Source organism: Vreelandella piezotolerans (assembly GCF_012427705.1).
In the GTDB taxonomy this organism is placed as follows: Bacteria; Pseudomonadota; Gammaproteobacteria; order Pseudomonadales; family Halomonadaceae; genus Vreelandella; species Vreelandella piezotolerans.
Map to the genome: position 1 here is coordinate 2,010,560 of NZ_CP048602.1, position 57,671 is coordinate 2,068,230.

General features: G+C 54.0%; 52 protein-coding genes, 1 tRNA gene and 1 pseudogene (2 of these 54 running past the window's edge). 32 read left to right on the forward strand and 22 right to left on the reverse strand.

The window, feature by feature from the left end; all coding sequences use genetic code 11:
- Window positions 1-1,660 carry the 3' portion of a sensor histidine kinase gene (locus GYM47_RS09255; protein WP_153843369.1) on the forward strand. 1,073 nt of this gene lie to the left of the window's left edge, so 1,660 of the gene's 2,733 nt are visible here — the last part of the coding sequence; its start codon lies beyond the left edge, outside the window; it ends in the stop codon at window positions 1,658-1,660.
- Between the two features lie 116 nt (window positions 1,661-1,776).
- Window positions 1,777-2,985: an EAL and HDOD domain-containing protein gene (locus GYM47_RS09260; RefSeq protein ID WP_153843370.1), complete on the forward strand. Its 1,209-nt coding sequence runs from the start codon at window positions 1,777-1,779 to the stop codon at window positions 2,983-2,985.
- Here GYM47_RS09260 and GYM47_RS09265 read toward each other — a convergent pair.
- Both GYM47_RS09265 and GYM47_RS09270 read right to left on the reverse strand, forming a co-directional pair.
- Complete coding sequence (locus tag GYM47_RS09265) at window positions 2,978-3,310, reverse strand: HlyU family transcriptional regulator (protein WP_153843371.1); 333 nt, start codon at window positions 3,308-3,310, stop codon at window positions 2,978-2,980. The two genes, GYM47_RS09260 and GYM47_RS09265, sit on opposite strands and share 8 nt — an antisense overlap.
- A 49-nt stretch (window positions 3,311-3,359) precedes the next feature.
- A complete protein-coding gene (locus tag GYM47_RS09270) occupies window positions 3,360-4,580 on the reverse strand; it encodes an argininosuccinate synthase (RefSeq protein WP_139527400.1) in 1,221 nt (406 codons plus the stop codon).
- 208 nt (window positions 4,581-4,788) lie between these two features.
- Here GYM47_RS09270 and rnt point away from each other — a divergent pair, with 208 nt between their 5' ends.
- Together rnt and GYM47_RS09280 are read left to right on the forward strand one after the other, a co-directional pair.
- The gene (gene rnt / locus GYM47_RS09275; protein ID WP_139527398.1) at window positions 4,789-5,460 is read left to right on the forward strand and encodes a ribonuclease T; all 672 of its coding nucleotides are present in this window, start codon (window positions 4,789-4,791) and stop codon (window positions 5,458-5,460) included.
- Between the two features lie 162 nt (window positions 5,461-5,622).
- The gene (locus GYM47_RS09280) at window positions 5,623-6,882 is read left to right on the forward strand and encodes a 6-phosphofructokinase (protein WP_153843372.1); all 1,260 of its coding nucleotides are present in this window, start codon (window positions 5,623-5,625) and stop codon (window positions 6,880-6,882) included.
- Between the two features lie 93 nt (window positions 6,883-6,975).
- On the opposite strand, the gene GYM47_RS09285 is transcribed toward GYM47_RS09280, so the two are convergent.
- Window positions 6,976-8,691, reverse strand: a complete 1,716-nt coding sequence (locus GYM47_RS09285) for a bifunctional protein-serine/threonine kinase/phosphatase (protein WP_153843373.1) — start codon at window positions 8,689-8,691, stop codon at window positions 6,976-6,978.
- 363 nt (window positions 8,692-9,054) lie between these two features.
- On the opposite strand from GYM47_RS09285, the gene ppa reads away from it, so the two are divergent.
- The 8 genes from ppa (at window position 9,055) to purH (ending at window position 17,942) form a co-directional block, all read left to right on the forward strand.
- Window positions 9,055-9,585, forward strand: a complete 531-nt coding sequence (gene ppa / locus GYM47_RS09290) for an inorganic diphosphatase (RefSeq protein WP_044627994.1) — start codon at window positions 9,055-9,057, stop codon at window positions 9,583-9,585.
- A gap of 171 nt (window positions 9,586-9,756) precedes the next feature.
- Entirely contained in the window at window positions 9,757-11,634 is a 1,878-nt protein-coding gene (gene dsbD / locus GYM47_RS09295; protein WP_153843374.1) for a protein-disulfide reductase DsbD, read from the forward strand.
- Between the two features lie 332 nt (window positions 11,635-11,966).
- Entirely contained in the window at window positions 11,967-12,428 is a 462-nt protein-coding gene (gene accB, locus GYM47_RS09300) for an acetyl-CoA carboxylase biotin carboxyl carrier protein (protein ID WP_062360695.1), read from the forward strand.
- 30 nt (window positions 12,429-12,458) lie between these two features.
- Window positions 12,459-13,799 (forward strand): acetyl-CoA carboxylase biotin carboxylase subunit, encoded by a 1,341-nt coding sequence (accC, locus tag GYM47_RS09305; protein ID WP_139527391.1) that lies wholly within the window; start codon window positions 12,459-12,461, stop codon window positions 13,797-13,799.
- Window positions 13,800-13,941: 142 nt separating this feature from the next.
- A complete protein-coding gene (gene prmA, locus GYM47_RS09310) occupies window positions 13,942-14,853 on the forward strand; it encodes a 50S ribosomal protein L11 methyltransferase (RefSeq protein WP_153843375.1) in 912 nt (303 codons plus the stop codon).
- 98 nt (window positions 14,854-14,951) lie between these two features.
- Window positions 14,952-15,992: a tRNA dihydrouridine synthase DusB gene (gene dusB, locus GYM47_RS09315; protein ID WP_153843376.1), complete on the forward strand. Its 1,041-nt coding sequence runs from the start codon at window positions 14,952-14,954 to the stop codon at window positions 15,990-15,992.
- Window positions 15,989-16,312 (forward strand): DNA-binding transcriptional regulator Fis, encoded by a 324-nt coding sequence (fis, locus tag GYM47_RS09320; RefSeq protein ID WP_153843377.1) that lies wholly within the window; start codon window positions 15,989-15,991, stop codon window positions 16,310-16,312. Before dusB ends, fis begins: the two co-directional genes overlap by 4 nt.
- Window positions 16,313-16,361: 49 nt before the next feature.
- On the forward strand, window positions 16,362-17,942 hold the full coding sequence (purH, locus tag GYM47_RS09325) for a bifunctional phosphoribosylaminoimidazolecarboxamide formyltransferase/IMP cyclohydrolase (RefSeq protein WP_153843378.1): 1,581 nt from the start codon (window positions 16,362-16,364) through the stop codon (window positions 17,940-17,942).
- 67 nt (window positions 17,943-18,009) lie between these two features.
- Here purH and GYM47_RS09330 read toward each other — a convergent pair whose 3' ends face one another.
- On the reverse strand, window positions 18,010-19,470 hold the full coding sequence (locus tag GYM47_RS09330) for an NAD-dependent succinate-semialdehyde dehydrogenase (protein WP_153843379.1): 1,461 nt from the start codon (window positions 19,468-19,470) through the stop codon (window positions 18,010-18,012).
- Between the two features lie 110 nt (window positions 19,471-19,580).
- Entirely contained in the window at window positions 19,581-20,132 is a 552-nt protein-coding gene (folE, locus tag GYM47_RS09335) for a GTP cyclohydrolase I FolE (protein ID WP_139527385.1), read from the reverse strand.
- Between the two features lie 350 nt (window positions 20,133-20,482).
- Here folE and GYM47_RS09340 point away from each other — a divergent pair, with 350 nt between their 5' ends.
- A complete protein-coding gene (locus tag GYM47_RS09340) occupies window positions 20,483-21,076 on the forward strand; it encodes a hypothetical protein (protein WP_153843380.1) in 594 nt (197 codons plus the stop codon).
- 78 nt (window positions 21,077-21,154) lie between these two features.
- Here the strand turns inward: GYM47_RS09340 and GYM47_RS09345 are convergent, their stop codons facing one another.
- Together GYM47_RS09345 and GYM47_RS18505 are read right to left on the reverse strand one after the other, a co-directional pair.
- A complete protein-coding gene (locus tag GYM47_RS09345) occupies window positions 21,155-22,129 on the reverse strand; it encodes a serine/threonine protein kinase (protein ID WP_153843381.1) in 975 nt (324 codons plus the stop codon).
- Window positions 22,130-22,160: 31 nt separating this feature from the next.
- Window positions 22,161-22,916 carry a double zinc ribbon domain-containing protein gene (locus tag GYM47_RS18505; RefSeq protein WP_331250799.1) on the reverse strand — a complete coding sequence of 252 codons (756 nt, stop codon included), beginning with the start codon at window positions 22,914-22,916 and terminating at the stop codon, window positions 22,161-22,163.
- 35 nt (window positions 22,917-22,951) lie between these two features.
- On the opposite strand from GYM47_RS18505, the gene GYM47_RS09350 reads away from it, so the two are divergent.
- The 3 genes from GYM47_RS09350 (at window position 22,952) to GYM47_RS09360 (ending at window position 24,857) form a co-directional block, all read left to right on the forward strand.
- Window positions 22,952-23,036 (forward strand) — tRNA-Leu (locus GYM47_RS09350).
- A 164-nt stretch (window positions 23,037-23,200) separates the two neighbouring features.
- On the forward strand, window positions 23,201-23,830 hold the full coding sequence (locus tag GYM47_RS09355) for a hypothetical protein (protein ID WP_139527381.1): 630 nt from the start codon (window positions 23,201-23,203) through the stop codon (window positions 23,828-23,830).
- 34 nt (window positions 23,831-23,864) lie between these two features.
- Window positions 23,865-24,857 carry a hypothetical protein gene (locus GYM47_RS09360; RefSeq protein ID WP_139527380.1) on the forward strand — a complete coding sequence of 331 codons (993 nt, stop codon included), beginning with the start codon at window positions 23,865-23,867 and terminating at the stop codon, window positions 24,855-24,857.
- 27 nt (window positions 24,858-24,884) lie between these two features.
- Here the strand turns inward: GYM47_RS09360 and GYM47_RS09365 are convergent, their stop codons facing one another.
- A complete protein-coding gene (locus GYM47_RS09365; protein WP_139527379.1) occupies window positions 24,885-25,646 on the reverse strand; it encodes an SDR family oxidoreductase in 762 nt (253 codons plus the stop codon).
- Between the two features lie 194 nt (window positions 25,647-25,840).
- Here GYM47_RS09365 and GYM47_RS09370 point away from each other — a divergent pair, with 194 nt between their 5' ends.
- The 4 genes from GYM47_RS09370 to GYM47_RS09385 all read left to right on the forward strand — a co-directional run bounded on the left by GYM47_RS09370 (window position 25,841) and on the right by GYM47_RS09385 (window position 29,429).
- Entirely contained in the window at window positions 25,841-26,326 is a 486-nt protein-coding gene (locus GYM47_RS09370) for an FxsA family protein (RefSeq protein WP_153843382.1), read from the forward strand.
- Between the two features lie 229 nt (window positions 26,327-26,555).
- Window positions 26,556-26,849, forward strand: a complete 294-nt coding sequence (locus tag GYM47_RS09375) for a co-chaperone GroES (RefSeq protein WP_139527377.1) — start codon at window positions 26,556-26,558, stop codon at window positions 26,847-26,849.
- Window positions 26,850-26,905: 56 nt separating this feature from the next.
- Complete coding sequence (gene groL, locus GYM47_RS09380; RefSeq protein ID WP_139527376.1) at window positions 26,906-28,549, forward strand: chaperonin GroEL; 1,644 nt, start codon at window positions 26,906-26,908, stop codon at window positions 28,547-28,549.
- 145 nt (window positions 28,550-28,694) lie between these two features.
- On the forward strand, window positions 28,695-29,429 hold the full coding sequence (locus tag GYM47_RS09385) for an RNA methyltransferase (protein WP_153843383.1): 735 nt from the start codon (window positions 28,695-28,697) through the stop codon (window positions 29,427-29,429).
- Between the two features lie 89 nt (window positions 29,430-29,518).
- On the opposite strand, the gene GYM47_RS09390 is transcribed toward GYM47_RS09385, so the two are convergent.
- Entirely contained in the window at window positions 29,519-30,862 is a 1,344-nt protein-coding gene (locus GYM47_RS09390; RefSeq protein ID WP_062374386.1) for a Na+/H+ antiporter family protein, read from the reverse strand.
- A 207-nt stretch (window positions 30,863-31,069) separates the two neighbouring features.
- On the opposite strand from GYM47_RS09390, the gene GYM47_RS09395 reads away from it, so the two are divergent.
- The 6 genes from GYM47_RS09395 (at window position 31,070) to GYM47_RS09420 (ending at window position 36,305) form a co-directional block, all read left to right on the forward strand.
- Window positions 31,070-32,464 (forward strand): GntP family permease, encoded by a 1,395-nt coding sequence (locus GYM47_RS09395; RefSeq protein ID WP_153843384.1) that lies wholly within the window; start codon window positions 31,070-31,072, stop codon window positions 32,462-32,464.
- 62 nt (window positions 32,465-32,526) lie between these two features.
- Window positions 32,527-33,735, forward strand: coding sequence for an MFS transporter (locus GYM47_RS09400; RefSeq protein WP_153843385.1), 1,209 nt, complete (start codon window positions 32,527-32,529; stop codon window positions 33,733-33,735).
- 224 nt (window positions 33,736-33,959) lie between these two features.
- Window positions 33,960-34,727 (forward strand): DUF1538 domain-containing protein, encoded by a 768-nt coding sequence (locus tag GYM47_RS09405; RefSeq protein WP_128082409.1) that lies wholly within the window; start codon window positions 33,960-33,962, stop codon window positions 34,725-34,727.
- Window positions 34,724-35,539: a Na,Li,K/H(+) antiporter subunit UmpB gene (gene umpB, locus GYM47_RS09410; protein WP_153843386.1), complete on the forward strand. Its 816-nt coding sequence runs from the start codon at window positions 34,724-34,726 to the stop codon at window positions 35,537-35,539. The genes GYM47_RS09405 and umpB overlap by 4 nt, the downstream gene beginning before the upstream one ends.
- Window positions 35,529-35,882 (forward strand): P-II family nitrogen regulator, encoded by a 354-nt coding sequence (locus tag GYM47_RS09415; protein WP_044628015.1) that lies wholly within the window; start codon window positions 35,529-35,531, stop codon window positions 35,880-35,882. The genes umpB and GYM47_RS09415 overlap by 11 nt, the downstream gene beginning before the upstream one ends.
- A gap of 57 nt (window positions 35,883-35,939) precedes the next feature.
- The gene (locus GYM47_RS09420) at window positions 35,940-36,305 is read left to right on the forward strand and encodes a CBS domain-containing protein (RefSeq protein ID WP_231125613.1); all 366 of its coding nucleotides are present in this window, start codon (window positions 35,940-35,942) and stop codon (window positions 36,303-36,305) included.
- On the opposite strand, the gene GYM47_RS09425 is transcribed toward GYM47_RS09420, so the two are convergent.
- Genes GYM47_RS09425 through GYM47_RS09435 form a run of 3 tightly spaced genes read right to left on the reverse strand, consistent with a single transcriptional unit; the run spans window position 36,298 to window position 38,994 of the window.
- Entirely contained in the window at window positions 36,298-37,233 is a 936-nt protein-coding gene (locus GYM47_RS09425; protein ID WP_153843387.1) for a metal ABC transporter permease, read from the reverse strand. The two genes, GYM47_RS09420 and GYM47_RS09425, sit on opposite strands and share 8 nt — an antisense overlap.
- Window positions 37,234-37,242: 9 nt before the next feature.
- On the reverse strand, window positions 37,243-38,067 hold the full coding sequence (locus GYM47_RS09430; protein ID WP_153843388.1) for a metal ABC transporter ATP-binding protein: 825 nt from the start codon (window positions 38,065-38,067) through the stop codon (window positions 37,243-37,245).
- A 6-nt stretch (window positions 38,068-38,073) separates the two neighbouring features.
- Complete coding sequence (locus GYM47_RS09435) at window positions 38,074-38,994, reverse strand: metal ABC transporter substrate-binding protein (protein ID WP_058577761.1); 921 nt, start codon at window positions 38,992-38,994, stop codon at window positions 38,074-38,076.
- 153 nt (window positions 38,995-39,147) lie between these two features.
- Between GYM47_RS09435 and mntR the strand changes: the two genes are divergently transcribed.
- Window positions 39,148-39,627, forward strand: a complete 480-nt coding sequence (gene mntR / locus GYM47_RS09440; protein ID WP_139527368.1) for a manganese-binding transcriptional regulator MntR — start codon at window positions 39,148-39,150, stop codon at window positions 39,625-39,627.
- 19 nt (window positions 39,628-39,646) lie between these two features.
- On the opposite strand, the gene GYM47_RS09445 is transcribed toward mntR, so the two are convergent.
- The 4 genes from GYM47_RS09445 to GYM47_RS09460 all read right to left on the reverse strand — a co-directional run bounded on the left by GYM47_RS09445 (window position 39,647) and on the right by GYM47_RS09460 (window position 42,628).
- The gene (locus GYM47_RS09445; protein ID WP_231125614.1) at window positions 39,647-40,324 is read right to left on the reverse strand and encodes an RES family NAD+ phosphorylase; all 678 of its coding nucleotides are present in this window, start codon (window positions 40,322-40,324) and stop codon (window positions 39,647-39,649) included.
- A gap of 11 nt (window positions 40,325-40,335) precedes the next feature.
- Window positions 40,336-40,734, reverse strand: a complete 399-nt coding sequence (locus tag GYM47_RS09450; RefSeq protein WP_153843390.1) for an antitoxin Xre-like helix-turn-helix domain-containing protein — start codon at window positions 40,732-40,734, stop codon at window positions 40,336-40,338.
- 93 nt (window positions 40,735-40,827) lie between these two features.
- Window positions 40,828-41,610, reverse strand: a complete 783-nt coding sequence (locus GYM47_RS09455; protein ID WP_153843391.1) for a DUF3750 domain-containing protein — start codon at window positions 41,608-41,610, stop codon at window positions 40,828-40,830.
- A 58-nt stretch (window positions 41,611-41,668) separates the two neighbouring features.
- Window positions 41,669-42,628 (reverse strand): AraC family transcriptional regulator, encoded by a 960-nt coding sequence (locus GYM47_RS09460; protein ID WP_153843392.1) that lies wholly within the window; start codon window positions 42,626-42,628, stop codon window positions 41,669-41,671.
- A 544-nt stretch (window positions 42,629-43,172) separates the two neighbouring features.
- Here GYM47_RS09460 and GYM47_RS09465 point away from each other — a divergent pair.
- From GYM47_RS09465 to GYM47_RS09475, 3 genes and pseudogenes are all read left to right on the forward strand, one after another.
- Window positions 43,173-44,228: an efflux RND transporter periplasmic adaptor subunit gene (locus tag GYM47_RS09465; protein ID WP_231125615.1), complete on the forward strand. Its 1,056-nt coding sequence runs from the start codon at window positions 43,173-43,175 to the stop codon at window positions 44,226-44,228.
- Window positions 44,229-44,234: 6 nt separating this feature from the next.
- The gene (locus GYM47_RS09470) at window positions 44,235-47,426 is read left to right on the forward strand and encodes an efflux RND transporter permease subunit (protein WP_153843394.1); all 3,192 of its coding nucleotides are present in this window, start codon (window positions 44,235-44,237) and stop codon (window positions 47,424-47,426) included.
- 372 nt (window positions 47,427-47,798) lie between these two features.
- Window positions 47,799-48,226, forward strand: a pseudogene (locus tag GYM47_RS09475) (IS30 family transposase); the annotation flags it as partial.
- Between the two features lie 601 nt (window positions 48,227-48,827).
- On the opposite strand, the gene GYM47_RS09480 reads toward GYM47_RS09475, so the two are convergent.
- The 6 genes from GYM47_RS09480 to GYM47_RS09505 all read right to left on the reverse strand — a co-directional run bounded on the left by GYM47_RS09480 (window position 48,828) and on the right by GYM47_RS09505 (window position 55,386).
- Entirely contained in the window at window positions 48,828-49,772 is a 945-nt protein-coding gene (locus GYM47_RS09480; RefSeq protein WP_153844212.1) for an IS5 family transposase, read from the reverse strand.
- Window positions 49,773-49,844: 72 nt separating this feature from the next.
- A complete protein-coding gene (gene cas6f / locus GYM47_RS09485; protein ID WP_153844171.1) occupies window positions 49,845-50,453 on the reverse strand; it encodes a type I-F CRISPR-associated endoribonuclease Cas6/Csy4 in 609 nt (202 codons plus the stop codon).
- Entirely contained in the window at window positions 50,450-51,496 is a 1,047-nt protein-coding gene (gene csy3, locus GYM47_RS09490) for a type I-F CRISPR-associated protein Csy3 (protein WP_231125678.1), read from the reverse strand. The genes cas6f and csy3 overlap by 4 nt, the downstream gene beginning before the upstream one ends.
- A gap of 13 nt (window positions 51,497-51,509) precedes the next feature.
- Window positions 51,510-53,570, reverse strand: a complete 2,061-nt coding sequence (locus GYM47_RS09495) for a type I-F CRISPR-associated protein Csy2 (RefSeq protein WP_153844169.1) — start codon at window positions 53,568-53,570, stop codon at window positions 51,510-51,512.
- Between the two features lie 4 nt (window positions 53,571-53,574).
- Entirely contained in the window at window positions 53,575-54,813 is a 1,239-nt protein-coding gene (locus GYM47_RS09500) for a TniQ family protein (protein ID WP_153844168.1), read from the reverse strand.
- Between the two features lie 228 nt (window positions 54,814-55,041).
- On the reverse strand, window positions 55,042-55,386 hold the full coding sequence (locus GYM47_RS09505) for a hypothetical protein (protein ID WP_153844167.1): 345 nt from the start codon (window positions 55,384-55,386) through the stop codon (window positions 55,042-55,044).
- 1,000 nt (window positions 55,387-56,386) lie between these two features.
- Between GYM47_RS09505 and GYM47_RS09510 the strand changes: the two genes are divergently transcribed.
- Both GYM47_RS09510 and GYM47_RS09515 read left to right on the forward strand, forming a co-directional pair.
- Window positions 56,387-57,067 (forward strand): TnsA endonuclease N-terminal domain-containing protein, encoded by a 681-nt coding sequence (locus tag GYM47_RS09510; RefSeq protein ID WP_153844166.1) that lies wholly within the window; start codon window positions 56,387-56,389, stop codon window positions 57,065-57,067.
- On the forward strand, window positions 57,060-57,671 hold the 5' end (the start) of the coding sequence (locus tag GYM47_RS09515; RefSeq protein WP_153844165.1) for a Mu transposase C-terminal domain-containing protein. It continues 1,317 nt past the right edge of the window; 612 of the gene's 1,929 nt are visible here — the first part of the coding sequence; its start codon is at window positions 57,060-57,062; its stop codon lies off the right edge, out of view. The genes GYM47_RS09510 and GYM47_RS09515 overlap by 8 nt, the downstream gene beginning before the upstream one ends.

The window sequence follows — 57,671 nt, forward strand, 5'->3', positions numbered from 1 at the left end:
TACCATGGTGAGTAACCAACTAGTGATGCCACTTTTATTAAAACTAAAAGGCTGGCAAACAGGACGCCATGGTCGCCTCGCCATTTGGCTTTTGAACATCCGGCGTATCGCCATTTTGGTCATTTTGATCATGGGCTATCTCTACCATGCACTGATTGGCGATAGCTACAGTTTGGTTACTATTGGACTGGTCTCGTTTGCGGGCGTGGCACAATTTGCCCCTGCGCTATTGATCGGCCTTTATTGGCGCGGGGCGACTCGTCAAGGCGCCACCTGGGGATTAGTGGCAGGCTTTTGGGTATGGTGCTACACGCTGCTACTGCCGGGATTTGCCCAGTCCGGTTGGTTGGAAGCAGAGTTCATGACACAAGGCCCTTGGGGCATCGGCTGGCTCGCCCCCTACGCCTTACTGGGACTCAGCGGGTGGGATATCTACACACACTCGCTGTTTTGGAGCATGACCGCAAACGTCGGCTTATTGGTCGCGGTGTCGCTCTTCACGCGAGCCACGCCCATGGAGCAGGCGCAGGCAGCGCTCTTCACCGAGGCTCTGCACCCCCATTTACCTACAGCGTCTAGCTGGCAAGGCCAAACTACCGAAGGTGACTTATATGCCCTACTCGTCCGCTATCTGGGCCATGGGGCAACGCACAAGGTATTTCGCAACGCCCCTCCTTCGCTCTTGAAGGAGACCGATGCTCAGCAACGTCCCGCGTCGAGAGAGTTGATCACTCGTGCCGAACAAGCTCTGGCCGGGTCGCTTGGCAACGCGTCTGCCAGTGTCTTGATACACTCCGTTCTACGCGGTGAGGCACTGGACATGGCCTCGATACTCACCATTCTCGACACGACCTCGCAGGCTTTGGAGTACAACCGCCAATTAGAGCAAAAATCCCAGGAGTTAGCTCGCATTGGCGAGGAGCTGCGCCGTGCCAATGAGCAGCTGCGGGAAGTGGATCGAATGAAGGATGAGTTCGTGGCGATGGTCAGTCACGAGCTTCGCACTCCGCTCACTTCCATCCGTTCGTTTGCCGAGATTTTGCGTGACACACCCACCATTGAGGCTGAAAAACGCCAGCAATTTCTGGACATCATGGTGCTCGAGAGTGAGCGTTTGTCTCGATTGATCGACGAAATTCTTGACTTGGCGCGGCTCGAGAGCGGCCACCTATCCCTCCAGCCCATTACGGTTGACTTGATTCACATTGCGCAGCAAAGCCGCCAAGCACTGGCACGACTGCACGCCGAGCAGGGCATCGATGTCGAGTGGGTTTGTGATGTCTCCAATGCGCCCGTCATGGCCGATCCAGATCGCCTTGAACAGGTCATCATCAATCTGTTGGAGAATGCGCGAAAGTTTGCCAACCCAGAACATCCGCGCATACGTTTACACGTTTACGAAGCGGACCAAGGATATTGCCTGAGCATTGAGGATAATGGGCCAGGCATCCCGATCGGTGAACGTGACAATGTATTCGAAAAGTTTTATCAATTGACGTTATCGAAAAACGAGCATGCGTCTCACCGGCCCAAAGGAAGCGGTTTAGGCTTACCCATCAGCCGTGCCATTATTCACCACTTAGATGGCGAGCTTTGGGTAGACGCTTCTTCTTTAGGCGGTGCTGCGATGACGCTTTCGCTTCCACGACACATCGTTTAAGTAAACAATTGTGCCATTCAACGCACTGTGACCTAGTGTAACTAGCACACGTTTGTATTTTTACGCTATTCTGCGCGTCCGCCCGTTTTCCCTCTGACAGTTGGAGCAGCGGCATTATGCAAGGGTCAGCGCAAGATAAGACGACTACCGACCAGTACACCATTGCAATACAGCCAATTGTCGACGCTCGCCTACAACATGTAGCTGATGAGCTACTGTATCGTGGCGACTGTTCGGCCATTAGTGCCGCCGTCTTCGATGATGTGCAAGCCACCGCTCGAGCTTGTGCTGTCGCTATTTATGAAATTGGCCTGGATAAACTGTGTGGCCAACGTAAGCTTTTTATCAATGCCTCTGGCGAGTGGTTACTCAACCCCGATTTAGGCGGCCTGCCGCAGAGTCAAATCGTCATTGAAATACTCGAAGACATCGAGGTCAATGACGCGCTATTGCATGCATTACGTAAGCTGAAATACCAAGGCTATACGTTAGCGCTTGATGATTTCGAATTGACCGACGCAAACCGTGCATTATTAGCCTTAGCGGATATTGTTAAATTCGATATCTCTACCGGGCTCCCCACTGCGCTCATTCAACGCCTTTATAAAGAGGGCTACACGCTGTTAGCCGAGCGTGTAGAAACTTACGAAGAGTTTGAAAAGTGTAAGGCGCTTGGATTTAGCTTATTTCAAGGGTATTTTTACCAGCGGCCTCAGGTACAAACCACAAACACGCAGCGACATAGCACGTCACGCGCTAATCAAATGCAACTGCTGGCTCATCTTTACAGCGATAGAGTGCGCTTGCCTGCTTTGAGTACGTTCATTGCTCGTGACCCCTATTTATTGAACGCCGTCCTTAAACGCGCCAATTCGGCAGAAAAGGCAGCTCAGCACCCTGTCCACAAACTACTCGACTGTATTCATATCATCGGGTTGAAAGAGTTACGCACGCTGGTATCGATCATCATGCTAGCGGGGAATAATCCTGCGAGCAAAATCAACCTCATTAGCGGATTGACTCGGGCATTTGCATGCGAAGCACTTGCCGAACAGCGCGGGTTAGACGAGGAAGAAGGCTTTATCACCGGACTCTTTTCGCATATGCCGGTCATCATAGGGATCGACCTCGAGACGATGCTTAAGGAGCTACCACTGAGCCAGCCGATCCATCAGGCGCTTATCCAACGTCAAGGCCCACTGGGCGAGCTGCTTGCACATATCGAAGCCACTGAGCGCGGCAGCCCTCCTGCCGATGTGCCTGCAGAGTTGATACTGCAGGCGGCGGCTGAAGCACGAACGCTAATGGACTCGCACATTAGCTAGTGGGTGGGTTCTCCCGGCGAGGGTCTGGCTCGAACATCGCATCGCCCACTTCATCGATATAGCGCTGCGCCTTCGACACCATCAAGGCGTCGCAGGCGTCCCGCCCAGGCACCATGTCAGAACGCTCGAAACGGTGCTCCTGCGCCCCGCCCTGGTTGTCCAGTTTACGGATCCAACCGCTGACCCGATACTGACCACTTTGATGATCGGGCTGCGAAACGATGAGATACTCTTTGTACTCCACCGGTTCGGCGGCTTTGGTGCCGGTGTTCGTTTCGTCGCTGCCGTGGCCCCCAAACAGGCCTGAAAGCAATCTTTTAAACATAAAGACTCCTGGTAGGCGGTGGCCAGTGTTCACTGGCCACCGCTCAACGCTAGCTCTGCTGACGGCCTTTGCCAGCGGCAATTCGCAGACGCAGCGCGTTCAGCTTAATGAAGCCTTCGGCGTCTTTTTGGTTATACGCACCCGCGTCGTCTTCAAACGTGGCAATGGACTCATCGAACAGAGACTGCTCGGATTTACGGCCAACGACCGTTGCGTTGCCTTTGTACAGCTTCATACGCACCACGCCAGAAACACTCTTCTGCGTCTCGTCGATAGCAGCTTGCAGCATGCGGCGTTCAGGGCTCCACCAATAGCCGTTGTAGATCACTTCGGCATACTTGGGCATGAGCTGATCTTTAAGATGCGCTTCTTCACGATCCAGCGTCAGTGATTCGATCGCACGGTGGGCACGCAGCATGATCGTACCTCCCGGCGTTTCGTAGCAACCCCGCGACTTCATGCCCACGTAGCGGTTTTCGACGATATCCAAACGTCCGATACCGTTGTCGCCGCCCAGCTTGTTGAGCTTTTCGAGCACTTCGTGCGGCTTCATCGTTTCGCCATCGATGGCCACGATGTCGCCTTTCTCGAACGTCAGCTCAACGTAAGTGGGTTGCTCGGGCGCAGCTTCGGGAGAAACACTCCAGCGCCACATGTCCTCTTCGGCTTCCGCCCACGGATCTTCCAGAATGCCGCCTTCATAGGAAATGTGCAGCAGGTTGGCGTCCATGGAGTAGGGAGATTTCTTTTTCTTGTTGGAGAAATCCACCGGGATGCTGTGCTCTTCGCAGTACGCCATCAGCTTTTCGCGAGACGTCAGGTCCCACTCGCGCCAGGGAGCAATGACTTTAACGCCCGGCTTTAGCGCGTAACCGCCCAGTTCGAAACGCACTTGATCGTTACCTTTACCCGTTGCGCCATGGGAGATGGCATCGGCGCCGGTTTCATTGGCGATTTCGATCAGGCGCTTGGCGATCAGCGGGCGAGCGATGGAGGTGCCCAGCAGGTACTCACCTTCATAGATGGTATTGGCACGAAACATCGGAAAGACGTAGTCACGCACGAACTCTTCGCGTAGATCTTCGATGTAAATCTCTTTGACGCCGAGAGCCTGAGCCTTGGCGCGGGCAGGCTCGACTTCTTCACCCTGACCGATGTCGGCAGTAAAGGTCACAACCTCGCAGTTGTAGGTTTCTTGCAACCACTTGACGATAACGGATGTGTCCAGGCCGCCTGAATATGCCAGCACAACCTTTTTGACATCGGACATTCTTTGCTCCTTGTAAAAAGCAGTTCACCAGAAGGAGTAGCGCCCTTACGCACTACTTGTTCATTCAAACTGTCAGTATAGCGTTCTCGATGCCCAGCGAATACCGTCAACGACGCCTTGGGGGTAAAGCTGCTAGAATCACCCAAACCCTAGCGGCTAGCTTGACCGCTACCCCTGACCGACTACTCGCTTTACTAAGGAGAGCTGCATGAGCGAGGCAATTGCCCGCGAATTGATGGCCCAGCGTTTTCGCAGTTACTTACCGGTTGTCATTGATTTGGAGACAGGTGGGTTTAACGCCCAAACGGACGCCGTGTTGGAGATTGCAGCGGTCACACTCACCATGGACCCCGACGGCAATTTACTGCCTGATGCCACCTACGCGTATCATGTTCACCCTTTTGAAGGCGCCAACGTCGAGCAATCAGCGTTGGATTTCACCGGCATCAATCTGGATGACCCGCTTCGTCGGCACGTTGCGTTGAGCGAGGCTGAAGCACTAGGGGAAATATTTCGACCCATACGCAAATCGCTAAAGGCGCACGGCTGTTCCCGGGCGATACTCGTGGGTCACAATGCGGCATTCGACCATGGCTTTTTGAATGCAGCGGCCAACCGCTGCAACGTCAAGCGCAATCCGTTTCACCCCTTTTCCAGTTTCGACACGGCGACGTTGGCGGGGTTTGTGTATGGACAAACCGTGCTAGCCAGAGCGTGCCGTGCCGCGGGGATCGAGTTCGACAACAAGGCGGCCCACTCGGCACGCTATGACACCGAGCGAACGGCCGAACTGTTTTGCGCCATGGTCAACCGCTACAAAGACTTAGGCGGCTGGCGGCTGGCTCAGCGTGAACAAGCGCTAGATGGCGGCGATGAATAAATCCGCAAGCAGCGCGTTTGAAACAGCATCTAATGCACCAGAAATGGCTTTACGATAAACTTTACGTCATTTACGAGCGCTTGGCTCTCAGGCAAGCAATGCAGCCAACGCTTGCCGCCACAATGTGATATCCCACCCGTTTTGAGGAGATGAGACGTTTCCATGGCCCAGCATAATGCCTTTTACGCCCAGTCCGGTGGCGTTACCGCCGTCATCAATGCCAGCGCCTGTGGCGTTATCGAAGCTTGCCGGCAAGCCCCTGATCAGATCGGCAAGGTGTATGCCGGCCATAACGGCATTATTGGTGCACTGACGGAAGATTTGATCGATGTCACTCAGGAGAGCGATGACGCCATTGCCGCTCTGCGACACACCCCGGGCGGAGCGTTTGGCTCTTGTCGCTACAAGCTGAAAGACATCGATACGCACCGCGCGCAGTACGAGCGTCTTATCGAGGTTTTCAAAGCGCACGACATTCGCTATTTCTTCTACAACGGCGGTGGCGACAGTGCCGATACCTGCCTAAAAGTCTCGCAGCTCTCCGAAAAACTAGGGTATCCGCTGACGGCCATTCACGTTCCCAAAACCGTCGACAATGATCTTCCCATCACGGATAACAGCCCTGGTTTCGGCAGCGTCGCGAAGTACATCGCCACCTCGACCCGGGAAGCGTCGCTGGATATCGCGTCCATGTGCGCCACCTCGACCAAGGTGTTCGTACTGGAAGTGATGGGACGCCATGCGGGCTGGATTGCTGCGGCTGGAGGCCTGGCTGGCGAAGGAGAAGGCGAGCCACCGCACCTGATTATCTTCCCGGAAGTGGCGTTTAACCGTAAAGCGGTCATGGCGCGAGTCGATGAAAGCGTCAAAAAATTTGGCTACTGCGTGATCGTGGTGTCGGAAGGCGCGCGCTACGAAGATGGCACTTTCCTTGCGGATGCAGGCAATACCGATGCCTTTGGTCACCGCCAGCTAGGCGGCGTGGCGCCCACCCTGGCCGGCATGATCAAGCAGGACCTGGGCTACAAATACCATTGGGCCGTGGCCGACTACCTGCAACGTGCGGCGCGTCACTTGGCTTCCAAAACCGATGTTGAACAAGCTTATGCCGTTGGCCGTGAAGCGGTCACGCTGGCGCTGGCGGGCAAAAACTCCATGATGCCGGCCATACGCCGCATCTCACAAAGCCCGTACCAGTGGGACGTGATTTCTGCTCCGCTATCGCAAATCGCCAACCAAGAGAAGTTCATGCCCCGCGACTTTATCAGCGACAGCGGTTTCGATATTACCCAAGCGTGCCGTGACTACTTATCACCGCTGATCCAGGGCGAAGATTTTCCGCCGTTCGAGAATGGTCTTCCGAAAGTCGCCAAGTTGAAGCTTGCGAAAGTGGAACAGAAGTTGCCAACCTTCACGCTGTAACCTCTGTTCTAACATCAGAGATGGTGAAAGATAAAAGGGCGATGACTCGTGTCATCGCCCTTTTGACATTCGCAGTATGCGCTTGAAACGTGCCTAGCGCAGCAGCCACGAGAGCACCAACAGCAGCAGCAAAATACCCGCCACGCCCTGCCAAAAGCGTCGAGACTCGGTGCGGGGCTCTTCGCGTTGCACAGCACGCCCCAGGGGTAGCCTCAGCGCGTGAAGGAACTCCGACATCCGTCGAAAACGCAGTGGCCGTTGCGGGTCCAGCGCGCGACGCAGCGCCTCGTCAAGCGCAGGGGTAATCTCTGGATTGATGGTACGAGCGCTACGGTAGCTGAGCTCTTCTAGATCGGTATGGCAACGCAACTTATTGGGGGTCAGCGTATAAGGTAATGCCCCGGTCAAAAGCCAGTAGACCGTAGAAGCCAACGAGTACTGGTCGCTGCGGCGACCCACGCTGTCGCCAAGCGCATACTCTGGAGCTGTATGTTCGTTGAAACCGATTTGACGAAGCAGCTCGCCCGAGTGGCGGTGTCCATCGACCTCTCGCATATGGCAAGCACTAAAGTCAGCGAGCACGAGCTTACCGTGCGAGTCGATAAGCACGTTGTCAGGCATGATCTGTTGGTGAATGATGTCGCGATGGTGCAGAGCCTGGACCGCCTTACCCAACTGGTTGGCGATATCCAAACGCTGAGCGAGACTGGCCTGAGGGTGCCGCTCGGCCCATTGACGCAGCGTCTCACCTTCTACGTTCTGCATGAGGTAATAGAGGTATCTTCGCGGGCGTGATGGTTCCATGACCTTGACGACAAAGGGGGAGTTCACCCGCTCGACCACCCACTGCTGCAGCAAAAAGTGCTCTAGATAGGCGTTACGCAACGATAGCTCGGGGCTTGGTGCCTTCATCACCATGACACGATCACTGTAGACATCGCGGACGCGATACACCCTCGACTGAGCATTGCGTGACAGCACGGCCTGCACCTCCAACCCATCTAGACGCTCGCCGGGAGCCAATTCGGGAGGAATGGGCAGGTCGCCATATAGTAAGCTGGGGTGATCGGTTGCCTCTTCCGGCAGTTCGTCGATGCGGAGTAATTGGAAGCAAAATTGATCGCCGCCATACCCTCGCTCTTGCGCGCGCTGCTTTGCCTCGCCAGCCAAGCGCTCGCAAGCAGCATCTAGGTCGCTAGCATCTTGGCGAATGAGCCGCACATAATCAGAGGGCATCAAGGTGCCGCGCACGGCCTGAGTGGTGAAAACGAACAAGTCACCCTGCTTCAAGCCCAGATGGGTGTAATCGATATCGACGCTGCCATCCATGCCTAACGCGCGAGAGGGGTAGCGATACCCACCCACATCGGTCACGTGATCACGGGTAAGCTGCTCAAACTCGGCACCTCGCAAGCGAAAGACCAGCGTATCTCCCATGTGAAATAGATGACCTTCGCGACCTAAAAACACCATGGCCGAGAGCGACGAGACGAAGCTACCCTCTTTGACATGCTGGCTCTGGCTGTAACACCAACTATTCAACGCACGTAGCACGCGGGTTGCCGACGTCTTGGTGTCCCAGTGGTCAGGCGTGGAGTAATAATCGGCGAGAAATCCGCGCACGCTCAAATCCCCCGCCTGCTTCGCCATCGTATTGCGAGAAATCGAGTCACTAATCACTGCGCAGCCGCCCTTTAACTTCAACAGCGGCGCTTCTGGTAAGCGTACCGACATTGAACTGCGGTGCTGCCGGCGTTCTGGGGCTACGAACGCTTGTCCATAACTCATTAGCAACTGGGCGTGCGCCAACTCATCCTCCTAGACTTACGGCTCACCATCGCAACGATCATTGCGAGCACTTCTCGCGATCCTTACTGCATCAGGCGCTATCATACATGCTGACATGACGAAGCGATGCCCACCAAACGTCGAGAGTAGCATAAAAAGACACCCTGCCATGTCCACTACCCAGCCAATGCATCAAGAGACGCCACCGAGATCGCCGAGGAAGGTCAAGCTGCCATCGATGCGAGTATGTGGCGGCAAACACCTATGTCGCATTGGTAATCTATCCACCTTGTTCGTATAATTCTTCACCATTAATGCAATGCATCAACTGCTTAGCTACTGCAATCTGCACTAGGTAAGAAAAGCCAAGCCAAGGAACCAACGATGAACTTTGATAACATCCCCGCTGGAAAGGATTTGCCCAACGATATCTACGTGGCCATTGAAATTCCTGCTAACCACGCGCCGATTAAGTACGAAATCGACAAGGATATGGGTGCCCTCCTCGTTGATCGTTTCATGGCTACACCCATGTTCTACCCGGCCAACTACGGCTTTATCCCGCACACGCTGGCCGACGACGGTGACCCGCTAGACGCGCTGGTCGTCACTCCTCACCCGGTTGCGCCCGGCAGCATCATTCGCGCACGCCCGGTGGGCATCTTGAACATGACCGATGAAGCGGGTGAAGATGCCAAACTGGTCTGTGTGCCGCACCCGAAACTCTCAACGCTGTATGATGACGTGCAGGAAGTGACTGACCTCCCCGAACTGCTGCGCCAGCAAATTGCTCACTTCTTCGAGAACTACAAAGACCTCGAAAAAGGCAAGTGGGTCAAAGTTGAGTCTTGGGAAGGCGTTGAAGCCGCTCGCAAGGCCATTGAAAAGTCGGCCGCAGCTTACAAAAAAGCGTAATTAGCGTCACGACACTGATTGCAGGCCGCCTTTAGAGAGGCGGCCTTTTGCGTTTACATTAACGGAGCATGAAGCACCGCGTCACGTCACCGCAGTAAATGCGCTAATCTCAACAGGTGCGCTATCCTGCCCCTTTGCACCCAACCTGTTACCAAAGCGTAAGGATACTCCGTGTTACTCATGCGACGTTTTAGCCTATTTTTTTTGTTGTGCTGGCTACCTTTATTGGCCCACGGGCAGTGGTTCTCTTCTAGCAATCAGAGCGACTTCCTGCCGGTAATGGAAGCCTTCCAGCCCAGCGCTTGGCACGATGGTGATACGCTCAGCATCGGGGTCGATATTGCCGACGATTACTATTTGTACCGCCACCAGCTTGACGTCACGAGCCAGCAGGCATCGGTCGACTTAGAAGACCCCGTCATTCCACAGGGCTCATTCACCACCGATCAATTTATGGGGGATGTGTACGTTTTTCGCGATCAGCTCGTTTTTGATGTTCCGCTGAGCGCCCCTTATAGCGGGCCAATCAGTATCGAGCTGACCTTTCAGGGATGCGCCGATGCGGGGTTATGCTACCCACCTGAGCGCATCACCCTTGAAGCCGCAGAAACGTCACCGCCCAGCACGTTTGCCAACTGGCAGGATGAAAGCGAACAAAGCTCTCCAAATCAAACAAGCACGGGTGAACCTGCCCCAAGCAGCGCAGCGACTCAATCGGGCGAGAACGCTGGCTTCTCCGCCCCGCAAAGTGAAGATAGCAAATTCAGCGCGCTGATTAGTGATACCAGCCTACCGCTCGCCTTAGGGCTCTTTTTCCTCGCGGGTATTGGGCTCACCTTTACGCCCTGTGTGCTGCCGATGATTCCTATTCTGTCGTCCATCGTGGTTGGCCAGAACCCCACCAAGCCCCGCGCTTTTGTCCTGTCAGCCAGCTATGTACTCGGCATGGCCATTACCTATGCCTTGGTGGGCGTGCTAATGGGGCTATTTGGTGCAGGGCTCAACCTCCAGGCACATTTACAGTCCGCCCCCGTTTTAATTACTTTTGCCATTCTGTTTACCCTATTCGCTTTGGCAATGTTTGGCGCCTTTGACCTTCGCATGTCACCGCGAATCGCCAGTAAAGTAGACTCTTGGCAAGCACGCGCCCAGCGCAGTGGCCCACTGGGCTTGGCGGTGGCGGGCGCGCTGTCAGTGCTAGTGGTGTCTCCCTGCGTAACGGCTCCGCTAGCGGGCGCCTTGGTATTTATCTCTTCCACTGGGGACGCCATTATGGGTGGCGCAGTGCTGTTTGCGCTTGGACTTGGCATGGGGCTCCCTTTATTGCTCGTGGGCACCTTCGGCGCAACGCTGCTACCCCGCTCTGGCGACTGGATGAATGGCGTTAAAATTGCTTTCGGGCTGTTGTTATTAGGTGTAGCGATTTGGATGATTGAGCGTTTAATTGCGCCATCAATCTCTCTTCTGCTGTGGGCGGCCCTAGCAATCGGCAGTGCCCTTACCCTTGGCGCACTGAATACATCGCCCTCTCACGGCTGGGCAAAAGCCCGGCAAACGGCGGGGTTAATGCTGTTGGCCTGGGGGGTAGCACTCGTGCTGGGCGCCGCCCAAGGAAGCAGCAATCCATTACGACCGCTATCGGTGACCACTTCTAGTACAGGGGAAGCCGCTACCACTCCGATCTTTGAAGAAGTCGACAGTCTCAGCGCACTACAGTCTGAGCTGGAGCAAGCCTCTCAAGCGGGGCAGCCCGTGTTTGCCCACTTCACGGCAGAGTGGTGTATCTCCTGCAAACTGATGGAGCGAGAGGTCTATCCTGATCCTCAAGTCGCCGCTGCATTGAACGATTTTCAACTAATCGCGGTCGATGTGACAGAGACCAATGCACAAAGTCGCGAACTGCTCAATCATTTCAACCTTTTTGGCCCGCCCAGCCTGCTACTCTTTAGCCAGGGCAAGGAAGTGCGCGAAGCTCGCATTCAGGGCGAAGTGACTGCTCAAGACCTCGTTCAGCATCTCGACTCGTTCAAGCGCTGGCAGCAGGGATAAAAGATGAACTCATGGTCGGTTGCGACAGTGCAACCGGCTTTGGACACATTTTTAAGCTGCCGTGTCGCGATCGTCGTCAAACAGTTGTTTAAGTCGCAAATATCACACACATTGCCGCGGCCACTGGACAGTGGGTGACTTTTTCGGCAAACTCCACAGCCATATTTGCTAAAAAACTCATCTTTTAGCACTGAGTCTGGGTTAACGTTCGCCATCGTGCTGCGTTCTCTTCATTTTTAAATTTGGTTTACTGCACTTAAAAGCGCCGCGCCTAGCAGGCATATCTCTCCTGTGACGACGTGTTACTTTGATCAACTTTTGGGGCTATACGAATGGATATTCGCAAAGTTAAAAAACTGATTGAGCTGCTGGAAGAGTCCAACATCAGTGAAATCGAAATTCAGGAAGGTGAAGAATCGGTTCGTATCAGCCGTCACCCCAACGGCACTGCGTGGCAGCCGCAACCGATGCCTCAGTACGCGCAGCCCGCGCCTGCTGCTCCTCAAGCGCCGGTGGCCACTACCCCCGCCGATGCCGAACCTCAAGGCGCTAGCTATCGCGGTGAAGCAGTTAACTCGCCGATGGTAGGCACCTTCTATCGCAGCCCGGCACCAGGTGCAAAAGCATTCGTTGAAGTAGGCGACACAGTGAAGCAAGGCGACACTGTGTGTATCGTTGAAGCGATGAAAATGATGAACCAGATTGAAGCCGACCGCGACGGCGTGGTTGAGGCCATCCTAGTGGAAGATGGCGAGCCGGTGGAATTTGATCAACCGATGATCGTCCTCGCTTAATCTTTCATATCAACACGGGTGGATTCTCCCATGCTGGACAAGGTACTTATCGCGAACCGCGGCGAGATTGCCCTTCGTATCTTACGCGCCTGCAAAGAACTCGGGATCAAAACCGTAGCGGTTCACTCCAAGGCAGATCGCGAACTGATGCACGTTCGTCTCGCCGATGAAGCCGTGTGTATCGGCCCCGCCTCATCAGCGCAGTCGTACTTAAACATCCCGGCGTTGATCAGCGCGGCGGAAGTCACTGATTCGAGCGCCATTCACCCCGGTTATGGCTTTCTCTCTGAGAATGCCAACTTTGCCGAGCAGGTAGAGCGCTCGGGGTTCACCTTCATCGGCCCGCGCGCTGAGACCATCCGCTTAATGGGCGACAAAGTGAGCGCTATCAACGCCATGAAAGCGGCGGGCGTTCCCACTGTGCCTGGCTCCGATGGGCCGCTTGGCGACGATGACGCCACCAACTTGGCCACAGCGAAGCGCATTGGCTATCCGGTGATCATCAAGGCAGCGGCGGGTGGCGGCGGCCGCGGTATGCGCGTGGTGCACACCGAAGGCCACTTACTGTCTGCCATTACCGTCACGCAAACCGAAGCGCATGCAGCCTTCGGCGACGGAACGGTCTACATGGAGAAGTTTCTAGAGAAGCCTCGCCATGTGGAGGTGCAGGTATTGGCTGACGGCCAGGGGAATGCCATTCACCTCTATGACCGCGACTGTTCGCTGCAGCGTCGACATCAGAAAGTGTTAGAAGAAGCACCTGCGCCAGGCCTCGATCCTGACGCGCGCGCGAAAGTGCTCGACGCTTGTCGCCAAGCGTGTATCGAGATCAACTATCGCGGCGCGGGCACTTTCGAATTCCTCTACGAAGATGGTGAATTCTTCTTCATCGAAATGAACACCCGTGTTCAGGTCGAGCACCCAGTGACGGAAATGGTGACGGGTGTCGATATCGTCAAAGAGCAGCTGCGCATTGCAGCCGGCTTGCCCCTGTCGATTCGCCAGGAAGACGTGAAGCTGAACGGCCATGCGTTCGAATGTCGTATTAACGCTGAAGATTCGCGCACCTTCATGCCGTCTCCCGGCAAGGTGACGCTGTTTCACGCGCCTGGTGGGCTCGGCGTTCGCATGGACTCTCACCTGTATACCGGCTACACCGTACCGCCGCATTACGACTCCTTGATCGGTAAGTTGATTACCTGGGGCGCTGACCGCGACATCGCCTTGACGCGCATGCGCAACGCACTCGACGAGCTGCTGGTCGAAGGCATCAAAACCAATATCGACCTGCAGAAAGACCTGGTCCGCGATAGCTACTTCCGCCAGGGCGGTGTCAATATCCACTACCTCGAGAAAAAGCTGAGCAGCTAATCTTTTGGTGGCGACGATGCCCGCCTATTGGCGGGCATTTTCGTGAGGTGGCCCCTATCATTCCGCTAATGTACCCGCTTCGTGATGTCGTCTTGATGATATCACCCGTTTGTTTCTTCCTTATTCGCCGTGGAGACTCCCCATGCCCTGGCTCCAATTAAAAGCACACGTCGCTCCCGAACAAGCCGAGCTTCTCGAAGAATTACTGCTCGAAGAGGGCGCGACGGCAATTGGTATGCAAGATGCCCACGACGACCCGGTCTTCGAACCCGAGCGCGGCACGACACCGCTATGGCAAGACACCATATTGACGGGGCTTTACGACGATCTAGATGGGATCGATGGCATGCTGAGCCGTATCGAAGCGGCTTGGGCAGAACAGATGCCCGGTGAACCCTGTCCGGCCATCGAATACGAACTGCTAGCAGACCGCGACTGGGAGCGGGAGTGGATGGATGACTTCACGCCGCTGCGGATGGGGGAACGACTATGGATCGTGCCGAGTTGGCATGAGCCGCCCGAGGCGGGCGCGGTCAATCTGATCCTTGACCCGGGCCTTGCGTTCGGGACCGGCACTCATCCTACAACCGCGCTGTGTCTCGAGTGGCTGGATGGTTTAGCGGTAAACCATGAACTGCAGGGCAAAGATGTGCTGGACGTCGGCTGTGGCTCTGGCATTCTCGCCATTGCGGCCTTGAAGCTAGGCGCCTCACACGCCGATGGCACGGATATCGACCCGCAAGCATTGCAGGCTAGCCGGGACAATGCCGAGCGCAATGCCATCGACGACCAGCAGTTCACTCTCTGTTACCCCGAACAGTTGGAAGGCGGCCCCTACCCCATCGTTACAGCCAACATTTTGGCAGGCCCACTGGTCGAGTTATCCAATACGATTGCTGGACACGTGGCCCCTGGTGGCCGTATCGCGCTATCAGGCATACTAGCCAATCAAGCCACCGAAGTACGGGAAGCCTACGAAGCACAAGGGCTCTACATGGATGAGCCTACCCTTCGAGAGGGCTGGGTGCGTTTGACAGGCCGTCGCCCCGCATAAAATCGGGATTGGCCTTCAATAGCTTGCCGAGTAGGCGTATCATACGCTCCCTTGAAACGCCCTACTCGCCGCTTTCATGCCTATCAAAGTATACCGCCATGACGTTGATGACTACTTCGCCACCTGCGATTGGGCCTTACCAACTGCCTAACCCGGTCATGCTGGCCCCGATGGCGGGCGTCACTGATCGCCCATTTCGCCAGCTATGCCGTCGGTTAGGCGCGGGCTGGGTCGTGGGAGAGATGGTCACGTCAGACCCTTCGCTTTGGCACACGCGCAAATCCCAGCTACGTATGGATCATCAGGGCGAACCCGACCCACGGGTCGTGCAGGTCGCTGGCGGGGATGCCGAGATGCTGGCGCAGGCGGCGAGACTCAATGTCGAACTAGGCGCGCAAATCATCGACATCAATATGGGGTGCCCGGCAAAAAAAGTGTGCAACAAAGCCGCTGGCTCAGCCCTCATGCGTGATGAAACGCTGGTCGCCGAGATTTTAGATGCCGTTGTGAAAGCGGTGGACATCCCCGTCACGCTCAAGATACGCACCGGTTGGTGTGCCGCTTCTAACAATGCACTGCGTATTGCCAAGCTGGCGGAATCTGCAGGCATCCAAGCGCTGGCCATTCATGGCCGTCACCGCGAACAGCGCTATACTGGTGAAGCCGAGTACGACACGATCGCCGACATAAAATCGCACCTCACGATCCCCGTGATTGCCAATGGCGATATCACCACCCCGGAGAAAGCCGCTCATGTGCTGCGTTACACTGGCGCTGATGCAGTGATGGTTGGCCGCGGCGCCCAGGGCAATCCGTGGATTTTTCAACAAATCACGCATTACCTGACCCATGGTGAGCACCTTGCATCACCCAGCTTGGCTGAGCGATGCAGCGTCCTGCTGGAGCATCTGCAGGCACTTCATGACTTCTATGGCACCACCATGGGAGTGCGTATCGCGCGCAAGCACGTCGGCTGGTATCTCGACGACGACAAGCGCTTTAACAGTACCCAGCAGCGCACGCTCAAGCAGCAGTTCAACGCTCTGACCACGCCTGACGAGCAGTTTGACTGGATCCACAACGCCATGACCCAGGACGCTTCGAAGCGTCTGCTAGCCAAAGGAAGCCATGCGGCATGACTGAACGCGACCTGCTCTCCAGCGAACGCTCCTCACGACTCTCAGGCACGCTAGCAGCCCCCTCCGCCAGCGCACAGCCACAGCCACTGAGAGAAGCGGTAGAGACCGCCATGCGCCGTTACTTCGAGCATCTCGATGGCAGCCAAACATCTGACTTATATGCCATGGTGATGGCCGAAGTAGAGGCCCCACTGTTAGCGTGCGTGATGGAGCATACCGACGGTAATCAAACTCGCGCCGCCGACGTACTTGGCCTGAACCGTGGCACGCTACGCAAAAAACTCAAGCAGTATGGATTGATTGAAAGTGACGCCCCTTGATGGGGCGTTGCCGTTTTTCACCTTAGACCCGCAGATGACGAGCATCCTTATGGCTGATAGCACCCCTACCCCCGTCCGCCGCGCCCTGCTGAGCGTATCCGATAAAACCGGCATCGTGGAGTTTGCCCAAGGCCTTGCCGCACACGGCGTCGAGCTGCTCTCCACCGGCGGCACCTACCGTTTGTTGAAAGAAAACGGAATGACGGTAAAAGAAGTATCGGAACACACCGGCTTTCCAGAAATCATGGACGGTCGGGTCAAAACGCTGCATCCGAAAATCCATGGCGGCATTTTGGCGCGCCGCGGCCAGGACGATGCCGTCATGGCTGACAATGACATCACCCCTATCGATATGGTGGTCGTCAACCTTTACCCGTTTGCAGCAACGGTCGCTAAGCCAGATTGCACGCTCGAAGATGCCATCGAGAACATCGACATCGGCGGCCCCACCATGGTGCGCGCCTGTGCCAAAAACCATGCCTATACCACCATCGTGGTGAACGCCGACGATTACACTCGTGTGCTTGGCGAGCTCGACGATAATGCGGGCCAAGTCAGCGCTTCTACGCGTTTTGACCTGGCCGTTAAAGCGTTCGAACATACCGCCGGTTATGACGGCGCCATCGCCGACTACCTTGGCCGCCAGGTCGCCAGCGACGGCACCACCTTTGCTCGCACCTTCAACCTGCAGCTTCACAAAAAGCAAGACATGCGATACGGCGAAAACCCGCATCAAAATGCTGCGTTCTATGTCGACCCCGCCGCCAGCGAGCCTAGCGTAGCCACCGCCAAAACGCTGCAAGGCAAGCCACTCTCTTTCAACAACGTGGCCGATACCGACGCAGCATTCGAGTGCGTGAAAGCCTTTGACGAGACCGCCTGTGTCATCGTTAAGCACGCCAACCCGTGCGGGGTCGCCGTAGGCGCGACCGCATTGGAAGCTTACGACAAGGCCTTTGCCACCGACCCCACCAGCGCCTTTGGCGGCATCATTGCCTTTAATGTGCCGCTTGATGCGGACACCGCGCTAGCCATCGTTGACCGCCAGTTCGTGGAAGTCATCATTGCGCCTGGCGTCCATGATGAAGCGGCCCGCATCGTGGCGGAGAAACAGAACGTCCGCTTGCTGGATGTCGGCGACCATTGGCCGGGTACCGCGCAGCCCGCATTCGACTTTAAACGTGTGAATGGCGGCCTATTGGTACAAGATCGTGATCAAGGGATGGTCACTGAAGAGGCGCTCACCGTGGTCAGCGAGCGCGCCCCGACCAGCGAAGAGATGCGCGATCTCACCTTTGCATGGCGCGTTGCCAAGTTCGTGAAATCCAACGCCATCGTTTATGCAAAAGCGGGCCAAACCATTGGTGTCGGCGCAGGACAGATGAGCCGCGTGTACTCCGCTAAGATCGCAGGTATCAAAGCCGCCGATGAAGGGCTTTCCGTACCAGGCTCAGTGATGGCCTCCGATGCCTTCTTCCCCTTCAGGGACGGCATCGACGCCGCCGCTGCCGCTGGCATCACTGCCGTCATTCAGCCTGGCGGCTCCATGCGTGACCAAGAAGTGATCGATGCGGCTAACGAAGCAGGCATTGCCATGGTCTTCACCGGCATGCGTCACTTCCGCCACTAAACGGTCAGGTCATCTCACATGCATTAAAAAAGCCCTCACTAGTGAGGGCTTTCAGGTCTATGATGAACTACTTACCAAGATCGATGCAGAGATACTTCGTTTCCAGGTACTCTTCCAAGCCCTGATGTCCCCCTTCTCTGCCGAGACCTGACGCCTTGACGCCACCAAACGGTGCCGCCGCATTGGAGATAAGGCCGGTATTAATGCCTACCATGCCATATTCTAACGCCTCTGCTACACGCCATACGCGAGCCAAATCCCGGGAATAGAAGTAAGACGCCAAGCCGTACTGAGTATCGTTGGCCATCTCGATAGCGGTTTCCTCATCATCGAAAGGAAACACGGCAGCAAGCGGACCAAACGTCTCTTCATGCGCCACTTTCATGGCATCGGTGGCAAAACTGATGAGCGTAGGCGTAAAGTAATTGCCCCCTAAGGGGTGCGGATGGCCACCTAGCAGCAGTTCGGCACCGTGATCGACGGCATCCTGGACGTGTTCGCTCACCTTTTTCACGGCGCTCTCATCGATTAACGGCCCGATGTTTACGCCTGGCTTAGTACCATCCCCCACTTTGAGTTCACTGTTCATCGCAACGGCCAGTTTTTCGCAAAACGCATTGATGACACTGGATTGAACCAAAAATCGGTTCGTACATACGCATGTCTGACCCGCATTACGAAACTTTGCCGCCATGGCGCCTTCTACCGCGGCGTCTAAATCCGCATCTTCGAACACAATGAACGGCGCATTGCCACCCAGCTCAAGCGAAATCTTTTGGATGTGTTCCGCTGCTTGAGCCATTAGCTTGCGCCCCACCTCCGTCGATCCTGTAAAGGTGATTTTGCGAACCTTGGGAGACTCAGTCAGCGCTTTGGCAATATCTGACGCGCTGCCAGGCACCACGTTGAACACACCACGAGGAATGCCTGCACGTTCGGCTAGCAGAGCCAATGCCGTCGCCGAAAACGGGGTTTGGCTTGCAGGCTTAACAACGATCGTGCAACCAGCAGCCAGAGCGGCACCGGCTTTGCGTGTAATCATCGCTGCTGGGAAGTTCCAAGGAGTGATCGCCCCCACTACACCCACGGGCTGCTTGGTAACGACGATGCGCTGATTGGCATTGGCTGCAGGAATCGTTTCACCGTAAACGCGACGAGCCTCTTCAGCAAACCAACGTAGAAAGCTCGCAGCGTAAACGATTTCACCTTCAGCTTCTTTGACCGGCTTACCTTGCTCATGCGTCATGAGAAGCGCGAGATCCTGCTTATGTTCGAGCATCAAATCATGCCATTTGAGCAACAAGTCCGCCCGCTCTTGAGCAGTTAGCGCCCGCCATGCCGGCAGTGCTGCATCGGCTGCCTCGATGGCACGCTCGGTTTCCGCTCTACCCAGTCGAGGGATATCCCCTACTGGCTCGCCGGTAGCGGGATTCGTGACGTTGATTTGCTCACCGCTGTCAGCGGCTACCCAACTGCCATCGATATAGGCAAATGGGCAATATAGCTGCGTTTCTCTCAGCGCTTCCATGACAGACTCCTGACCAAATGACGGCCTAATCGGCTCATTGACCCGTTCATGCTAAGACGAAACGACGCGTTTCACCAAACCTTTGATACAAAAGGTCAGCGCCACTCGGCCTAACTAATCAATGTCAAAAATTCCTGGCGAGTGGCTTGGTTACTGCGGAACCCTCCCAGCATGACGGAAGAGGTCATGCTCGAGTTCTGCTTTTCGACCCCACGCATCATCATGCAAAGGTGTCGAGCTTCGATGACGACCGCCACTCCTCGCGCCTGGGTGACTTGCTGCACCGCTTCTGCAATTTCTCTGGTCAGGTTTTCCTGAATCTGCATACGTCGCGCATACATGTCGACGATGCGCGCGAACTTGGACAAACCCAACACCTTGCCACTGGGCAAGTAAGCTATGTGGCACTTGCCAATAAATGGCAGCAAATGGTGCTCGCACATCGAGTAGAGCTCGATATCCTTGACCAACACCATTTCGTCGGTTTGTGATTCGAACACGGCGCCATTGACGATCTCTTCGAGCGACTGGTGATAACCAGCGTTCAAAAACTGCATGGCCTTAGCGGCTCGCTTGGGCGTATCTCTTAGGCCCTCGCGATCCGGGTTTTCACCCAAAGCGGTAATGATGTGACGGTAATGTTGGGCGATGTCGTCGGTCATGGTAGGCCTCATTAAACTGTGCTTGTTCGCTATCACTCAATCGCTTTGCAGCAATGTCATCGCGCCAGCGAGCCTCATTTTCGGCAAACTATTTTTAGCTTGCAGTGTTATCCGTTTAGCTGCCTTACCTAGCGTGCTAGCTGAACGCCTATCTTGGACAACCATCATGTACAAAAAATATACCTTAAAAAATTTATGTACAACAAGAACGGCCTATTAATCTATTTTAACGCACCTAAGCAGGCTGTGGCAGAGTGACACGCACCCCCCTTCGGCACTATAGGAGCTGTGCTATGCTATGGGCATCATTTTCCTGCTGACAATGCAGGTATCACTGTTGAGAGTAAGCCATGTCATTTAAATCATCGCCCTTTTGGCTAGCCGCCCTGCTGGGTACGTTATGGGTATCCTCCACTTATGCAGAAGAGTCGATGCTGACCTTGCCAAGCGGCGCAAAGGTGGGCGTTGAAGTCGTCGAGGCTCTGGCGTTCGATAATACCCAGTCACGTTATAGCGACATTCTTCTTCATCCAACGACCGCTAATGGGACCACAGACGCGCTTCCTGAATATTGCTTGCTGGTGGCGAACGCACAGCTAAACGGTGATCGCATACGTATTACCACGCAGGATGCCACCTGCATTGAAACCCATGATGCAGAAAGCGCCATTTACTCCGGCTCATTCTCTGCGAGCGCTTACGCCGAAGATGGCCAATATGGTATCCCCTGCGGTAACGGTGACTGCACGCTTGCACCTGGACAATCGTTCGTTCTTACGTTGGATGAAAGCATTCAGATCGCCGCGCAAGATAACCCCTCTGCCGAGATAAACGCGACTCGGCGTCAAGCCAATGGTGAAGGCGTGGCCAACCCAATTCCTGGCGAACGTCCTGATCCTGACCAAAGTATCGAAAACCCAGCGCCGACTGAACAGCCTAATTAACGCCTACTTTTTCATACCGCGGCCTTTCGTCGTTGAATACGAAAGGTCGCTGTGTCCTTTCCTCATCGTTGTTCGATGCTAGGCCAGCCACAATGGCGTTTCTAACTGAAGCAACTGCTGCTCGAGCTGTCGTATGTGTTGATCCCAGTAACCCGCTTCCGCCAACCAGGGAAATGCGCGAGGAAAAGCCGGGTCTTCCCAGCGACTAACCAACCAAGCCGCGTGTCGTGTGAGACGATACGCTCTTAAAGGCTCGATGAGTGACATTTGCTCATGCGGAAATGGCCTGGTTTCTTCGTACCCCTCGACGATTTCACTAAGCTGCGTGCGCCACTGCTGAGGCTCTTCCATGGGTAACAGCATCCAAACGTCCTGAATGGCAGGCGCCATCAAGCAGTCGTCGAAATCGACAAGATGGAAGTCTCCATCACGACCTAATACGTTACCTAAGTGGCAGTCACCGTGAGCCCGAATCATACACTCAGCGCTCAACGCTACGCTCTCTAAATGTTGACGTATCTTATTCACTACCCGTTGATAAGCGCGCGCCTGATGGTCATTCAGCCACGGGCTTGCCAGAACACGCCGCTCGGCATCACTGACACCTTCCGCTAGCCGCAGCGTGTCACGGTGCTGAAAAGGGGCTTGCGCTGCCACTTCGTGAAGCCGTCCTAACACCTCCCCTAAGGCAAACAAGTGGTCCGGGTTATCCAACTCCGGCGCTTGACCAGAGCATTGAGAAAACAGCGCAAAACGAAATGGCCCAAACGTATGCAAAGATCTGCAATGCGCATCTCGCCAAGGTGCGACGACAGGCACGCCTGCCTGGGTCAATTCGGTTAAGAACGCGTGCTCTTCTTCGATCGCTTCGTTGGACCAACGTCCCGGCCGGTAAAATTTCACGACCCAACGGGCACCCGTGTCATCACGGAACATCAGCACACGGTTTTCATAGCTATTCAAAGCAAAGGGTTCCCCTGAAGGCCAGATACCGATTGACTCTATTGCCGACATGACGAGGTCAGGTGACAGCGCACTAAACGGATGCGACATAAATGACTCCTTAAAAGAGCTGACTAGTTTATCAACTCTTCTGAAAGGGTGTGCGAGCAGCTGCCCATACGTCCACGCGCTTCGCACCCTGTGCCAGCGCAGCGGCGGCCAAGGCATGGCCGGTTGCCCCTGTGGTGACTACATCATCGACGATGGTGACATGTTCAGGTATGCCCCCCTCCATCCTAAAGGCGTCGCTTACGTTTCGGCGCCGCTCTTTACGATTCAAAGAGCGTTGTGAAGGCATCTGTTTGATACAACGCGCTCGAAGGACTGGCATACCCGTGCTCTTGCCGAGCCGTTTGGCCAGCCAATGTGCTTGATTAAAGCCACGTTCTTTAGCCCGCGCTGGAAACATGGGGACTGGAAGCAAAGCGTTACCCAACGCGGGCGGTGGTTGTGAAAGCATCAAATTCACTAGCAACTGACCGGCACGAGGCGACGCCTGAAATTTGAAATCATGCACTAGTTGCGACACAACCTCTTGATAGCAAAGTGCTGCAGTGGTGATCGTAAAGCTCGGCGGCTCTACCAAACAGTGGCCGCAGCGACTCTCACCGGCGCCCAAAAGCGGTTCGGCACACTGCTCGCAGCTCACTCGATTCCAAGGCAGTTGCGCATAGCACTCCTCACACCATCCGCTTTCAGTTGCTCGAGAGCACAAACAAAAGGCGCAGTAACCTGGCAAACCTCGCTTAAGCCACTGATTCATGACCATGGTCCATTTCATCATTGTATGTACATCCCATGTCTGACAGTCAAAATAGCAGCGCATCGTGATTGACATTAACGCAGAAGTTGATAATATATGCCTCGTCTTCTGCGGATGTGGTGGAATTGGTAGACACGCTAGATTTAGGTTCTAGTGCCGTAAGGTGTGGGAGTTCGAGTCTCCCCATCCGCACCAATTTAAAATGTAAAACCTCAAAGGATTCGGTAGCGCATAGCTAGCCGAATTTTTTTGTTTTCAACTCCCCTTCATCGTATCAACCTAACTAGCTGACTTCGCCCTTTTTTTAGGCTACGTTATCGGTCAATCTACGCCGTCAATTTTGAGAAGGATCTCAACTTATGCAATGGCTGAACGACAATGCTCAGGCAATTTCTGCAGTGGCCAGTATTTGTACACTGTTCGTATGGGTGTTTTACGCGCAACTGCTCTATAACGGCTACGTGCGACAACGCCGACCTCGCATCATCGTCAATCGGGGTAAAGGTATCGGCACCAAAGCCCTGTGCTTGATCAGCAATATGAGCAGTGAGGCTATCTATATTCAACACTTGGTCGCCGTCCTGCACACTCGCGAAGGAGTGTATGAATTGGATGTCGTCGAGTATCAGCAGCAAAGCGGGGATGACAACGAAGAGTGCTACCGCACCCATCAGGGGCCTTTGGCATCGGGAGATTATTTGCACATACAGTCGTTTGGCTCGATCGTGGATCAGTTGGTTCAGCACTGGAAGCTAGACCAAGGCACCTTGCAAGAGCAAACACCAGAGCTCGAGATACGAGTCATCGCAATTTATGGCTCCGAAGATATGCCGGTCGGTGCCTCGAGGCGCTTTGCTTTGGATTTAAACGCGGATCCGCTCCACCAACTCACGCCGCTTAAAGTAGATACCGAGCGCATGAACAGTCGGCGCGATCGCAAGCGAGTACTGGAGTGGGCAAAAGCCATCGAGATGCATAAAGCACAATGATGTGCGCACCTAATTAAAAGGCGGGGACGTTCCTATGAAACCTATCATTGCACTCGTTTGGTTAGGCGCGCTGAGTACCCTCTCGTTCGGTGTGCATGCGGATGAGGAAGACAGCGACTTACCTGACTGGGCCGAAGAACGGGTAGAACCTTTCCGCGCCCGCATCGGCAATTGGGTCGACAATACGTCTCGTAATATTGATGCTTTTTTTGGCGGTGAACACTCGGCCACTGTCCAAAACAAGTCCTACTTACGTTTAGGCCAAGAAATCGACTGGATGGAAGGTGACGGCACCAACGGTGACATTAGCGTTCGTTATCGCATCGACCTGCCCACCACCGAGGAGCGTTTGAGACTCGTGGTCGAGAGCGATCCAGAAGAGTCGCAGGGTACGCTAGCCGATCAAGGTTCGGGTCGCCTCTACAATGATCAGAGAGACCGCAGCACGTCTACATTTGGCCTCGACTGGTTAGAAAGCCGTGATAAACGAGAAAATTGGAGCAATCGGATAGGCGCAGGTATTCGCCTACGTATGCCACTCGACCCGTATGTTCGTTTCACTAGCGAGCGGCTGTGGGACATTGGCGACGGCCCCTGGCAGCTGGAGTCCTTCAACCGTCTATCCTGGTTCAATAATGAAGGCTATTCGGCACGCACGACGTGGGACATAGGTCGCCCACTCTCCGAAAATAGACATTTGCGCTTTATCACTACCGTCCAATGGCGAGAGGAAGAAGACAAGCTGGAGTTTAGCGAAGTCGCTCAGCTCAATCAGCGTCTGAACGACCGCAGTGCACTACGTCATTCAGCCATTGCGATTGGTGAAAGCGCTTCCAATCCACGCATGACCAACTATTACCTACAAACCCGCTACCGTCGCGATCTTCACAAAGGCATTCTGTTTGGCGATGTCATACCAGAGCTGCATTTTCAGCGCGAGGATAGTTACGACCCCCGCTGGGCAATGACACTGCGTTTAGAAATGTACTTTCAGCGTGATATTCAGCGAGACTACTTTCAATTCTAACCGCAGCGTCGTCATCGGTAAGCGGTTTTAAAGCCGCAACCCCCCATCACATTCGATAATGCGTGCGGTGAAATAATCATTATCAAAAATGAACGCGACACTTTGAGCAATATGATCCGGCTCGCCTAAATGCTTTAACGGAACGTTAGATTCGATTCTTTCTAACATATCGGGACGCATCGAGGCCGTCATCTCGGTTTCGATAAAGCCAGGCGCGACGGTACCGGTGCGCACCCCGTAGCGCGCCAACTCTTTTCCCCACGTAACGGTTAGGGCATGCACTCCCGCTTTGGCGGCAGCGTAATTGCTTTGCCCCATATTGCCCGCGCGAGAAATGCTGGAAATATTGACGATAACGCCGTCATGTCCCGCCTCGACCATCTGGGCCGCCGCCTCACGACCGCATAAGAATACCCCCGTCAAATTAACGTCCAGTACGCGCTGCCACGAGGAGAGTGACATGCGTTTTTCAACGACGCCATCTCTAGCTTTGATCAATAGGCCATCATCGGTAATCCCAGCATTGTTCACACAGCCACTGACCGGGCCCATTCGATCGGCGATATCGGCAAACGCACGCTCGACGGATGCCTCATCTGCAACGTTGACTACGAAAGCCTGAGCGGTCACCCCCTCTGCACTTAAAGCAGACACCGCCCCATCCAGGGCCTCAGCACTCATATCCAACAGCGCAAGATGGGCTCCTTGTCTACCTAACCGTTGCGCAATAGCAAACCCAAGGCCTCGAGCGCCCCCCGTTATTGCAATCACTTTCTTGTCCACTTGCATCTCTCTCTCCTTAGCAGGTTTGTCTGCCGAATTGACAACCCATCCAGCACGCCTTGCCTTTCTTTTTGCATTGCAGCATAGAAGAGCCCACGAAAAATATCGAGCCCACCAGGGCGTTGGGACACTCATGGGACTGCTTGTTTTTTATATTTCTGTCACCATATCCGTTAATTACGACCGTCTTGGAGCTGGCTATGCCTATTCTTCTCTTTATATCGCTCTTTACGCTACTGGACTTTGTGCTGCTTTTTTCAATCGGCAGCCAGATAGGCTTATTGGCCACACTGATATTTGTGTTAAGCACCGGCTTCATCGGACTTCACCTCATTCGCAAGGAAGGTGTCTCCACCTTCGCCCGCGCCCGACAGCGCATGCAAATGGGTGAAATCCCCTCTCAGGAGCTACTGACTGGCGCCGCCCTCATCTTTGGTGGCGCTCTTTTGCTTGCCCCAGGGTTCCTATCCGACGCGCTGGGTATCGCCTGCTTGATTCCCAACGCTCGCCAACTACTCATGAAAGCCCTGACCTGGGTTGGTTTAAAAAGCGCTTCGCATCGGCACAAGTATCAGCGTGGCGCAGAAGACTGGGGGCGGTCGAACGAACAGCCCTCCTCCCATCGTGAAGAAGGCCCTATCGAAGGTGAATTCATAAGCGGTGACGATGAGCCGCGCCGTCGCTAAGTCATTCACCTGATTGCCAAAGGTGGCGAGGTATTTTTTTTCATACCTACCCCTTGAAAGGCGTTGGGCAGCCCCCACTTTTGTGTCAGCACACAGGTTCGGCGAAGGCTTTGCTTTCGCCATTGACATGAAGGCAGCACGCCTTCGCTTTCCGAGGGCTGAGCCCGCGGAAATCCCTTTAAGCTAACTGCCCCTTTTGGGCTTTGACGAACCTCAGGAGAACGTGAGCATGAATATCCGTCCTTTGCACGATCGCGTCGTCATCCGTCGCGTGGAAGAAGAGCAGAAAACCGCTGGCGGCATCGTGCTACCGGGTAATGCGCAGGAAAAACCCACGCGTGGTGAAGTTCTGGCCGTTGGTAATGGCCGTATTCTGGATAACGGCGATGTACGTCCACTGGATGTAAAAGTGGGCGATACGGTGATTTTTAAAGACGGCTTTGGCGTTGAGAAGCAAAAAATCAACGGCGAAGAAGTTCTGATCATGAGCGAAGCCGATATTCTGGCCGTCGTCGAAGGCTAATCCGACTCGGCTAATTACTTTCCCATTTTTATTTTAATTGTTAGGAAGTAACGAACATGGCAGCTAAGCAAGTTAAGTTCTCCGATGATGCTCGCAAACGCATGGCACGTGGTGTCGACGTCCTGGCGAACGCCGTTAAAGTCACGCTGGGCCCGAAAGGCCGCAACGTGGTATTGGACAAATCCTTCGGCGCGCCGACCGTCACTAAAGACGGTGTCTCTGTCGCAAAAGAGATCGAACTGAAAGACAAGTTCGAGAACATGGGCGCCCAGATGGTGAAAGAAGTCGCTTCCAAGACTTCCGACGCCGCCGGTGACGGTACCACCACGGCCACCGTTCTGGCACAGGCCATCGTAGCGGAAGGCCTGAAAGGCGTGACCGCGGGCATGAACCCGATGGATTTGAAACGCGGTATTGACCAAGCCGTGACCGCAGCGGTCAAAGAGATTCAGGCGATGTCCGTGCCCTGCACCGACACCAAGTCCATTGCGCAGGTAGGCACGATCTCTGCCAACGGCGACAAGCGCATTGGCGAAATCATCGCCGAAGCGATGGAAAAAGTCGGTAAAGAAGGCGTCATCACCGTTGACGAAGGTCGCGGTTTCGAAGACGAATTGGAAGTGGTCGAAGGTATGCAGTTCGACCGCGGCTACCTCTCGCCCTACTTCGTCACCAACCAAGACACCATGACCGTCGAGCTGGAAGATCCGTACATCCTGCTCGTCGACAAGAAGATCTCCAACATTCGCGAACTGCTGCCGGTGCTGGAAGCCGTTGCCAAGCAAGGCAAGCCGCTGGCCATCATCGCCGAAGATATCGAAGGCGAAGCGCTGGCAACGCTGGTCGTGAACAACATGCGTGGCATCGTGAAAGTCGCGGCTGCCAAAGCACCTGGCTTCGGCGACCGTCGCAAAGCTATGCTGCAGGATATCGCTATCCTGACGAACGGCACCGTGATCTCCGAAGAAGTAGGTCTGACCCTTGAGCAGGCGAACCTGGATCACCTGGGTACTGCCAAGCGCATGACCATGTCCAAAGAGAACACCACCATCATCGATGGCGCAGGTGCCGAGGACGACATCGAAGCGCGCGTTAACCAAATCCGCGCGCAAATCGAAGAAACGTCCTCTGACTACGACAAAGAGAAGCTGCAAGAGCGCGTTGCCAAACTGGCAGGCGGCGTTGCCGTTATCCGCGTCGGTGCGGCGACCGAAGTCGAAATGAAAGAGAAGAAGGCCCGCGTCGAAGATGCGCTGCACTCGACTCGCGCTGCCGTAGAAGAAGGCGTCGTACCTGGCGGCGGTACTGCCCTGGTTCGCGTGATGGCCAAAGTACAGGGCCTGACCGGTGACAACGAAGATCAGAACCACGGTATCAACATGGCGCTGCGTGCCATGCAGGCACCGCTGCGTCAGATCGTCACCAACGCGGGCGAAGAAGCCGCTGTGGTCATCAATCGCGTCAAAGATGGTGAAGGCAACTTCGGTTACAACGCGCAAACCAGCGAGTACGGCGACCTGTTCGAAATGGGTGTTCTCGACCCGGCAAAAGTAACCCGCACTGCGTTGCAGTCTGCTGGTTCCGTTGCTGGCCTGATGATCACCACCGAGTGCATGATCGCCGACGACCCGGAAGAGAAAGAAGCTGCCCCGGATATGGGTGGCATGGGCGGTATGGGTGGCATGGGCGGCATGATGTAATGCACCCATGAGCCTAACGCTCTGACGTTGGACGTCATCAAGAACCCCGCTTCGGCGGGGTTCTTTTATTAGTACCGACGTCATGGCGTCATAAAGCGTGCTACCATCACCGGCTTTATTTGGCAGCTTTTAGGTTCGACTTCTCGTGCTTTCCAATATTCGTATCGTGCTGGTGCAAACGTTCCACCCGGGCAACATAGGCGCAACAGCCCGCGCCATGAAAACCATGGGGCTGACGGAGCTCGTGCTGGTCAATCCTCGTACCTTCCCCGATGAAGAAGCCACTCGCCTAGCCGCCGGTGCAACGGACGTATTAGAAAACGCTCGCTGCGTAAAGACACTCGAAGAGGCCGTGAACGACTGCGTGCAAGTGGTCGGTGCCAGCGCTCGGCTGCGCAGCATGCCGCTGCCCCATTTCGACGAGCCTGACGAGATGGCCCAGCAAGTCATCGACAACGCCCATCATGCCCCGGTGGCCCTGGTGTTTGGCCGCGAACGCTCCGGGTTGACCAACGATGAGATTCGCTGCTGCAGCCACCAAGTCAGCATTCCCGCCAATCCCGAGTACGGCATTCTCAATCTATCGCAAGCGGTCCAGATTCTTGCCTACGAAGTGCATCGCGCCTGGCGCAAGCGCGACGTCAGCGGTTTTGAGTATCAGCGCCCGCTGGAAGCCACGCCGCCTAGCCGCGAACAGTTTGGCTATTTCCAGGAACATCTTGGCCGCTTGATGCAGCAAAGCGGTTTTTTAACCCAGCCCCACGCCCGTACCGAAGAGCAACTTCAAACGCTGTTTGCCCGTGCACAGCCTAGCCGCAAAGAGCTGTCCCTACTCCGTGGTCTGCTAAGTGCCTTTGAAGCGCACTTGCCTAAACAGTAACGTCTTATCCACTCAACGCGCTTTCATCAAGCACTTCCATCAAAAAAGGGCAGCCTCAGCGCTGCCCTTTTGGTAAGTATTGAGTGTGCTTAAAGCGTCATGGCCGCCAGCCAGCCAAACGCAATCAGCGGAAGATTATAGTGCAGGAACGTGGGCACCACGCTATCCCACATATGGTCGTGCTGACCGTCTACGTTCAAGCCTGAGGTGGGCCCCAAAGTGGAATCCGAGGCTGGCGACCCCGCATCGCCCAAGGCGGCAGCGGTGCCCACCAGCACTACAGTCGCCATGGGTGAGAAACCAAACTGCACGGCCAGCGGTACGAAGATCGCCGCAATGATGGGAATGGTTGAGAACGAAGAGCCGATGCCCAGGGTAATGAACAGGCCGACCAGCAGCATGACCAAAGCGGCCAAGCCACGATTATCGCCAAACAGATCGAAGGCACCCGCAACCAGCGAGTCGATATCGCCGGTGGCTTTCATGACTTCCGCAAAGCCTGCCGCCGAAATCATGATAAAGCCAATCAAAGCCATCATCCGCATACCGCTGGTGAACAGATCATCAGCCTCGCGCCATTTGAAAATACCACCCAATGACAGCAAGCCGATACCCACCAAGCCTCCAACGATCATCGAGCCGGTGTAGAGCTGAAGGCCTAACGCTGCCACGATCGCCACGCCTGACATGACTAACCCTAAGAGGTGCGGTTCGACAGGCGTGTGCGTCTGGCCATTGGGCGCGGCCACGTCCTTACTCGCGTAGCTACGCTGGCCGCGGTAGCTAAACAGTAGGGCGACCAACAGGCCCATGGCCATGCCGCCCACCGGAAGCGCCATGGCCATGGGCACCATGCCACGCGAGATCTCAAGCCCTAGTGGCTCTCCGGCACTGTTGAGATTGGCTAACAGAATATCGTTCAAGAAGATCGCCCCGAATCCTACCGGCAGCAGCATATAGGGTGCCGTAAGACCAAAGGTCAAAGCGCAGGCCACGGCGCGGCGGTCGAGTTGCAGACGATTCATCACCGCCAGCAGCGGTGGAATCAGCACGGGAATGAACGCGATATGGACCGGAATGGCATTTTGTGAGGAGATCGCGACCAGCAGTACGGCCACCAGCAGCAGCATCTTCACCCGTGCTTGGTGGGCGGCGGTCGCTTCTTTACCCAACAGAGTGATCAATCGGTTCGCCAGCATGTCCGGCAACCCAGAACGAGAGATGGCCACGGCAAAAGCGCCTAACGTTGCGTACGCCAGCGCCACCTGAGCGCCCCCACCGACGCCCTCGTTGAACGCGCTGAGCGTATCGTCTAGGGAAAGGCCTCCGACCAGCCCCCCTACCAACGCACCAACCACCAGTGCGAAAACGACGGACACGCGAAGAAGTGACAGTGCCACCATGACGAGCACTGCAAGAATTACTGCATTCATGGAAATACCCAGGGTTATTGGAAGGTCATCAACGCCAAAGGTGGCGGATTTTAACAGATGGGGCGCGCTTAATCAGGCGAAAGTGACGCTCTCTTTTGGTTACGACTTTAGTCACAACGCTATTGCTGCTATGCAACATTATGCCTAGTATCCCGGCCTTTGTTTAAACGCACCGCTTACTAAATTAACAAATGCTTAGGAGCCTGTATGGGCATGCTCGCCATTATTATTTCGTTGTCGCTATTGATGCTGCTTGCCTATCGCGGCATTTCTGTCCTCCTCCTTGCGCCGTTGATGGCCGCGTTAGCGGTTTTACTATCAGGCGACGGTGCTTTTTTACTGCCCATTTACACCGATACCTTCATGGGCGCCCTGGGCAACTATGTCATGCAGTTCTTCCCTCTCTTCTTGCTGGGCGCGCTCTTCGGCCAGTTGATGGCAGACTCAGGCGCCGCCCAGTCGATCTCCAATGGCATCGTCAAACGGTTGGGTACCCATCACGTGGTACTGACGGTGGTCATGGCCTGTGCCGTTCTGACCTATGGCGGTGTCTCGCTGTTCGTCGTGGCCTTTGCCATTTACCCGATCAGCCGTGAACTGTTCCGCCAGGCCAATGTGCCCAAGCGCCTTATCCCCGCCTCCATCGCTCTAGGCTCCTTCACCTTTACCATGACGGCGCTGCCCGGCACGCCAGCCATCCAAAACGCGATTCCCATCCCTTACTTTGGCACCAACAGCTTCGCGGCACCGGGGCTTGGCATCATTGCTGGGTCGATCATGCTAGGTTTAGGAACGTTCTACCTTCAATCCCGAGTCAAGAAAGCCGCTGCTCAAGGGGAGGGTTACGGTACCCACACGGAACGTGAAACCGATACCCACAGCGACACTGACACAGCACCCGGCATGCCGCTGGCCATCGCGTTGATTCCACTGGTTATGGTGATTGGCCTCAATGCCCTCTTTACTTACGGGGTATTCCCGGCCATGGACCTGAGCTTCATCAGCGACGCGTTCGATAACGTCACACCCAGCCGACAGACCGGGCTTTGGGCCATTCTGATTGCCCTGCTGAGCGCCTCGGCTTGGCTGATCATCACCCGCTGGCACCACTGGCAAGACTTGAAAGTCACCATCAATCAAGGCTGCTTTGGTTCACTGCTACCTATTTTCAACACGGCCTCTGAAGTGGGTTACGGCGCGGTCATCGCCAGCTTGGCAGGCTTTGCCATCCTTCGCGATGCGGTGCTCAATGTTTCCCCCGGTAACCCCCTCATCTCCGAAGCCATGGCGATGAGCGTGCTGGCAGGCATCACCGGCTCCTCCTCCGGCGGGCTCTCCATTGCACTCCAAACCTTGGGTAGCGAGTATCTGGACATGGCGCAACAGGCTGGCATCGACCCAGAGCTCATGCACCGCGTGGCGACGCTGGCTGCGGGCGGCATGGATACGCTCCCCCACTCCGGCGCCGTCATCACACTTCTGGCCATTTGCGGGCTGACCCACCGCCAGTCGTATGGCAATGTCGCCATGGTCACCATCGTGCTCCCCATCGCCGCGCTGATGAGTGTGATTACGCTCGGCACCCTATTTGGAAGCTTCTAAAGTCGCCAATGCCATGCGATAGTTGATTAACGCGTTAACCAATCCACCATAAGAGACGTGCCATGGCCCTCAAGAAACACCACACGCTGCTGTTGATCGTGCTCGCCAGCTTGGTTATTTCTACGGCCATGGGGCTGCGTCATGGGTTCGGGCTGTTTCTCGAGCCCATGAGCAGCGATTTCGGCTGGGGGCGCGGCGTCTTTGCGTTCGCACTGGCCGTCCAAAACCTCATTTGGGGGCTGTCCCAGCCGTTTACCGGGGCGCTGGCCGACCGTTTTGGCGCGGCCAAAATCATCGTGGCGGGCGGCATCCTCTACGTACTGGGGCTCTGCTTCATGAGCCTTTCGACCAGCGCGCTCGGCATGACCGTCAGCGCGGGTCTGCTGATTGGCTTCGGCCTATCGGGAACGACGTTTTCGGTGATTCTGGGCGCCGTCGGCCGGGCCGTTCCCGCTGAGAAGCGCAGCATGGCCATGGGGATCGTCAGTGCGGCGGGCTCGTTTGGTCAATTTGCCATGCTGCCCGGCACGCTGGGATTGATCGAGTGGCTAGGCTGGTCCTCTGCGCTCCTGGCCATGGGGGCGATTGCCGCACTCATGATACCGCTGGGCGCGATGCTCAAAGACCGGCCCAGCCCCAAGGCACTGGGCGACTTGAGCCTGCGCGATGCGCTTAACCAAGCGGCGGGGCAAAAAGGATTTTGGCTACTTTGCCTGGGCTTTTTCGTCTGCGGCTTCCAAGTGGTGTTCATTGCGGTCCACTTGCCAGGCTACCTGTTCGATAACGGCTTGGCCGTCCAAGTCGGCACCACGGTGCTCGCGCTGGTGGGTCTGTTCAATATCGTGGGCACCTACACCGCTGGCTGGATGGGGGGTATCTGGTCGAAACCGCGCCTGTTGAGCTGGCTTTACCTCATCCGGGGCGTGATCATCACGGCCTTTATCGCCCTGCCCCTGACGACGACCAGCGCTTATCTCTTCGGGATCGCCATGGGGCTGTTATGGCTCTCCACCGTTCCGCTCACCAACGGTATCGTCGCATCGGTGTTTGGCGTTCGCCATCTCTCCATGTTGGGCGGCATCGTGTTTCTCTTTCATCAGCTGGGCTCGTTCATGGGCGTGTGGCTGGGTGGATTTTTGTACGACCTCACCGGCCACTACGATACGGTGTGGCAGATTGCCATCGTGCTATCCGTGGTCGCCGCCGCGCTCCACTGGTTCATCAGTGAGAAGCCGCTGGCACGCCCCTCTGCGGGACAGGTGATGACATGATGCGTTCCAGTCTATGGTGGAGTTTGATTGCTCTACCGATAGTGAGTGGCTTGATATTGCTGGCATGGTGGGGCTGGCACACATTAGACCCTTCGATGCTGCTGTTAGGCAGCCAACTTTGTTGACCAGAGAACACTCGCAACGTGTCCTAGATCAAAAGAGACGACATGCGTAACCATTACACTAATGAGCATAGACGTATCAGCCATTGAAAAAGGGCGCTAATGAACTTTATTCACTCTCTCGCCCTGCAGCTCAAAAACAGCCTTCGGGATTTGCTACCCGTTGTGCTGGTTATGAGCTTCTTTCAAACGCTCGTCATCCAACAACCTCTTCCCGATACATTGGCGCTTTTCGATTTAGCACTAGGGCTACTGTTTGTAGTGATCGGGCTAACGCTCTTCATCAAGGGGCTAGAGCTGGGACTGTTTCCTTTAGGAGAGAACCTCGCACGTGCTTTCGTTCATAAAGGTTCTGTCGTTTGGCTCCTTCTATTTGCTTTTGCACTGGGGTTTGGATCCACCGTCGCAGAGCCAGCACTGATTGCCGTGGCGGCTCGCGCAGCGATTGTCGTCTCCGAAAGCGGTCTGATCGAGAATAGCAGTCTCGCACAAACGTCCTTTGCGTTTACGCTCCGCATGATCGTAGCGCTTTCCGTAGGCACCGCCGTGGTCGTTGGCGTACTGCGTATCTTTAAAGGCTGGCCGCTGCATTTGATGATCATTGGTGGTTATATTCTTGTACTGCTCTTGACGCTGTTAGCGCCTGCTGAACTCGTTGGCATTGCTTATGATTCGGGCGGTGTCACGACATCCACCATTACCGTCCCTCTTGTTACGGCACTCGGTGTTGGCTTGGCCACGGCCATCAAAGGCCGCAACCCTATGCTGGACGGCTTTGGTTTGATTGCATTTGCTTCCGTTATGCCCATCATTTTCGTATTGCTTTTCGGTATTGTTGGCCTTGATCTCGTTGCAGAGGGAAGATCATGAATATGCTGGCTATTTTTTGGGGCACGCTACGCGATATTCTTCCCATTGTGGCGATTATTTTTGGCTTCCAATATTTGGTGATCCGCAAGCCGGTCAAACGGTTTCTAAAGGTCGCTGTTGGTTTTTTCATGGTATGGGTGGGACTCTCTTTCTTTTTGATAGGGCTAGAGCAAGCCCTGTTTCCCATGGGTGAGTTGATGGCCAGCCAATTGACGCACCCCGATTTTCTACCTGCCATGACAGAGGGTGCTCAGCGGCATTGGAGCGACTACTACTGGGTCTATATTTTCGCGTTTACGATTGGCGCAAGCACCACGATTGCCGAGCCATCGCTGATCGCGGTGTCGATCAAAGCTGGCGAAATATCCGGCGGTACGATCAACCCTTTCACCCTACGGCTCGCCGTTGCCCTCGGCATGGCCTTTGGAATCACCCTGGGCGCATGGCGTATCGTCATGGGCCTACCTTTGCAGTGGTTCGTGCTGGGTGCCTACTGCTTAGTGATTGTCCAAACCCTACGATCCCCAAAGTCGATTATCCCTCTTGCATTCGATTCCGGGGGCGTCACGACATCGACCATTACCGTGCCGATCATCGCCGCGCTAGGTCTTGGATTGGCCTCTTCGATACCCGGTCGTAGCGCGTTAATGGATGGCTTTGGAATGATCGCGCTTGCCTGCCTATTCCCTATTATAACGGTGATGGGATACGCCCAAATTGCTCGATGGCAAAGCAATAGGCCATCGAAAATACAGCCACTCTCAGGCACGTCAGTGACAAAGCCTCATCAAGGAGATACCCATGCGCTTTAAACTCATTGTCGCGCTTGTAGAAGATGAGCTAAGCGACCAGATACTTCAGGCAGCTAGAGATGCTGGAGCTACTGGCGCCACTGTCATCAATAACGCGCGTGGCGAAGGCTTAAAAAAAGCAAAAGGCATTTTTGGCATGGACATTACGTCGCAACGCGACGTGCTGCTCTTTTTAGTGGAGGAGCATATTAGCCGTTCAATTCTCGAAGCGATCGCGGAAGTGGGTGCGTTTGACGACACGTCGGGAACAGGCATCGCCTTTCAGCTAGACGTCGAGGATGCAGTAGGCGTCGCACACCAAGTGAAATCCCTCGAAGATGCATTCGATCAACCGCTAGGCTAGAGAGAGGCTTTAACAATGGCAAGCCCATCACTGACGGAGCGCACTGCCCAGGACGTTATGCACTCACGCTATGTGACGACCGATGGTTTTATGACCGTTACTGACGGCATTGAACTAATGAGGCAATACGATGCCACCGCTATTATCGTTGATAGGCGCGATGAGAAAGATGAACTGGGGCTAGTGTTAGCCTCTGATATTGCTAAAAAAGTGCTCGCAGTCAATCGCTCTGCAGACCGTGTAAGCCTTTACGAAATCATGAGCAAACCGATCATTAGCGTCCGTCCGGAAATGAATATTCGCTATTGCGCTCGCCTGTTTGCTCAGTTTGGTTTATCCCAAGCACCGGTCGTGGATGCAAAACACAGCGTCATTGGGATCATCGACTACCCACGGCTCGTCATCGGGTGGGAAACTAATTAGCGCCGCCCAAGCTCCGATGCCGCCAAAGCCGCATCAGCACACCGTGCTTGGGCGAAAACAGCAGCGCCGTGAAGAAGCACCCCGTTGCCACCAAGACGATGGTGCCACCGGACGCTACATCAAACGCAAACGACAGCCATAGCCCCAACACCGCAGACCCTACCCCAATGCCCACGGAGATGAACAGCATCGTTTTGAAGCGGTCGGTCAGCAAGTGGGCCGTGGCGCCCGGGGTAATCAGCATGGCCACCACGAGGATGATACCGACGGTTTCCAAACTGGCCACGATGGTGAGCGTGAGCAGCAGAATCAAACCGTAATGAATCACGCCGGTATTGAAGCCGAGTGCCTGCGCCTGAGTCGGATCGAAGGCGTAGAGCATGAGCGGACGATAAGCTAGCCATACCATCAGCAGCGCAACGAGGCTGGCCGCCAACGTGAGCAGTAGTGCCGACTGTTGCACTCCGAGCACGTTGCCGAACAGAATATGCATCAAGTGGGTGCTGGAGGCGATTTTACTGATCAGCACGACGCCCAGCGCAAATGCCCCGGTAAACATGATGCCCATGGCGGCATCGGATTTGATCCGTGTATGCCGTTCGATCGCCCCAATGCCGAGCGACGTCAGCGCTCCTGTGACGAAGGCACCGATAAAAAAAGGCAGGCCCAGCAGGTAGGCAACCGCCACCCCAGGCAGCACCGCATGAGAGATCGCATCCCCCAGCAACGACCAACGCTTGAGCACGACGTAACACGAAAGCATGCCGCAGATGGCTCCCACCATCATCGACGTGAGCAGCGCGCGCTGCATGAACGCGTACTGAAACGCCTCTGATACGCTGTCGGGCATTAGATTCACGGGCACCATCAGCGCCGCGATGAGCCCCGCCACCAGCGCACTACTCCAACCATCCAACGTTTCTAACATTCGAGTCGCCTATTCTTTGCTGGCAAATGCAGGAAGGCGGACACGCTCGACATCCGCTGGAGAATTTGCAATAGAACTCACCGCAAGTTCGGCCAACTTGCTATCGCTCAGCATTTCGTCGGGCGCGCCCTCGCCGCGAATGAATCGATTGATCAGTACCACATGGTCCACGTAGCGACGCGCGCCCGGCATATCGTGCGTCACCATCACGATGGTTCGTCCGGCTTCGCGTTCGCGTTTGAGCACGTCGAGAATGAGTCGCTCGCTAGGTGGGTCGACCCCCGCGAGCGGCTCATCGAGCAGCAGGATACTCGCCTCTTGCGCTAACGCACGCGCTAGCAGCACGCGTTTTTTTTGTCCGCCCGATAAGGCCCCGATCGGCCGCTCGGCATATGCCAGCATATCAACGTCGTCTAACGCCTTTTCCACCGCATCACGATGCCGTGACGAATGCCAACGCGCAGGCAGCAGCCTCCGCCACCACGCATCTTGACGCATGTGGCCATAGCGGGCGCTCATCACGGTTTCCCACACCGAAATAGGGAAGTCCCACTCGATGGCCTCTCGCTGGGCCATGTAGGCAATGCGCCCGGCTTTTCGATGGTGCTCGATGTCTTGACCAAATGCCGTCACGCGGCCGCGTAAGGGTTTCATACTACCGGTCAGCACGTGAAACAGCGTCGACTTGCCTGCACCGTTCGGCCCGACGATGGCCGTCCAACGCCCGCTTGGCAGCGAGAGGTGAATGTCCTCTAGCACGGGCTGACGCTGGTAAGCCGCATAGACACCGCTTACATCGATGGCGCTGGCTGGTTGAGACGGTAGTGAGGACATCGTGATTTACTCGCTAGCCAAGTAGCGACGCAGCAAGGCAACGTTATGACGCTGCATGGCAAAGTAGTCGGCAGCCTCCCCGTCAGGCTCACTCAACGAGTCGACATACAGCGGCCCGGCAACGGGCAGCCCCGTATCACGTGCGATACTGGTCACATGGCGGTCAGAAATCGTGCTTTCCCAAAACAGTGCCGCCGGTTGACGCTCGTTGATTCGATCGATGACCCGCATCAACTGACGCGGAGAGCCCTCTGTTTCGGCATTGGTCCCCCAAATGCCGTCGTGCTCGAACCGATACGCGTCGGCGAAGTAGAGAAAGGCTGCTTCACTGGAGAGCAGCACGCGGCGCTCTTCGGGAATGGCTTCGAGCGTTTCTTGGAGCTCGACATGTAGGTCGTGCAGTTGCGCTTCCAGTGCCGCTGCACGCTGCTGAATCGCATCGGCTTGATGGGGCAGGCTATCCTCCAACGTGTTGGCAATGGCTTGCACATAGGCACTGGCAGCCCGCGGGTCCATCCACAGGTGTGGGTCCACGTCGCCTTCCATCTCACCGGTGACGATCGTTTGCGTCGGGTAACCCGACGCCTCTGCCACGGCGATCATAGGTATGTCATCGTTGACCGTCGCCGATACTTGGCGCATCCACTGCTCGAGCTGATAGCCGTTATAAAAAACGATGTCGGCGTCCTCGAGCGCAGCAAAATTATCTGGGGTGAGCTCCCACTCGTGCACTTCGGCGTTGATCGGTGTCAGCACCGTGACGTTCGCATCATCGCCGGCCACTTTCTTCACCAAGTCGCCAAGAACTGAAAACGTCACGGCAATCTCGATGGGCGGGTTTTGCAACTCATCGGCCTGAGCACTGGTCACAACGCCACACCAGGCGAACGGCACGCTCAAGGCTGCTAGCAAGTATGGTTTAGCCACTGGATCTCTCCTCTGTGCTAGGCTCGTGTTACAGATAACTTTAGCTCAACAAAAAAGCAATGTGCAAACAGTTTAGCCTTGGCTAACAATTATCTTCAAAAATGCGCTACCATCGCCAATTAACGTTTCCACTAACTTTGATAACCTTTGCCAATGAGTGATCACCAACAGCGGCGCACCTCACCCCCCTCTGGACACAGTGGTGATGCACTACCGCCTGTGGAACAGCACGCCCAGCAATACGAAGCCGTGCGCAATGCCCACGAAACGGAGCTCATCGAAGACTACGTCGAATTGATTGGCGACCTGATTCGTCATCGCGGTGAGGCGCGCGCGGCCGACATTGCTAACCGAATGGCCGTTAGTCAAGCGACGGTATCGAAAATGATCCGTCGATTGAACGAGTTAGGTCTGGTGACCAGCAAGCCATATCGCTCGCTGTTTTTGACCGACGAAGGTCAAAAAATGGCGGAAACGTCTCGTGCTCGTCACGATATCGTGCTGCATTTCTTGCGAGCGTTAGGCGTGGACGACAGCACTGCCCGCATCGACGCAGAAGGCATGGAACACCATGTCAGCGATGAGACGCTCACGATCATGCAGCGCTTTACTGACCAGCAGCAAAATAACTGAACCTCTTTTCCGCACGCCGCTATGGCTGGGTGACACGTAGATGATTCACCTGGGTGATGGCGCCGCTCCAGATCATCTCCAAATGGGTGGTCTGGATGATGTCCGTCACATGACGCGGCGTCATGAGCGCCCAACAGTGGGCACCGGGTCGACGGACCGAGCGGTAACGGAGACCGTTTAGCGTACGTCGGACGTCTGTACCGAAGGGCTGAGACGCCGTGTAATGATCGGGGGCGTAGACAAGATGATCGCTCGGCAGCGTCAGCGCATCGCCTATCGATACCTCCTTGAAGACGCCTCTCAACCCCCGAAAAACGAACCGCTCATAGCGAAGACCTGGCACGCGCCGCCAGTACGTTTGCTGATGATGTTTGACCTCCGCAATCGCAGTCTCCAGCGTATCGGCAAAATACAGCACGCCAAAACTGCCATCGCTGAAACGTGACCCTTCGGGATTGATGTGCGTAAAGGGCGCCACGGCATACGAGCAGCCACGAATACCGAAAGGAATCTGGTCGAGCGGCAGCAGCGCCAAGTCCCCCACCTCGTTTTGCAACCGCGGGTTGGTGAGCGACTGAAGCGCATGGAGAGCGGCGAACTCGTCAGGGCCTGCCACGTCATCGAACAAATCGATGGGCGGGAATTTACTGTTCACCAACCGATAGCCGGTGACGTCATGGGCTGGCAGTACGGGCAAATCAGCCGCCTTTACCACTGCCCACCCCGCAGGCTGTCGATGCGTTTATAGGTTTCGTAAAGCGCGGCAAAGTCCCCCGTGCCCATAATGGCCAGCGGTGTGCGACCATTGAAAAAGGGGTTGTGATTGACCATGTTCACGAACCCATACAGGTTGTCCGGGTTATCGAAGATCATACGCAGTGCCGCGTGGATGTTCAGCACATAGCTGATACGCGTAAGCTGGTCACTATCTAACTTGATCGCTGCCAGATCGCCGCGCCGAGCACGAGCGTAGGTACTGTGAGAGACGCGCAGAATCGCCTCGCCTTGCTCTCCAGAGGCTCGCCACTTCTCGAGAATACGTACCGCGGCTTTCAACCCCACCGCAGCCGCTGACTTATCATGGGCAAACTCTTGCGGTGTTTGCATGGCTCTTCCCAGCTTAATGTCTACAAACACCATTTTAGAACAAAAGTGCCTAGAAAGACATGTGCACGTCTACTCAAGACTGGCAACGCCATATCACTGCGCTGACGACGATGCGTTACTGCTTCCCGCCACCTTGGCAGGCATACCCAGTCGACCAATGCCAGGCAGTTTGAGAGCGGGGCGCATAATATCGATACCGACACTCATGCCCAGCAGGTTGAGCTCGATGCCCTCCTCCAGCGCTAGCATGATGCCCAACACGCCTCCCAGCGAGAGCTGATACCCCGTCCCGCTGGGCACACGGGCGACGACGCCATTGAACAGATAGTCTTTCCCCACGGCGGTCGTGGGTAGCGCCACATCGAAACCATCGACCTCGCGGATCACCCAAGCAATGAAGCTGTTGCTATTGGGTCCTGGCCAAACTCGGTACAGATCGGCTTGCGGATAGCGCGCTACGGCGTCTTGTATATGGGGGATCAAATCGGCAGCCGCCGCGCCGCGATAGTCAGCAAGCAGCTCAGGCGGGTGTCCAAACCAGGCTCGGTCAGGCGTATCGATGGAGGAGACGACCGTTGGGCGTCGCCAGCTCAACACTTGATGCAGTTGATACTCCCGCGCCCCCTCTGCTTTGGTCGCAATCCAAATATGCACACCAAAGGCGCCGCGCCAGCTATAGGCACGGGCCGCATAGACCTGTACGACAGCATCTTGGACGCGATCCGGAGAGGGGGCCAACCCTGCAGACGAACGATCGAGATTCGACCAGTGCCCATCGGTAATGACCTGTTGACTGGCCAATATCCACACCGGGCCTGCCAGCAATAAGACCAACAAGGCCGTCATGGCAGCCAGCCAGCGCAGTACGGTTTTCATGAAACTATCCAGATGAGAGAGGGAAATCCACTGCAGCAACTACCCATGACGCTATTGTTCAGGCGGGCTGCGACTCTGCGTATGCCCCTCGCAAATGGCTGACGTCGGCGCGTGGTGGTGCGCCAAACATGCGGCTATATTCGCGGCTGAAGTGGGAAGGGCTTTCATAGCCTACCCGGTAGCTTGCAGTGGCTGCCTCGAGCCCCTCCGCCAGCATCAGCCGTCGCGCCTCGTGTAGACGCAGCTTCTTTTGGAACTGCAGGGGCGACATGCGTGTCACTTGACGAAAGCTATGATAAAGCGTCGATTCGCTCATGTTAACGGTCGCTGCCAATTCGTGGATCTTAAGCGGCTGGGCATAGTGCTCTTTAAGCGTGTCAATCACTTGCGCAATCCGATTAGCCTGGGAGTCTGAGGCAGCAAACCGACGCATGTGCGGGCCCATGGCACCCGTTAATGCTCGGTAGATTAACTCTCGTCGCGCTAGCGGCGAAAGCACCTGAATATCTTCCGGTGAGTCGAGTAGACTTAACAAACGATAGAGCGCGCCCTGCATCAGGGGATCCATGTACGCCGACGTTAACCCGCAGTCCATCTCAGGACAGATAGCATCACGCCCCCCATTTGGAGCCCTATCCCCTAACTCTAGTATTAGTCCCGCCACCTCCTGGGGGTCCACCGAGACCTTTACTGCTAGGAAAGGTTTTTCTGGTGAAGCATGGTCAATCCTGCCCACCACCGGTAAATGAACGGCGCTCGCCATGTAGCTGGGGCCGGTGTAGATGATCTCCTTGTCACCCAGCAATACGGTTTTGCTGCCCTGAATAACGAAGCACAGGCACGGCTCATAGACGGCACAGTGAAAACTACTAGGGGCATCAGTGCGCACCAGTTGGACTTCGGCAATCGCCGTGTCTTGAAGGGCTTCCAGCGGCGACCAACGGCGGACGACCTGGCTCAATTGCGGTAACAAGCTGTCGCTGCACTGGGCAATCTGTTCGGGCGCGATAACGGTCACGGGATTTCCTCCTTAATAATTTGCAGTATATGCCCTCTCCTGAAGAACCGAAGGCTTTTCGGTTGGTTTTGCAGAATTAGGCAAGTACACCGTCGAAACCGACAATTCGCACTCAGTGTCATCAGGTTGTCATCTTTCCTTTGCACCGAGACACGTCGTTATTTCGCCTCCACCGGCTTCTTTGTGCTTTCACTCACTGCGACAGAATTAGGCAATCTTTCCGCAGGAACCTGATACCTCTCACGATCCCCGATCCCCTATGTTAGCTCGTATCCAATCAGTGCTTAGGGTCTCTGGTCGAATCTGGCGCTACTGAACCAACGACATGACTGCCAACGTGCCCTCCAAAAGCATAACGAAAGCCGCTACTGGTTGCCGGTAGCCAAGGGAGCAAACCCTCATGAGAAGTTTTTCTCGAAGAGTCCGCCTTGAACGTAGTCGGGCTGTCATACCGTTTTTACTCATCATGGTCTTACTCGCTGGATGCGAGGCTCAGAGCGATGAGGCAGCCGCACCCTCGCAGCCGCCACCCGAAGTTGACGTAGTGGAAGTAGTGACTCAGCCGATGGTGTTGAGCGAGTCATTCACTGGGCGGGTAGAAGCCGCCGAAACGGTGGAGTTGAGAGCTCGGGTTAGCGGCTATATCCAAGAGGTGGCCTTTGTAGAGGGCGACCTGGTCGAACAGGGAGAGTTACTGTTTCTCATCGATCCACGTCCCTACCAAGCCCGCGTGAGCGCGGCCCAAGCGGATCTTGCACAAGCCAGGAGCCAATTGGCTCAGGCCAGCAGCGAGGCCGAGCGTGCCAGGGTGTTACTGGGGCGTCAGGCCATTTCCCAAGAGGTGCATGATCAGCGCCAATCGGCTCTGAATAATAACCGCGCTATGGTGGCTGCTGCCGAAGCTGCGCTGCAGACCGCCGAGCTTGACCTCGCGTATACACGCATAACGGCTCCGATTAGTGGACGCATCGGACGGGCGATGGTAACTCGCGGCAACCTAGCCAATGCCGATCAGAGCCTGTTGACCACGCTGGTGAGTATTGATCCGGTACACGTTTACTTTGATGCAGACGAGCAAGCTGCATTTGCCAGCCGTGCACTATTAAGCAATGAGGTGTCGAATCACTTGGCCATCGAACTGGGCGGCGACCCGCAACGGCAGTACACGGGCACCCTAGACTTTATCGACAATCGCTTAAATCCCAGTACGGGCACCTTACAATTCCGGGCGGTGCTGGCCAATCCAGATGGCCGCATTCGGCCTGGAGAGTTTGCAAGGGTCGAAATGCCGGTTGCTCGCTTAGAGCAAGCCTTACTGATAGACCGTAAGGCAGTGCTGACTAATCAAGATCGCCGCTACGTCTATGTCGTCAATGAGCATAACCTAGCAGAACAGCGACAGGTCACCACAGGAAGGGAGGTAGCAGAACGTACCGTCATCATCGATGGGCTTCAAGCAGGTGATCGAGTGATCGTCAATGGTGTACAAAAAGTGTTCTTCCCCGGTATGGAAGTGAGCCCAAAAAGCGTAGCGACCGCACCGGTGGCTAACATCCGTGCTTCCAATGAGCCACCCGCCATTGCGGCCAGGGAAGAGTAAATCGCCATGAATTTCTCCCGTTTTTTCGTGGACCGTCCGATTTTTGCGGCCGTGCTATCGATCATCATTCTGGCGGTGGGGCTGATCTCCATTCCCAATCTACCGATAAGCGAGTACCCGGATGTCGTGCCGCCCTCAGTGGTGGTGAGAACCGTTTACCCCGGTGCCAATCCGCAGGAGATTGCCGAGACCGTAGCGACGCCGTTGGAGGAAGCCATCAATGGCGTTGAGGACATGATGTACCTCAAGTCTGTTGCAGGCTCTGATGGCGTACTGCAAATGACCGTCACCTTCCGTCCCGGCACCGATGCTGAACAGGCGGCGGTTCGCGTGCAGAACCGCGTTAGCCAGGCAGAGGCTAGGTTGCCGGAAGCCGTACGTCGTCAAGGCGTCACTACCCAGAAACAATCGCCAACGTTTTTGATGGTCGTTCACCTAACCTCACCTAGCGGTGAGTACGACACCCTTTATCTGCGCAACTATGTTCGACTGAATGTACGCGACCGACTCGCCCGGCTCGAAGGGATAGGGGATGCGCAAATCTTCGGTGGCGGAGATTACGCCATGCGCGCATGGCTGGATCCAGACCGAATAGCCGCCCGAGGCCTGACGGCTAGCGATGTCGTTGGGGCCATGCGCGAGCAGAACGTGCAGGTCTCTGCCGGGCAGTTGGGCGCCGAACCCATCGCGAATAGCGATTTTCTCACTCTGATCAACGCCCGCGGGCGGTTGGAAACGGTGGAAGAGTTTGGTGACATCGTACTTAGTCGTGGTGACAACGGCGAAATACTGAGGCTGGCGGATGTGGCCCGGCTGGAAATGGGTGCCGGGGACTATACGCTGCGCTCGCAGCTAGACGGCAATAACGCGGTAGGAGTGGGTATATTCCAGGCACCGGGTGCCAATGCGCTGGAGATTCGCGAGCAGGTGATTGCCACCATGGAGGAGCTGTCCGAGCAGTTCCCTGAAGGTGTCGAGTACGAAGCCGTCTACGACACCACGATCTTTGTGAATGATTCTATAAAGTCGGTGATCGCCACCCTACTGGAAGCCGTGCTGCTGGTGGTGCTGGTCGTCACGCTGTTCTTGCAAACATGGCGAGCTTCTATCATTCCATTGCTGGCGGTACCGGTCTCGGTGATCGGCACCTTTGGCGCGCTCTACCTGCTGGGCTACTCCATCAACACGCTGACACTGTTTGGCCTGGTGTTGGCCATCGGTATCGTGGTGGACGACGCCATCGTGGTGGTGGAAAACGTCGAGCGCAATATCGAAGAGGGCTTAAAGCCACAGGCAGCCGCTCATCAGGCCATGCGGGAAGTCTCTGGCCCTATCATTGCCGTAGGCCTGGTACTGTGCGCAGTGTTTATCCCCATGGCTTTCCTGTCCGGGGTGACCGGTCAGTTCTATCGACAGTTCGCGGTGACGATTGCCATCTCCACGGTGATCTCCACCATCAACTCCCTGACGCTCTCTCCCGCGCTGGCGGCGATGCTACTCAAGCCCCATAACGCGCCCAAAGATCGCCTCACCCGTGTGATAGACACCCTGTTCGACTGGATTTTCCGTCCTTTCAACCGTTTCTTTAATGCCAGCTCCAACAAGTACCAGAGCGGCGTGGCCCGCTCCCTAAAGCATCGTGGCGCGGTGTTCGTAATTTACGCCCTACTGCTGTTGGGCACCGGCGTGATGTTCAAAGCAGTGCCTTCTGGCTTCATTCCAGTGCAAGACAAGCTTTACCTGATTGCTGGTGTCATCTTGCCGGAAGGGGCGTCGCTGGAGCGAACCGACGAGATGCTTCAGGACGTGGTGGATATTGCCATGGAGACCGAAGGCGTGGAGCACGCCATTGCCTTTCCCGGCCTGAACGCGCTGCAGTTCACCAACACCTCCAACACCGGGGTGGCCTTTCTTACCCTCAGCGCCTTTGATGAGCGCAGCCTTAGCGCCGCAGAGATAAACGCCCACATCAACCAGGGCATTGGTGGTTTGAAAGAGGGGTTTGCATTTTCTTTCATGCCACCACCGATTCTTGGCTTGGGCAATGGATCGGGGTTCCAACTATTCATTGAGGATCGCGGCAATCTTGGCTACGGGGCGCTGCAGCAGGCGGTCAATCAACTCCAGGGCGCGATTGCGCAAACACCGGGGATGGGCTTTCCGATCAGCAGCTATCAATCCAACGTACCGCAGTTGGATGCCGAGGTGGACCGGCTGAGAGCCAAGGCCCAGGGCGTGCCGTTGACCGAGCTGTTCGACACCCTGCAGACCTATCTGGGTTCGACCTATGTAAATGACTTTAATCGTTTCGGTCGTACCTGGCAGGTAATCGCCCAGGCAGACGCTCCTTACCGCACCAGCGTGGAAGATATTGCCCGACTGCGTACCCGTAATGATCAGGGAGAAATGGTGCCTATCGGTACGATGGTGGATATCAGGCAAACCTTCGGCCCGGATCCGGTGTTGCGTTACAACGGCTACCCAGCGGCGGACTTGGCCGGCGAATTTGATCCCCGCGACCTCTCCTCTGCCCAAGCAATGGAGACTATTAACGCCCTGGCGGAAGAAGTGTTACCACCAGGCATGGCGCTTGAATGGACCGACTTGAGTTACCAGCAATCCACCCAGGGTAATGCGGCGATGATCGTCTTCCCGCTGTCGATCCTACTGGTATTTTTGGTGTTGGCCGCGCTTTACGAGAGTTGGACGCTACCACTCGCCGTCATTCTGATTGTACCCATGTCGATGCTGGCCGCGCTGATCGGCGTATGGTTTGGCAGTGGCGATAACAACGTCTTCGTGCAGGTAGGGCTGGTCGTGCTGATTGGCCTGGCGTGTAAAAACGCCATACTGATCGTGGAATTCGCCCGCGAGCTGGAACTGCAGGGCAAGAGCATCGTGGAAGCCGCCCTGGAAGCCTGCCGACTACGGTTGCGGCCGATCATCATGACCTCGATTGCTTTCACGGCAGCAGTTTTACCGTCGGTGATCGCTACCGGCGCAGGCGCCGAGGTACGCGCAGCACTTGGCACGGCGGTGTTTGCGGGCATGATCGGCGTCACTCTGTTTGGCCTGTTCTTGACACCGGTGTTTTACGTGTCACTGCGTAAACTCTCGGGATCGCGCCCGCTCGTCAGCCATCACGGCGCTTCGTTGGGTGGCCCCGCCCTTCCCTCCAACCAACTCCACACGGAGTGATAACGAGGGTTGCCAATCAGCACATGCCAAGAGCGAGGGTGCTTTCCAGAAGCGCCCTCGCCATTCCATGACTGGCACTTTTACCGGACAGATGACATTGCCCACATTCCGACGATGCGATCATGAGCAATCAGTAGACTTAACAGGCGGTAAAGAATTAGGACGAAGGGTAATTGTCTGGAAAGTAGAACTCAGAAATGTCGTTTCCACTTCAATCTGACATAACTAGAACCAAAAAACAGCCACTTACATCAGGAATTCCACCGCAAAATGACATAACTTTTCCACTTTTAAATGACATAAAATAAAACGATCGTTTGCTCTGGTAGCAAAATAACGTCATAAAAAAACATCCTGATAAACAGCTCTTGCACCTTGGCAGAGCTTAGTAGTAGCTATCTGATCCTCGCAAAAATGGACGACGCCACCGAAACATCCGCCGTAACAGGCTTTAGTGCTGCTCTGAACCGAATGCCAGCCACCGCTCGAAAAAGCATGACCTATGATCAGGGGCGTGAAATGGCACACCATGTAAAAATTACTCAAGAAACCGGCGTTGCGATTTACTTTTGTGATCCCCATAGTCCCTGGCAACGGGGGGCCAACTAGAATATCAATGGCCTTATCCGTCAATATTTACCGAAAGGGACCGACCTCTCAGTGCATAGCCAGGAAGAGCTGACGTCATTGCTTTGGAGCTGAATATGCGGCCTCGCAAACGCTTTGAGTTTAAATGTCCGATAGAAGTGATGAGCGAGCTGATGTCGAAGTACCATGAAAGCCCATCAACCATCCAATGAGTGTGTTGCACTCAGAGTCTGCATCCGCCCAGGTTCGGCGTCTACTCCTCGCTATGGAGTGTGGCGGTGTGGCGTGAAGGTGGGTGTTCATCATTACCCCGGCTGGTGCTCTAAGGGCAAACCAGCTCATCTTCACCGATAGACTTTACATAGCACCACAAAAAACCCTCCAAGAAATCTTGGAGGGTTTAGAACCAATACTGCCTTGCGGCGGTGTGTATCATTACCGTTGCTGGCTTCCAGTCCTAATATCAGCTGCCTATTCGGCGGTTCACACGTTCCAGAGCACCAGGGGCATCTTCAGTCATTTTTCAGCTGCCTATTCGGCGGTTCACTAGACCTAGCTAGCAGTTTAAATATAGACATCAACAAGATAAGTACATAATGCTAAGAATACCCTTTTTGGTGTATTTCAGGTAAGCCATTGATAAGTATAATAATATATTTTCTGACAATATTTAGGGAAGGTCTGAATAACTGCCGATATTCATCAACGCTTACTTGAGCCGACAAAAAATCGAAAATTCAGACACTCTTCTCCCTTTCTTTGTGTATTTTTGCTCCTTTCCCGCTCATTGAGCGGGAAAGGAGCGCAATCGCCCTATTCCCATAGGTATTTCTCACTGATCAGCAGGTTGCTGAACGCCGCCAGCAAGTGCAGGCGCTGAGTGTTTTTGGCCAGTCCACGATAGCGAGCCTTGCCATAACCAAAAACTTGTTTGATGTACCGAAAGGGGTGCTCCACCTTGGCACGGATACTGGCTTTGATGTTTTCGACTTTCTGTCGCCTGGCATCTAGCTTCTTGCGTGTGCCAGGCCGTTTGGCAATATACCAAGAGATATCGTTGCGGTGCTTGTGCTCGTCGCGTTTTTGAATACCCAGGTAACCGGCATCACCGAAGACGCGTTGCTCTTCACCGTGAAGGAGCTTATCGGCAGGCACAATGTCATGGACATTGGCAGCCGTGGTCTCGATGCTGTGAATCAACCCAAGCTTATCGTCGACACCTATATGCATTTTCATGCCAAAGTGCCAAGAGCTACCTTTTTTAGTCTGGTGCATTTCCGGATCGCGCTCGCCTTTTTTGTTTTTGGTGGAACTAGGCGCAGAGATGATAGTGGCATCGACAATGCTCCCTTCGCGCAGCATCAGGCCATTTTTCTCTAGGTGGTTGTTCACTTCCTGGAACAGCACCTTGCCAAGGCCGTGATGTTCCAGAAAATGGCGAAACTTGAGAATCGTGGTTTCGTCCGGCAATCGGTCTAGTTTCAAACCGGCGAATTGGCGCATGGACTCGATCTCGTAGAGGGCGTCTTCCATGGCCGGATCGCTCAGGTTGTAAAACAACTGCATGCAATGGACGCGGAGCATGGCAGACAACGGATACGGAGGCCGCCCGCTCTCGCCCTTGGGGTAATAACGGGCTATCTTCTTCTCCAGCTGCGTCCAGGGGATCAGCTTGTCCATCCGCTCCAGAAAGAGTTCGCGGCGAGTCTTTCTCTTCTTGTTCTGGTACTCGGCTTCGGAGAAGGTGATTTGATCCATGGCAGCACTGAAACCTATGCAGTTGACGATAGCCGTATTATCACTGATGGCAGTGACTTTTTCAGAGCTTCCTTAGGTAATCTGCTTAAGGTTTGGCACAGAACCAGGGTATGCATGCTGTGTAGCAAGCCCGTAACTATTGTAGCTATCACACTTGCTTTCTTCGCCAAGTGTTTCAAGCTGCACATAAAGCGGGAAGCGTTGGCCTGACGAGTGGCTATCAATAGGAATTACGTGGCAGTGATCTACGAAACGATCTGATACGGCACTACTAGGCATGAATGTCTCGCCACGTTTTTCAGCCCGAATTTTGCTGCGGATCAGCCTTCTCTTAATTTCTCCCGGAAAAGATTTAGCAACATGCTGGTTTCTAATAAACCTCACTTCCTCTAATGTCTCTGGAACCATTTTAATATCACTAACGTCAATAAATTCTTCGTCCGCCATATTCTTAAAATAGCGCGCTGATGAAAAATAAGACAAAGCGTTAAAATCTTTGCTCACGAAAGCGATTGACCCCCCTACTGTATCCGTAGCCCATGATGGAAACGAAATACCAATGCCGGAACTCGTTATTTCAGAGCCGCTTATAAACCCATGTAAGCAAGCAATACACCTCCCTGCTAAAAATGCGTGATTGGCTGAAGGCATTAGATATTTTATGTAAAAAAAGTATCTCATTTTTCACCCTTCTTTATTCCTTTTTGAAACATACCACCCTTCACTAGGACTGACATCACGTAGTGTGCATTAGGGCTGGCCTGCCTAGTTTTAATCATTCCCTCTGTGATACTTATAATTTCGTTTAACAGCGAGTAAAAATCTTTCTTCGTAACTGGTTCACGCATAGCTAAAACCCGACTACGATCTGCACCGTATTCACTCACCCTCAAAGGGTATTCAGCCACTTCATCTAGCCACCAGTCATCAATTTTTTGAATTGCCGCTCCGATTTTATAAGCACCAAAGCTAACTGCTTGACGACCGTCGTTCATTGTACTTTTCATAAACTGCCTAGCCGCAATTTTGTTGCCTCTACCATCTTTCTCTACAAATAATTGACTGGGAAAAATTTCTTGGCAAAATTCTGTTTTTATTTTGGCAGTTACATCTGCAAAAAGAAATTTTTGTGGATAAGAGAGCGACTCTTCAAGTTCAATCGCAAGCCCTTCCAATGATTTAAGGTCATCTCCTTCCCAAGAAGACCCCCACTCTTTATACTGTGCATCTTTAACATTATAGTTTTTTAAATTTGATGTAGAAACCTCAACAGCTATGCCTCTTGCAACTTTATTTCTCCAAAGCCATTCAGCTGAAAGAATATTTTTAGCATATCGGGTTGCTAACTCGCGGTATCCGCCCAGATATCGATAAGCATCAGAGAATTCTTTTAACACTTTTGTCGCTTCTGCATTATCACAGATATTTGGTTCTAAGCTGTTTGCAATGATGCGTAAAGAAAAACGACAATACAACGTATCGACTAATGGTGGTACATAACACGTTTCGAGCATTATAGGATTGGAAAAGCCCAAATCGCTCGTTTCTTTAGCACGCGCAGTCCCGGATGCCATATAACCATCGCTAAACGTTGCCTTGGGGCCACGAAACCGCGTCACTTCCGCTTGCAACGGCTCAAATTCGCTCGATTCTGTCCGGTAATAAAAAACCGCCTTGCCCGGATTGAGAGAGCGCTCATAGCTAAGATGCCCGAACGAATTCATAATTTTGATCTGCCTATGCTTTTTTCATCAGCATAGTCAAGTTCTGGCTTTTCAACCTCCAAAAAGCATTCTGCAGAAAGTGCGCTGTACCATTGAGCCTGACGCTTGCCGGTGACAACGTCTCTGTTAAACCTACCAAAGGCTCAGCATAAGCATGGAGCTCCCTGTGTGAACCAGACCGATAGCATGGTTCTTCAAGCAACTGATAGCCACTCATAGCAGGTAAATGATTGGGATGCTTGGACAGCCATGCCACCAAGCTGTCGATGCTTTGCACCTGTTTTTCTGAGTCAACAACCCAACGACCTTCGTCCGGAAGAAGCGATATGGCTGCCAATAAACTGTTCGCATCTCCATGTAGCTGGCACCACTGCAACTCTTCATAAAGTGGCGGGGGCTGCATAGTCCCCCCAGCGAACCTCCCAGGGAACGCAGACTGCAACATAGGCAATTCGTCATTTTCAAGCGGGATATCATGCCCATCCTCTAGTCGATAACGAATAACTAAATCCATACGCAAATCGCAAAAGCGCATATCGATGAGACCTGGCCGCTTGGGAGCCTCACCTAGCTTCGTTGGTGTCAGATAAGGGGCAGGTATCTTGGCACCCGAGGAGGACTCATACTGCCGCAAAAACCAGGCAACTCCTTCAAAGGCAATGTTCCGTTTAAGGATGCTTCGTAAGCGTAGCTGGTAATTATAGACGGTTCCCCATACTGCCAGCAGTGAAGGCAAGCCCACTAGATAGGGACAAGATAACGCCTGTGCATCAAATACATGTAGGTTTTTTAAGTGAAGGTAATGACATGGCTCTTCAGCCATGGGTTCATCTTCTTTGATTTTCATCCCAATCAACAAGGACTTAAGCTGAGCCTTGAAAGGAATTAATAGCTCCGGATGATAAGCAAAGTGTTGCGTTTGGGGATACCTCACTAAAATACTGTGTAATTCTTTATTAACCTCAGGTAGGATTTCAAGTAAATCCTCGTCAGGAGCAGAAATCAAAAGGCATGCTGAATTGTTCTCCCGTTCTAAAAGCACTTCTCCTCCTACACTTCTCCAGTAGCTAACTGGGGATAGCCATTCAGATAAAGACTGCCTCAGCAAATTAACAGCAGAACGCCTATAATCTCGCCTCTTCTTTCCGGTCAACAAGTTTTTACTTTCAACAATTTCATTACATGCCAGGATAAACGATTTACTTCTTAAAGAACTGTGATGGAAGTCAACAAAAAAAACTCCAGAAGAATTTTCATTTCCTTTACTTTGGCTACAGGCTAATAATCGAGGGGAATAACTTAGAGCAGAGACATTACCTCCAAGCGAGGATGCTAAGCCTCCAACACTTGAAGAGTGCCAATGTTTTATTGTTGCAAAATTCCCACATTTATTACGTCGAGCAATTTGAATATCGGCCAATAATGAATGTGATGTGACAGGTGTAATACTGACATCCTTGCCTTGATAAAGAAAGGTAACTTGTACTGAGTGCCTATCCACATAAGAGGGCAATAAATTTTTAGTGAAATAACTATCGAAAAGCGACTGAAGGAAAGTCCATTGATCATCAGACATACCAATATTCATGAATTCTTTACGCCATTGCTTGTCATTATTTAAAATAATAGTGGCCAAACAGCAAACTACACCCTTAAATATAAAATTAGCTCCAAAAAGCTTTGCTTTATTCACAGCTGCTGAGTTGTGTGACCAGTCCAAACGACTCACGCTATTATATGAAGAAACAACTCTGCCCGAGGGCTTTAAAGCCTTTACCAACAATCTCTGATGTGCAACACGTGTATCAGGATGCTTTAGATTGTGTGAGTGCAGCCACTGTATTTCCTGCGCACAACTTTCCATATGCTGCCAATCTTTGAGTGTTTCAATTGCTCTTTTTTTATTCAACAAATCGGGGGCGTACTGACGCTTATGCGATAAGTTAAGCAGCACCAGAATAGCGACGCTAACATCTTCAGAAACCTCTATCAGCGGCGTATAGGGAGCAAAAGCTTTACGAATTGCTTCTGAGCGGTTTGGCTCATCCAATTCCAACAACGTACTTAACGACATGACGTTACCACGCTGGTAAATAATTATTATAGCTGCTTGTCTCAACCGGCATTCGTGACTGACGCAACTCCATGATTTCTCTTAAGTAAAATACTCCTATACCGCTCACTAGCTTTTCATGTGATTTAAATTTGATCGCGCATTTGAGATACCCTTCTTCATATAGACGGTATGCTTGCTCATACGACGTGCCAAGCAAAATCGCGGCTTCCGGCATACTGATGAGCAGATCTGCGACGTTTGGCACACGTGATTGCGGATTCTGATCAACCAATCGTGCTAAAAAATTCTCCAATGGCGTCAAGACGAAATCGCTTTCTGGATAAGCCTTCAACAGCAGACGCGAAATGCCGACAATGTTGCCAAAAACATCGTGAAATGAGGTTTTATTATAATCACATACTAATTTATCGCCTGAGAGCGCCGCTTGCTGCTCTAGTTCCTGTGTAAACACTTCAGGCCAATGCGTGAAATACTCGATAGCCCGCTCAATCGTAAGAGTGGAAACCTGATCACTAGCGTCTAGCGTTTTATGTATGTATAGCTGGTACCACAGCAAGCACGCTAGTCTCAAACTGATGGGTCGGATATCTAATAGTGGGTGCCTGGAAGGCGAATGCTCCCCTACTACCAGGCGACTCGCGATAAGCTGCCATTCTTCTGCTGGCTCCGTGCCAGCATTTCGAAGATCAAATCCGCAGCGGCAAGTATGCAAACATTCAGAATGGGTGTAATTTAATTTTTCTTCGCATTTGGGACACTCATGTAACATCTGTTTGCTATGATTAATACAAGCTTCGTAGGGCATCCAGTGCCATTCTTGCCGAATATAGTTTGCTTCAGTGAGGCAATCCGGGCAGACAGGTATCCCCTTTTGGCGAACTAACGCTCGGGGTACATGGCTACCTGCATTAAAAAGGCTACTGTAGCGTGAACAAAATTTCTCACTGGAATGCATAACTGCCAAGTGCAGTAGCGGAAGTTTTTCATTATCTGTTAGCGACTCCACTAGCTTGAGCGCTCTGATGCGTCGACTACTACTCTGAGCCGCGTGATAAACATTTAAACGGCTCAACTCTACTGGGAACGCCCCTGCCGCTTCATGATCATGCAGTTGCAGCCAGTCTTTTATCGCTCTACTAAGCTGCTGATAGTATTCGAAAAAATTCTCTTGCGATAGACGGAGCATGTAGCTCTCAAGTGACTCGTTAATGAAAGGTCTTGGGCGGACAAGCAATTTCATAGCAACCACCTGCTAAGATATCCTTATCAAACGTATAGCAGCTATCCACCATAAAGCATAAATTTTTTTCTAAAAAATATTGGCTTATAGAGCTCATCGCGCCTTCTTAATGATCAAAGGTTTAGCTGTCATGTCAGCGCCGCTCACGACTACCCGTTGTCACTACCATCGAATGAGCACACCTGGTCAAACAACACAAAAGCCTTGGGCTTATGCCTAGCCTAGAGATTAGATGAGCTTAAACGGCTCAATATCTCGAAAAATGCCTGTTTTGGTCATGTCACGACGCAGCGTAAACGCTTCTACGGCTGCGACGGGGTCGACCTGTTTCAGCTGCTCGAAGTGGATACGGTTCCACTGTTGTCGTGTGGCACTGAGCGATTTTGGGGTCAGTTTGAGCGCCTTGGCGAGCATCGTCCATTCTCGATCCGGCATCTCATCGTCAGATGGCAGGTCAATATCCAGCGCTATCGTGGTGTCGTCGCTTCCTAGATCAAAGTCAATCACCGTATCCCGGGGCCAGTCGATCTCCTCCTGTCGATCCTGAAGCGTAATATCATCACGCTGCCTCAAGCACGCCCTGCTCTTCGAGCTGCTGTCGGGCAAGCTCGTGGTATCAAAATCGGCTTTGCGGTGCTCCCAGTGACGATAGTCGTCGTTAAAATGTTTATGCTGACATGCATTATCGGCATCGTGTTGACGGCGTGCCGGTGGCCATAGCGTTTTTCACCATTGAAGAGGCACGGGCGTAGGCGGTGTGGAAGCAGGCTCAGTAAAATAGTGTGGTACATAGCCACAGAACTGAGGGGAAGGAATATCGTCGCTCGCATGGCGACTAAGCCAGAACACATCTTGATTGTTGAAAGATGTCCCATTTTCAAAGAGATAGCACACGTTGCCGTCTTTATTAGCTGATTGATGAAATCCCAGAGACTCTACTGATCTACATCCGCGTTCAAGTGTTGTAAGCTCAAAATGAGAATTGTTATAGCATAGGGTCTATAATTGCCTATGATTAAGGCTGACTACTCAAACGCGAAAATTTAAGGATTTACTAATGAGCAACACCTTGCAGTTTTGGTTAGGCATATCCCCTATTTTAATTATCATGATAAGCACTGTCATGGCTGGTGCATACGTAGTGTATGCTCGAAAAAGCAGAAAATTGTAAAAGCATCATAAAAAATCATCGCTTTTCACGTACCTAAATAGAAACGTCCTTTTGACTAAATGCATCCAACAACCAATACATAAGAGTTACTATTTAAATTGCAGCAGCGTTTTTAAAAAATACAATCTGAGAAACCCATGATCTTTAAAGATAAAAATAAGATCCTGCAATAGTTACAAAAATCACAATAAAGATTTTAGCCCCACTCAAACTGAACCCAGTGCAAATCTCGAAAGCAGCTATTAGCCTCTAAAAAAGACTAATGTCATTTTCAGCAATTAATGCGACCCTCAGCGCGTAATATCGGGCTATTATGGTAGTCTGTACAGGATTGAGTGCGACAGAATTACTAGAAATTGCTGCGACAGGCTACGTTTTATTCAATATTTGGTGCGACTGCCCATGCCATTGCCTACATCCGTTCGTAAAATTGGCCCTACCCGACGAAGTGTGTCTGGCTACTATGCCTTTCGCGGGGAGGAGTCTATTGCGTTCGAGTCGACGCTCGAACGTGATTTCCTCATCAAGGCTGACTTTGATGTGAGCGTCCTTGGTGTGATTTCCCAGCCGTGCGAGATCCCGTTTCATCATCCAGTGACCGGTAGGCGTTACACCTACACGCCGGATTATTTGGTTTATTACCGTCTCGGTAACCGTCATTACAAGGACTACCCGAAACCTCTCCTGGTGGAGGTCAAACCACGGGAAAAGTGGCAAGCACATTGGCGTGAATGGTCGCCTAAATGGAAGGCGGCGATGCGGCATGCCAGCAACGAGGGGGGGTCGTTTAGCATTCATGACGAGAGCCGCATTCGTGATAAGACCCTGGACAACATCACCTTCTTGGCGCGCTACAAACGAATGGTGTTTCCCTCGGTTGAAAGCCAGGCAGTGCTCAATACGGTGAGGGAGATGGGGGTGGCGACCTTGGATTACCTGCTGTCTCGGCACTTCATGGGCGACATTTATCGGGCAGAGGGGATTGCACACTTATGGCACCTGCTGGCGACTCGGCAACTAGATTGCGATATGGCTCAATCCTTTAGCCCTCTATCAGAGGTGTGGATACCCGATTATGAATAATCATCGTGACATCACAGCTGAACCCAGTAACGGTGTTGCCCAAACACGCCAACACTTGCAAATCACGGTGGGTGAGCAGGTTCAGAAAGATGACACCGTTTACCGAATTTCTCAGGTGCTCGATTTTGAGACGGTCATTGGTATTGCCGTTGAGTCCGGGCGTAGTTGTCCGCTTCGCATCAGTGAATTAACGCCTTTCCATAGCGGACCTGCCCCCCTTGAGCAGGATATGTCTGAGATTGGGGATGCCGATTGGCGGGAGGCTGAGCATCGCCTCTCCATCATTAAGCCCTTGGTGGATCGTCATACCGTAGGGCGAGATGCAGCGGAAGAGCGTGCTAAACAAACGGGGGTGGATACGGCCACGATTTATCGTTGGTTGAAGCGGTACAAGGCGACGGGCTCGGTGCTTGCATTGATTCCTCGAAAGCCAGGATGGAAGAAGGGTAAGTCGCGTATCCCCGCGCATGCCGAGGCGGTCATTCAGGAAGTCATCAAAGAGGTGTACCTGACGCTGCAGCGTCCCTCCGCGCAAAAAGCGGTACAGGAAGTGATGCGGCGTTGCCATGAACGGCGCATCGACCCGCCGAGCCCTGGTACCGTT

Excerpts from the sequence above, each read along its gene's own strand:
- GYM47_RS09260 (WP_153843370.1), top strand. The coding sequence starts at position 1,777 with ATGCAAGGGTCAGCGCAAGATAAGACGACTACCGACCAGTACACCATT.
- GYM47_RS09265 (WP_153843371.1), bottom strand. The coding sequence starts at position 3,310 with ATGTTTAAAAGATTGCTTTCAGGCCTGTTTGGGGGCCACGGCAGCGAC.
- GYM47_RS09270 (WP_139527400.1), bottom strand. The coding sequence starts at position 4,580 with ATGTCCGATGTCAAAAAGGTTGTGCTGGCATATTCAGGCGGCCTGGAC.
- rnt (WP_139527398.1), top strand. The coding sequence starts at position 4,789 with ATGAGCGAGGCAATTGCCCGCGAATTGATGGCCCAGCGTTTTCGCAGT.
- GYM47_RS09280 (WP_153843372.1), top strand. The coding sequence starts at position 5,623 with ATGGCCCAGCATAATGCCTTTTACGCCCAGTCCGGTGGCGTTACCGCC.
- ppa (WP_044627994.1), top strand. The coding sequence starts at position 9,055 with ATGAACTTTGATAACATCCCCGCTGGAAAGGATTTGCCCAACGATATC.
- accB (WP_062360695.1), top strand. The coding sequence starts at position 11,967 with ATGGATATTCGCAAAGTTAAAAAACTGATTGAGCTGCTGGAAGAGTCC.
- accC (WP_139527391.1), top strand. The coding sequence starts at position 12,459 with ATGCTGGACAAGGTACTTATCGCGAACCGCGGCGAGATTGCCCTTCGT.
- prmA (WP_153843375.1), top strand. The coding sequence starts at position 13,942 with ATGCCCTGGCTCCAATTAAAAGCACACGTCGCTCCCGAACAAGCCGAG.
- dusB (WP_153843376.1), top strand. The coding sequence starts at position 14,952 with ATGACGTTGATGACTACTTCGCCACCTGCGATTGGGCCTTACCAACTG.
- fis (WP_153843377.1), top strand. The coding sequence starts at position 15,989 with ATGACTGAACGCGACCTGCTCTCCAGCGAACGCTCCTCACGACTCTCA.
- purH (WP_153843378.1), top strand. The coding sequence starts at position 16,362 with ATGGCTGATAGCACCCCTACCCCCGTCCGCCGCGCCCTGCTGAGCGTA.
- GYM47_RS09330 (WP_153843379.1), bottom strand. The coding sequence starts at position 19,470 with ATGGAAGCGCTGAGAGAAACGCAGCTATATTGCCCATTTGCCTATATC.
- folE (WP_139527385.1), bottom strand. The coding sequence starts at position 20,132 with ATGACCGACGACATCGCCCAACATTACCGTCACATCATTACCGCTTTG.
- GYM47_RS09340 (WP_153843380.1), top strand. The coding sequence starts at position 20,483 with ATGTCATTTAAATCATCGCCCTTTTGGCTAGCCGCCCTGCTGGGTACG.
- GYM47_RS09345 (WP_153843381.1), bottom strand. The coding sequence starts at position 22,129 with ATGTCGCATCCGTTTAGTGCGCTGTCACCTGACCTCGTCATGTCGGCA.
- GYM47_RS18505 (WP_331250799.1), bottom strand. The coding sequence starts at position 22,916 with ATGTCAATCACGATGCGCTGCTATTTTGACTGTCAGACATGGGATGTA.
- GYM47_RS09355 (WP_139527381.1), top strand. The coding sequence starts at position 23,201 with ATGCAATGGCTGAACGACAATGCTCAGGCAATTTCTGCAGTGGCCAGT.
- GYM47_RS09360 (WP_139527380.1), top strand. The coding sequence starts at position 23,865 with ATGAAACCTATCATTGCACTCGTTTGGTTAGGCGCGCTGAGTACCCTC.
- GYM47_RS09365 (WP_139527379.1), bottom strand. The coding sequence starts at position 25,646 with ATGCAAGTGGACAAGAAAGTGATTGCAATAACGGGGGGCGCTCGAGGC.
- GYM47_RS09370 (WP_153843382.1), top strand. The coding sequence starts at position 25,841 with ATGCCTATTCTTCTCTTTATATCGCTCTTTACGCTACTGGACTTTGTG.
- GYM47_RS09375 (WP_139527377.1), top strand. The coding sequence starts at position 26,556 with ATGAATATCCGTCCTTTGCACGATCGCGTCGTCATCCGTCGCGTGGAA.
- groL (WP_139527376.1), top strand. The coding sequence starts at position 26,906 with ATGGCAGCTAAGCAAGTTAAGTTCTCCGATGATGCTCGCAAACGCATG.
- GYM47_RS09390 (WP_062374386.1), bottom strand. The coding sequence starts at position 30,862 with ATGAATGCAGTAATTCTTGCAGTGCTCGTCATGGTGGCACTGTCACTT.
- GYM47_RS09395 (WP_153843384.1), top strand. The coding sequence starts at position 31,070 with ATGGGCATGCTCGCCATTATTATTTCGTTGTCGCTATTGATGCTGCTT.
- GYM47_RS09400 (WP_153843385.1), top strand. The coding sequence starts at position 32,527 with ATGGCCCTCAAGAAACACCACACGCTGCTGTTGATCGTGCTCGCCAGC.
- GYM47_RS09405 (WP_128082409.1), top strand. The coding sequence starts at position 33,960 with ATGAACTTTATTCACTCTCTCGCCCTGCAGCTCAAAAACAGCCTTCGG.
- umpB (WP_153843386.1), top strand. The coding sequence starts at position 34,724 with ATGAATATGCTGGCTATTTTTTGGGGCACGCTACGCGATATTCTTCCC.
- GYM47_RS09415 (WP_044628015.1), top strand. The coding sequence starts at position 35,529 with ATGCGCTTTAAACTCATTGTCGCGCTTGTAGAAGATGAGCTAAGCGAC.
- GYM47_RS09420 (WP_231125613.1), top strand. The coding sequence starts at position 35,940 with ATGCACTCACGCTATGTGACGACCGATGGTTTTATGACCGTTACTGAC.
- GYM47_RS09425 (WP_153843387.1), bottom strand. The coding sequence starts at position 37,233 with ATGTTAGAAACGTTGGATGGTTGGAGTAGTGCGCTGGTGGCGGGGCTC.
- GYM47_RS09430 (WP_153843388.1), bottom strand. The coding sequence starts at position 38,067 with ATGTCCTCACTACCGTCTCAACCAGCCAGCGCCATCGATGTAAGCGGT.
- mntR (WP_139527368.1), top strand. The coding sequence starts at position 39,148 with ATGAGTGATCACCAACAGCGGCGCACCTCACCCCCCTCTGGACACAGT.
- GYM47_RS09450 (WP_153843390.1), bottom strand. The coding sequence starts at position 40,734 with ATGCAAACACCGCAAGAGTTTGCCCATGATAAGTCAGCGGCTGCGGTG.
- GYM47_RS09455 (WP_153843391.1), bottom strand. The coding sequence starts at position 41,610 with ATGAAAACCGTACTGCGCTGGCTGGCTGCCATGACGGCCTTGTTGGTC.
- GYM47_RS09470 (WP_153843394.1), top strand. The coding sequence starts at position 44,235 with ATGAATTTCTCCCGTTTTTTCGTGGACCGTCCGATTTTTGCGGCCGTG.
- GYM47_RS09480 (WP_153844212.1), bottom strand. The coding sequence starts at position 49,772 with ATGGATCAAATCACCTTCTCCGAAGCCGAGTACCAGAACAAGAAGAGA.
- cas6f (WP_153844171.1), bottom strand. The coding sequence starts at position 50,453 with ATGAGATACTTTTTTTACATAAAATATCTAATGCCTTCAGCCAATCAC.
- csy3 (WP_231125678.1), bottom strand. The coding sequence starts at position 51,496 with ATGAATTCGTTCGGGCATCTTAGCTATGAGCGCTCTCTCAATCCGGGC.
- GYM47_RS09495 (WP_153844169.1), bottom strand. The coding sequence starts at position 53,570 with ATGTCGTTAAGTACGTTGTTGGAATTGGATGAGCCAAACCGCTCAGAA.
- GYM47_RS09500 (WP_153844168.1), bottom strand. The coding sequence starts at position 54,813 with ATGAAATTGCTTGTCCGCCCAAGACCTTTCATTAACGAGTCACTTGAG.
- GYM47_RS09510 (WP_153844166.1), top strand. The coding sequence starts at position 56,387 with ATGCCATTGCCTACATCCGTTCGTAAAATTGGCCCTACCCGACGAAGT.